Source organism: Anaeromyxobacter dehalogenans 2CP-1 (assembly GCF_000022145.1).
Lineage (GTDB): Bacteria > Myxococcota > Myxococcia > Myxococcales > Anaeromyxobacteraceae > Anaeromyxobacter > Anaeromyxobacter dehalogenans.
In genome coordinates, this window is sequence record NC_011891.1 from 2,283,441 (window position 1) to 2,337,845 (window position 54,405).

A 54,405-nucleotide genomic window follows, 5' to 3' on the forward strand; every position below is an offset into this window, starting at 1 on the left:
CTAGGCCCGGCCCGCACCGCCAGCGCATGTACGGGACGACCCGCGAACGCGCCGCCACGCGGACCTCCGCCGACGTGGCCGGGATCCGCGCCGCCGGCCGCGTCGTCTGGGAGGTGCTGGAGGCGCTGGCGGCCGCCGCCGCCCCGGGCGTCACCACCGCCGACCTGGATCGCCTCGCGGCCGCGCGCACGCGCGAGCTCGGCGCGGCCCCGGCGTTCCTCGGCTACCACGGCTACCCCGCCACGCTCTGCATCTCGGTGAACGACGAGGTGATCCACGGGATCCCGTCGCCGGACCACGTGCTCGAGGAGGGCGACCTGGTCGGCCTCGACTTCGGGGCGGTGCTCGACGGCTGGTACGGCGACTCGGCCCGGACGGTCGCGGTGGGACGGACCACGCCCGAGGGCGAGCGGCTGCTGGCCGTGACCCGGGCCGCGCTGGCGCGAGGCATCGCCGCGGCGCTCCCCGGGCGCCACACCGGCGACGTCGGCGCGGCCGTGCAGCGCCACGTCGAGGCGGCGGGCTTCTCGGTGGTGCGCGACTTCGTGGGCCACGGCATCGGCCGCCGCCTGCACGAGCCGCCCCAGGTCCCGAACTTCGGGACCCCCGGGACGGGGGCGCTCCTCCGGGCCGGTATGGTCATCGCCATCGAGCCGATGGTGAACGCGGGCGGCCGCGAGGTCGAGACGCTCGACGACGGGTGGACCGCGGTGACGCGGGACGGGTCTCGATCCGCGCACTTCGAGCACACCGTGGCCATCACGGAAAACGGACCGGAAGTCCTCACGTTGCCGGAAGGAGTGCCGCTGGAGGACGCCTGACCGCAGGCGAGCGGGGGAGCGGGCGACGACGGGCCGTCGCTCGTGCTTGCACCCCAAAATCCTCTGTGTTATAGGGCCCGCTTCGCAAAGCCGCTCGTTCAGGGGCGGCACCGGGAAACCCCGGAAAATCCGGGCGGCTCAGAGTAGGGGCCAGGAGCAAGGGTCCCGCCGCCAGCCCCGCCGGTCGTCGCGGCGGGCGTTTTTGTCTTTTGAAGCAGCATCGGAGGCGTCGGTCATGAAGGTCCGCGCGTCGGTCAAGAAGATTTGCGACAAGTGCAAGGTCATCAAGCGCAAGGGCACCGTGCGGATCATCTGCCCGGCGAACCCCCGCCACAAGCAGCGCCAGGGCTAGGCCCCCGCGCGTTTTCGGAGAGACGAATGGCTCGAATCGCCGGCGTCGACCTTCCCCGTGAGAAGCGGATCGAGGTCAGCCTCCAGTACATCTACGGAATCGGGAAGACCTCCGCGAAGCTCATCCTCGAGCGCGCGAACGTCAGCCCGGTGACCCGGACCAAGGACCTCACGGACGACGAGGTCCGCCGCATCCGCGAGACCATCGAGCAGAACGTGAAGGTGGAGGGCGACCTCCGCCGCGAGATCTCGCTCAACGTCAAGCGGCTCATGGACCTCGGCTGCTACCGCGGCCTCCGGCACCGCAAGGGCCTGCCGGTCCGCGGCCAGCGCACGCACACCAACGCCCGCACGCGGAAGGGTCCGAAGAAGGGCCTCGTCCGCAAGGCGGCGGCGCCGGCCCCCATGGCCTAACGCACTCCTAGAGAACCGGAGAATCCTCAGTGGCTGACGAGAAGCAGACGAAGGCAGAGCAGCCTGCGAAGAAGGAGGAGGCGACCGCTCCCGCGGCGCCCAACCTCGGCGGCATCGAGCCGGTGACCGCGTCGCCCGTGACCCCGAAGAAGGGGAAGAAGCGGGTGAAGAAGAACATCGCGGCGGGCATCGTCCACATCGCCTCGACCTTCAACAACACGCAGATCACCATCACCGACGTGACCGGCAACGTGATCGCCTGGTCCAGCGCCGGCGCGCGCGGCTTCAAGGGCTCGCGCAAGTCGACGCCGTTCGCCGCGCAGGTCGCGGCGGGCGACGCCGCCGCCAAGGCGATGGAGCACGGCCTCAAGACCGTCTCGGTGGTGGTGAAGGGCCCGGGCGCCGGCCGCGAGTCCGCCCTCCGTGCGCTCTCCGCCGCCGGCCTCAAGATCACCCTGATCCGCGACGTGACGCCGATCCCGCACAACGGGTGCCGGCCGCCCAAGCGCCGCCGGGTCTGATCACCTCCAGGAGACACACGTGGCCCGTTACAGCGAAAGCGTCTGCCGGCTCTGCCGCCGGGAAAACCTCAAGATGTATCTCAAGGGCGATCGGTGCTACACCGACAAGTGCGCCATCGAGCGCCGCCCGTATCCTCCCGGCCAGCACGGCCAGGGCCGGACCAAGTTCTCCGAGTACGGCGTCCAGCTCCGCGAGAAGCAGAAGGTGAAGCGGATGTACGGCCTGCTCGAGGCCGGGTTCCGTCACGCCTACCAGAACGCGGCGGCCGCCAAGGGCAAGACCGGCGAGAACCTGCTGCAGACCCTCGAGCTCCGGCTCGACAACGTGGTCTTCCGGCTCGGCTTCGCGGACACCCGCAACGAGGCCCGGCAGCTCGTCCGCCACGGCCACTTCAAGGTGAACGGCCGCAAGGTCAACATCCCCAGCTACCTGTGCCGGCCCGGCGACAAGGTGGAGCTGAAGGACCGCTCGAAGAAGGTGGTCCGGATCACCGAGGCGCTCGAGGCGGTGGACCGCCGCGGCGTGCCGGCGTGGCTCGACCTGGACAAGGGCGGCTTCAAGGGCACCGTGAAGACCTCGCCGGCGCGCGAGGACATCACCATGCCGATCCAGGAGCAGCTGATCGTCGAGCTGTACTCGAAGTAGTCGCCCCCCCGCGGGCCCGGGGCGGCGGCCGTCGTCACGGCGGCCGCGGTACGGGCCCGGCGGGCGGGCCGGGCGCGCGAGCGCCGCGGGCCCGCACCGCACCATCCCAAGCAGTCGCGCGTCCCACGGTGCTCCCGCCGCATGGCTGAGCGGGCCGGGAGAGGGGACGGCGGCCGAGGAGACAGCCCATGGTCGATCCGATCGTCACGAAGAACTGGCGGGACCTCATCAAGCCCCGCGGCCTGGTCGTCGACCAGGACAGCCTCTCGAACACCTACGGGAAGTTCGTCGCGGAGCCGCTCGAGCGGGGCTTCGGCATCACCCTCGGCAACTCGCTCCGGCGCGTGCTGCTCTCGAGCCTGCAGGGCGCCGCGATCACCTCGGTGAAGGTCGAGGGCGTCGAGCACGAGTTCATGACCATCCCCGAGGTGGCCGAGGACGTCACCGACATCATCCTCAACCTCAAGGAAGTGCTGCTCCAGATCCACACCAACGACGTGAAGACGATCCGGATCGAGGCGGACGGCCCGAAGGAGATCAAGGCCGGCGACCTCATCACGGACGCGCAGGTCGAGGTGCTGAACCCGGGCCACCACATCCTCACCATCAGCGAGGGCGGGCGGGTCCGCGCCGAGATGACCGCGCGCCGCGGCCGCGGCTACGTGCCGGCCGAGCGGAACAAGATCCCCGGCTCGCCGATCGGCACCATCCCCATCGACGCGCTCTTCAGCCCCATCCGCAAGGTGAACTACCAGGTCACCAACGCGCGCGTCGGGCAGCAGACCGACTACGACAAGCTGACGCTCGAGGTCTGGACCGACGGCTCGGTCGCCCCGGCCGACGCGGTCGCCTTCGCCGCGAAGATCGTGAAGGAGCAGCTCTCGATCTTCATCAACTTCGACGAGGCGGAGGAGCCGGCCGAGGAGATCAAGCCGGTCGAGGAGCAGAAGCTGAACGAGAACCTCTTCCGCTCGGTGGACGAGCTGGAGCTCTCGGTCCGCAGCGCGAACTGCCTGCAGAACGCGAACATCAAGACCATCGGCGACCTCGTTCAGAAGACCGAGGCCGAGATGCTCAAGACGAAGAATTTCGGCCGGAAGTCGCTGAAGGAGATCAAGGAGATCCTGGCCGAGATGGGCCTCTCCCTCGGCATGAAGCTCGAGAACTGGCCGCCGAAGGCGGCGCCGCAGGGCGGCGCGCCCAAGGTCTAGCGCGCCCGCACAGGGACAGGAGATCACCAGATGAAGCACCGCGTCGTCGGCCGCCGGCTCGATCGCACCACCGAGCACCGGACCGCAATGTTCAAGAACATGGTGACGAGCCTCTTCCGCCACGAGCGGATCGTCACCACCACCCCGAAGGCGAAGGAGCTGAAGCGCTTCGCCGACAAGGTGATCACGCAGGCGAAACGCGGGACGCCGCACGCGCGCCGCCTCGCCCACCGGGACGTCCGGGACGTCGAGGTGCTGAACAAGCTCTTCGACACGCTCGCCGAGCGCTTCAAGGCGCGGCCGGGTGGCTATACCCGCATCGTCCGCGTCGGCCGCCGCGCCGGCGACAACGCCGAGATGTCGGTCATCGAGCTGGTGGACCGCGCCCCGGCCGCCGCCCCCGAGGCGGAGGAGAAGGGCGAGAAGAAGGCCACCAAGGCCCCCAAGGCCGAGAAGGCGCCGAAGGCCGAGAAGGCCCCCAAGGCGGAGAAGAAGCCCGCCAAGAAGGCCGCCAAGGCCGAGTAGCGCCGGCCGCACGGCCGATGCTCGCCAGGGAGGCCGCGTGCGCCGCACGCGGCCTCTCGCGCGTTCGGGGCCCCTCTCGCTTTCCGCTGCCGCGGCCCGCTGGTACAACCATCCCTCCCATGCCGCCGTTCCTCGCCCAGGACCCGCTCGACGCCCTCCGGCACGCCGGGCCGCCGGGGTGGGCCGAGGTGGCCTGGGCCATGGCCGGCGTCGCGAGCGAGCCCTGGGCCCTCGCGCTGCTGGGCCTCGCGCTGTACTCGTGGCTGGAGCGCGAGGTCCCCGGGGTGCTGAAGGCCGTCGCGCCGCTGTGGGCCGCCCTGGCGGTCGCAGGGGCCCTGGCGATGGGGGCGCAGGGCGTCCTCTCCGCGCCGCGCCCGGCCGACGCGGGGGACCTGCTGGTCACCACCTTCCGGCACCTCACCTCGGCGCCGGGGCTCCCGCTGGGCGTGTTCGTCGGCTACACGCTGCTCGCCTACGGCCGGCGGGGGAGGGCGGCGCTGCTGGTCGCCGCGGCCGGGGCGGCGGCGCGGGCGTGGTCCGGGCCGCACTGGGGCCCGGATCTGCTGGTCGGCGGCCTGGGTGGCGCCGCGATCGGGTGGGCGATCTGGGCGGCGGTGCTGCGCCTCTCGCCGCGCGGCCACCTGGCGCGGCTGCGGGCCTCGCGCCGCGCGACGGCGGACGGTGCCGCGCAGGAAGGTCACCCTGCGCCTTGACACCCGCGCTAAGTTAGCGTAAAGGAACCCACTTTTCGTGGAGGCTCCGCGGACGCACCGCTGGAGAAGCTTCCACGTTCCAGGATCTTAGGCTTCACGGAGGCAGAGCTCATGGCGGTCGTTCTTCGTCTGTCGCGCGCGGGCACGCACAAGGCGCCCTTCTATCACGTGGTGGCGACCGACTCGCGCAACGCGCGGGACGGCAAGTACCTCGAGGACGTCGGCATCTACGATCCGACCAAGCGCCCGGAGCGGATCGAGCTCAAGGTCGAGCGGATCGAGCACTGGCTGAAGGCCGGCGCCAAGCCGAGCCAGACGGTCGCGATGATCCTCAAGCGGGCCGCGAAGGCGGCCGCTCCCGCCGCGCCGAAGGCGTAAGGGTCGATGCGCGACCTCGTCCAGTGGCTCGCCCGCGAGCTCGTCGAGCAGAAGGACGCCGTGAGGGTGGAGGCGATCGAGCGCGACCGCGCGACCGTCTTCGAGCTCACGGTGGCCCCCGACGACCTCGGGCGCGTCATCGGGCGGGGCGGCAAGACCGCCAAGGCGTTCCGGACCGTGCTCGACTGCGCGGCCCGGCGCCAGGGCCGGCGCGCGGTGCTCGACATCCTCGACTGACCGTGGCGCTCGTCCGGATCGGGAAGGTGGTCCGGGCGCTCGGGCTGAAGGGCCACCTGGGCGTGGCCGGGTCGGAGGGCGCGCTCGGGACGCTCGAGCGCGTCGTGCTCCGGCACGGCGCGGTCGGGCAGGCGGAGCGGAGGGTGCTGGAGGCGCGGCCGCAGGGGCGCCTCTGGGCGGTGCGGATCGACGGCGTCGCCGATCGCACCGGCGCCGAGGCGCTGGTCGGGGCCGAGGTGCTGGCGCCCCGCGAGGCCCTGGGCGAGGCGGGAGAGGGCAGGCACTACTGGGGCGACCTGGAGGGCCTGCCGGTGGTGACCGTCCAGGGCGAGGCGCTCGGGACGGTGACCGGGCTGATGGAGACCGGCGCGGTGGACGTGCTGGTGGTGCAGGGCGCGCGGGGCGAGCTGCTGGTGCCGCTCGCGCCGTACGTCGAGGTGGATCGCGCGGCGGGTCGCGTGGTGGTGGACCCGCCGGAAGGGCTCCTGGAGCCGTAGGCCGGGGGCGAGAGGAGGCCGCCGAGGAAGAGGATCGGACGTGGCGAGGCTCGAGGTCGACATCCTGACGCTGTTCCCGCGCATGTGCGCGGGGTACCTGGGGGAGAGCATCCTCGGGAAGGCGCAGGAGGCCGGCCTGCTCGCGGCGACGATCACGGACATCCGCGACCACGCGACGGGCAAGCACCGGGTCTGCGACGACGCGCCGTACGGCGGCGGGGCGGGCATGGTGATGAAGCCGGAGCCGCTCGTCGAGGCCATCGAGGCCGCACGCGCGCGGCTCCCGGGGGCCTGGGTGGTCCTGACCAGCCCGCGCGGCGCGCGGCTGGATCAGGCGCTCGCGCGGCGGTTCGCGGAGCACGGGCGGCTGATCCTGGCGTGCGGGCGGTACGAGGGAGTGGACGAGCGGGTGATGACGGCGGTGGACATGCAGGTCTCGATCGGAGACTTCGTCCTCACGGGCGGCGAGCTGGCGGCGCTCTGCGTCGTCGACGCCGCCGCGCGCCTCGTCCCCGGCGTGCTGGGCAACGCGGCGTCCGCGGACGCCGAGAGCTTCGCGGGGGTCGAGGGGCTCCTCGAGCACCCGCAGTACACGAGGCCCCCGGAGTTCCGGGGGATGAAGGTTCCGGAGGTCCTCCTGTCCGGGGACCACCGGCGGATCGAGCGGTGGCGCCGGCGCGAGGCGCTCAGGGCCACCCGGGAGCGGAGGCCGGACCTCTTCGCGAGGCTCTCGCTTCCGGAGAGCGACCTCCGGCTCATCGAGGCCGGGGACGACGAACTGTAGGCGAGCGGTAAAGGAGACGTACGTCATGCTGCGCAAGGCGATTGCCGACATCGAGGCGAAGTACCTGCGGACCGACCTCCCCGAGATGCGTGCGGGCGACAGCGTTCGCGTGCACACGAAGATCAAGGAAGGCGACAAGGAGCGCATCCAGGTCTTCGAGGGCGTGGTGATCGCGTACCGCAAGGGCGCGCCCGGCTCGTCCATGTTCACGGTCCGCAAGGTGAGCTACGGCGTGGGCGTGGAGCGCATGTTCCCCGTGCACAGCCCGCGCATCGACAAGATCGAGGTCGTGGGCCACGGCGGCGTGCGCCGCTCGCGCCTCTACTTCCTGCGCGGCCTGCAGGGCAAGGCGGCCCGCCTCCACCAGGAGGAAGGTCCGGGCGCGGCCGACGCCGCCCACGCCGCGCCGACCCCGGCGTAGCGTCCAGCCGGCGCGCCGTCCGGCGCCGGCCTCGCACCTCCGCACCTCGCGGCCGCACCCCGGCGTGTGCCGGTGTGCGGCCGTGCCGTGCCTTGGGCGCGGGACACCGCGCTTCCCGCGTCGGCGCCCGGGAGCTAACATGCCGGCCCGAGCGTGATCCTCCTCGAGTTCGCAGCCCAGGGCGTGCGCGGCGTCGCGCCCGCTGGTGGCCGGGCGACGCTGCGCCCCGGATACAACGTGGTCTCCGCCGACGGCGCCGCCCTGCGGCGCCTGCTCGAGGCGCTCCTGCACCCCGATCCGCGCGATGGGGAGGCGCTGCCCCGCGCCCCCGGCGGCCCGGCCGGCGCGGCCGTGCGCGCCGGGCTCACCCTGGTCGGCGACGACCGGGTCACCTACCGCCTGGTGCGCGACTTCACCGCCGGCGCGCAGCTCCACCGCTTCGACGCCGAGCGCCGCGCGTTCTCGCTGGTCTCCCAGGACCTCGCCGAGATCGCCGCCGCGCTGCGCGCGCCCATCGGCGTCCCGCCGCGCGCGCGGCAGGGCGCGCTCCTCACCATCGCCGCGGCGGACCTGCCCTCGCGGCGCCCGTCGGTGGCGGGCGCGGCGGCCGCGATCCCGCAGCGCGCGCCGCTCTCGCCGGAGCAGGCGCGGCGGCGCCGCGAGCAGCTCGAGGGCGAGCGGGTCCGCGCGCGCGCCTCGGAGAAGGTGCAGCAGGAGCTGGACGGGCTGCAGGCCCGCGCCACCGAGCTGGAGGTCGCGCTGCGCGACGGCGCCCGGCTGCGCGAGGCGCTGGCGGCCGCCGGGCGCGCGCGCGACGAGCTCGCGCCGGTGGCGGCCGCGCGCGACGCGCTGGGCGACGCCGACGCGGCGCTCACCGCGTACGAGAAGGCGGCGGCGCGGCGCGCGGACGCGGCGGCGCGGGTGCAGGCCGAGCGCGCCGGGATCGAGGAGGCCGAGGCCAGCGGGGCGCCGCTGCCGTTCTGGCGGGCGCCGCCGTTCTGGGCCGGGGCCGGCGCGGGCGCGCTCCTCGCCGCGGCCGGGGTGGCGGGCGCGGCGGCCGCCACGGGCATGCGCTACCTGGCGCTGCTCGACATCCCCGCGTTCGGCTGGGCGGCGTGGGTCGCGCTGCGCTGGGTCTCCGCGCAGGAGGCCTGGGAGCGGATCGCGCGGCGGCGGCGGGTGGTGGACGACTGGCAGGCGAAGGTCGAGGCGCAGTTCGAGCGCGACGGCGCCGCGGTGCGCGGCGCGCTGGCCGCGCTGGGCCTGGCCAGGCCGACGGAGCTGCGCGAGGTGCTCGGGAAGCTCGCCGAGGCCGAGGCGGCGGTCACCGGCGCGCGCACCCGGCTCGAGGCGTGGGAGGCGACGCCGGGGGCGCGGGGCGCGGCCGCGGAGAAGGCGCGGCTCGACGAGCAGCAGGCCGCGCTCGAGGCGCGGCTCGCCTCCGAGGCGGGCGGGTTCGTCCGCGACGTGCGCTCCATCGAGGCGGAGCTCCAGCGGCTCGAGGCGGAGGCGACCGCGCCCGCCCCGGCGGCGCCGGCCCCGGTGGTGGCGGCGCCGGGGGCGGCGGAGCCGCTGCGCGAGCTCCTCCAGCGCGCCGCGGCCGAGCTGGGCGGGAGCGCGGCCGCCGCGGGCCGCGGGGTGGCGGAGAAGGCGGGACAGGTGCTGGCGGGGCTCACCTCCCAGCGGCTGGGCGGGGTGCAGGTGGATGACCGCGGCGGGCTGCACGTGCTCGTCGCCGGGCGGCCGGCGGCGGCGATCTCGCTCCCGCCGGCGGATCGCGACCTGGTGTTCCTGGCGATGAAGCTCGCGTTCCTGGAGCAGGGGCTCGCCGGGGGCCGGCGCGTGGGGCTGGTGGACGACGCGTTCCAGGGGCTCTCCGACGGCGCGCGGCGCTTCGCGGCGCGCCTGCTCAAGCAGGCGGCGCGCGCGGGCCAGGTGGTCCACGCCACCGCGGACCTCGCGTTCCGCGAGGCCGCGGATCACGGGGCCTAGCGCGATGGCGGACGCGGGCGGCGACGGGGACGGGCGGCACGCCCGCGGGCGCGAGGGCGAGGCGCTCGCCGCGGCCTGGCTCGCCGAGCGCGGCTTCCGCATCCTCGACCGCAACCACCGCACCCGGCGCGGCGAGGTGGACCTGGTCTGCCGCGACGGCGAGGTGCTCGTGTTCGTCGAGGTGCGCAGCCGCACCTCCGACGCGCAGGGCGGCCCCGAGGAGACGGTGGGCCCGCGCAAGGGGCGGCGGGTCGTGGCCGCCGCCACCGACTGGGCGCTCGGGCACGGCGGGCTGGAGCAGGCGATCCGCTTCGACGTGGTCGCGATCACGTTCGGCGAGGGCGCGCCGCGGATCGAGCACTTCCCGGCCGCGTTCGACGGTGACGGCCGCCCGGGGCACTGGTGATGGCGCGCACGGCGGCGACGGGGAGGGTGGGGTGAGCGCGCGGCCGCCGCAGGCCGCGGCGCCGGGCACGCTGTACGTGCTCGCGACGCCCATCGGCAACCTGGGCGACCTGTCGCCGCGGGCGGCGGAGCTGCTGCGCACCGTCTCGGCGGTAGCGGCCGAGGACACGCGCCGCACGCACAAGCTGTTCGCGCACCTGGGGGCGGCGGCGCCGCTGCTCCTCTCGCTCCCCGCGTTCGACGAGCGCGGCCGGCTGGAGCCGGTGCTGGCGCGGCTGCGCGCCGGCCAGTCGGTGGCGCTCTGCACCGACGCGGGCACGCCGGGCGTGTCCGACCCGGGGGCCGCGCTGGTGGCGGCCGCCTGGGAGGCGGGCGTCCCGGTGGTGCCGGTGCCCGGCCCGAGCGCGGCGGTCACGGCGCTGGCGGCCTCCGGCTTCCCGGCCGACCGGTTCGTGTTCGCCGGGTTCCTGCCGCGCAAGGGCGGCGCCCGCGCCGCGGCGCTCGGCTGGCTGGCCGCGTCGCCGGCCACGCTGGTGCTGTACGAGGCCGGGAACCGGACCGCCGAGACGCTCCGCGACCTCGCCGCCGCGCTGGGCGACCGCCCCGCGCTCGTGGCGCGCGAGCTGACCAAGCTGCACGAGGAGCTGGCGCGCGGGCCGCTCGGCGCGCTCGCGGACCGCTTCGCGGGCGAGGTGAAGGGCGAGGTGACGCTGGTGGTGGCGCCGCCCGCGCCCGGGGCCGGGCCGGCCGCGGCCCCGGAGGCCGAGCCGCTCGAGGACGAGCTGAGGCGGCGCCTCGCGGCGGGCGAGCCGCCGTCCGCGGTGGCACGCGAGGTGGCCCGGGCCCGCGGGCTGGTCCGCTCCGACGTGTACGCCGCCCTGGAGCGGCTGAAGCACGGCGGCCAGGGCTAGGCGCGGCTCAGCTCCGGTCGTCCTCGACGTCCACGGCGCCGCGCAGGCCCAGCTCCTTCATCTTCACCTGGAGCGACTTGCGGCTGATCTGGAGCCGCTTGGCCGCGCGCGTGACGTTGCCGCCGGTCTCCTCCAGCGCCCGCGTGATCAGCTCGCGCTCCAGCTCGGCCTGGGCCTGGCGGACGATCTCCTTCATGGACGCGCCGCTCGGCGCGGCGATGGCGCCCAGCGGGCCCACCGCGGCGATCGGCACCGACGCCTGCGCGCCCTTCTCGCGGAGCGCGTCGGGGAGCGCGCTCGCCTGGATGAGCGGGCCGTCGGCGAACAGCACCGAGCGCTCCATCAGGTTCTCCAGCTCGCGGATGTTGCCCGGCCAGGAGTAGTTCGCGAGCAGCTCCAGCGCCTCGTCCTCGATGCCCTCGACCTTCTTGCCCAGCCGCTGGTCGTACTTCTCGATGAAGTACCGGACCAGCAGCGGCACGTCCTCGCGCCGGTCGCGCAGCGGGGGCAGGGCGATGGGGACCACCGCCAGCCGGTAGTAGAGATCCTCGCGGAAGCGCCCGTCGGCGATGAGCTGCTTCAGGTCGCGGTTGGTGGCGGCGATGAGGCGCACGTCGACCTGGAGCGTCTTGATGCCGCCGACGCGCTCGAACTCGGACTCCTGGATGGCGCGCAGCAGCTTCACCTGCATCTCGACCGGCACCTCGCCGATCTCGTCCAGGAACAGCGTGCCCCCGTCGGCCAGCTCGAAGCGCCCGGGCTTCGAGCCGACCGCGCCGGTGAACGCGCCGCGCTCGTAGCCGAACAGCTCGCTCTCCACCAGGTCCTTGGGGATCGCGGCGCAGTTCACCTTGATGAGCGGCTTGTCGCGGCGCGAGGAGCCGCGGTGGAGCGCCTTGGCGATGAGCTCCTTGCCGGTGCCGCTCTCGCCGGTGATGAGCACGGTGGAGGGCGAGTCCGCCACCCGGGCCACCATGTCGTAGATGGCGCGCATGGGCGGCGACTGGCCGATGAGCGGCGGGCCGTCGCCGTCGTTCAGCATCGCGTGCAGGTTCTGGCGCTCGAGGTCGTGCGCGCGCGCCGCCTTGGCGATGACCTTCTTCAGCTCCTCCTGCTCGAAGGGCTTGGTGATGTAGTCGAAGGCGCCCGCCTTGAGGGCGGCCACCGCGCTGTCCACCGAGCCGTGCGCGGTGATGAGGATGACCGGCACGTCGGGGAAGTCCTGCGAGACGCGGCGCAGGAGCTCCATCCCGCCCACCCGCGGCATGACGAGGTCGGTGACCACCACGTGCACCGGCGTGCGGTGCAGCACGCCGAGCGCCTGCTCGCCGTCGGCCGCGGTGGTGACCTCGTAGCCCTCGCGCTTCAGCATGGCCGCGAGGACCCGGCGGATGTTCACCTCGTCGTCTACGATGAGGACGTGGGCCACGGCGCCTCGTTACCACGGAAGGGCAGGGGTACGCATCAGGCGTGCTTCTTCCGGCGCCGGCGGCCGCGGAGGCGCGCCTCGGCCCGGGCCCGGCGCCGCTCCCGGGCGCGGGCCTTCTCCTCCTCGTCGAGCGGCGGGCGCGGCGCCTCGGCCGGGCGCTCCTCGTGGAGGCCGGGCAGCGCGATGAGGAACTCGGCGCCCTCGCCCGGGGCCGAGCGCACCACGATCGTCCCCTGCTGCGCCTTCACGATGCGCTGGCAGATGGCGAGGCCGAGGCCGGTGCCCTTCTCCTTGGTGGTGTAGAACGGCACGAAGATCGACTCCCGCGCGTCGTCCGGGATGCCCGGGCCGGTGTCGCGGAAGCGGATCTCCACCACGTCGGCGCGCCGCGCCCCCTCGCGCCAGAACGCCAGCTCGTCGCGGGCGAGCTTCGTCGAGACGGTGAGGCGTCCGCCGCGCGGCATGGCCTGGAACGCGTTCAGCGCCAGGTTGAGGAACACCTGCTTCAGCTGCTCCGCGTCGGCCTGGACGCGCGGCAGCCACTCGGCCAGCTCCAGCTCCAGCCGGACCGACTCCGGCACCTCGGCCTGCAGGAGCTTGAACGTCTTCTCCAGCACCTCGTTCACCTGCGTGGGCGCGAGCGAGGGCTTCAGCGGCCGCGAGTAGTCGAGGAACTGGGTGACCACGCCGTTCAGGCGGTTCACCTCCTCGACCACGATCTCGAAGAACTCGCGGTCGTCCTCCGGGACCTTGCGCGGGTCGAGGTACTGGATGGCGGCCTTGATGGCGGCGAGCGGGTTGCGGATCTCGTGCGCCAGGCCGGCGGACATCTCGCCCAGCGCGGCGAGGCGGTCGCGCTCCTTCATCTGCTGGTACAGCTTCGAGTTCTCGATCACCAGCGCGCAGCGATCCGCCACCTCGATGAGCGCCGCGATCTCGTCGGAGGCGAACGCCTCCTGCACCCGCTCGTCCCAGCAGGCCAGGAACCCGACCACCCGGTCGCCGGCGAGCAGCGGCATGGCGATGCCGGCGCGCATGGTGCCCATGACCGCGCGCGCGTCGCCGAGCCGCTTCAGCTCCTCGGCGATGGCGGCCGGCGCGCCGCGGCGGCTGACGTGGTCGCCCGGGCCGGTGGGGAGCAGGGCCCGCAGCTCCGACACGCGCCGGTCGATGTTCTCCGCCAGGATCGCCTTCTGGCCCGAGGACGAGGCGCCGAGCAGCGCCCGCGCGGTGGCCGGCTCCAAAAACGGCGCCGGCGGCGGGCCGCGGTAGTCGAGCAGCCGGTAGCCGGGGCGGTCGTCGGCGAGCAGCCACAGCGAGCAGTGGGTGACCCGGCGCGTCTCCACCAGCCCGTCCAGCACCACCGCCGCGAGCCCGGCGGGCTCGATCACCTTGCCGGTCCGATCGCGCAGGTCCTCGAGGCGCCGCACCAGCTCGTAGCGCTCGTGGAACAGCGTCGCGACCACCCACTCCTCGACCTTGTCGCGCATCGGGTCGAACAGCGAGAGGATCACGAACGAGGCCACCACCGTGTTGAAGTAGAAGAGCTCCGGCCGGTCGCCCACCCACGACACCAGGCCGCCGTAGATCGCCACCAGCACCAGGCCGAGGGCGGTGACCACCACGATCTTCCCGAGGAACTCGTGCAGGTCGAGCAGCCGGTGGCGCTGCAGCGTCTGCGACAGGAAGAACATGAAGACGGTGAGGACGATCGACCCGAGCCCCTCCGGCGGATAGGGCACGCCGAACAGCGGCAGCATGTCGAGCGTCGAGAGCACCACCGCCACCAGCGCGCCGACGAACAGGTACTGGAGGCGCGCGCGCTCGACCCGGGTCTGCGAGCCGTGCCGCTTGCCCCACAGGGTGGAGAGCACCGCCGCGAGGCCGCCCAGCACGTAGGCGCCGACCAGGAGCTTGGCGGGCTTCACGTGGACGAGCGGCGTGATCGCCACCACCAGGCCGGTCAGCGAGCCGGCCAGCATCGCGTTCCGCGCGCGCCGGGCGGGCCGGCGCGCCACCCCGAGGAACTCGAGGAAGAAGGCGAGCGCCGCGGCCGGGATGAGCGCCCCGGTCCCGACCGCCAGCCGCTCCCACCAGACCGTCCCGAACGACTGCTTCCAGCGCAGGAAGAAGAGCGCCAGCGAGAACAGGAACAGGTCGGCCGAGAACAGCGCGAACAGCGTGAAGACGCGGGAGCGGTTGTCGCGGAGCAGCGCCGCCGCCGCGAGGGCGAGCGTCACGATCGCGGCGAGCAGGGTGGCCTGGGTGCGGATGTCCACGCCCCGGGATCCTAACCCTTTTCGGCGCTGCGCACCGCACGGGCGCACGCCGGCCGGGGAGGGAATCCGCCGGCGGCCCCGGCCGTTCCTCCCGGTGCGCCCGGGCGGCACGCCCCCGCTCGCCCCTGCGGGCGAACGGTCCCTTGACCGCGTCTCCCCCGGGTCCCACTCTGTCCCCCGGACCGATGCTCACCGCCGCGCTCACCGCCTGCCTCCTCGCCGCCGCCCCGACCCCCACGCCCCCGCCGCTCCGCGAGGCCGACCTCGCGCCGCTGTTCCGCAAGGGCCCCGCCGCGGAGGGAAAGGCCGCCTACGACGCCGGGCGCCACGCCGACGCCGCCGCGCGGCTCGCGAGGGCGCCCGAGCCGGAGGCGGCCTACATCCGCGCGCTGGCGCTCCTGGAGGTCCCGCGGCCCGAGGAGGCGCTGAAGGTCCTCGCCGGCCTCGAGGAGAAGGTGCCCGACCTCGCCGACCGCGTGGCGTTCCTGCGCGGCGCGGCGCTGTCCGCGGCGGGACGCCCGCGCGAGGCGATGGCGGCGTGGGCGCAGGTGCCGGACCGGTCGCTGCTCGCCGCCGAGGCGCGGCTCTCGCGGGCGCGCGCCGCGTCGGCGCTCGGCGAGGGCGCGGCCGCGCTCGAGGCGCTCGCGCCGCTGCTGCGCGACGGCGCGCCGGACGATCTCTCCCGGCCCGACCTCGCCGCCTCCGCGCTGCTCCTCGCCGGCCGGATCCGCGGCGCAGCGCGGCCCCCCGATCCCGCCGGCGCGCGGCGCGACCTGATGGCGTGCTGGACGGCGCACCCGCTCGCGCCGGAGTCCTCGGAGTGCCTCTCCGCGGCGGCCGCGCTGCCGGCGCCGCACGGCGGCCCGCCCTCGGCCGAGGAGACGCTGCGGCGCGCGGAGGGGCTGCTCGACGCGAACCGCAACGGGCAGGCGCTGGCGCTGCTCGAGCCCGCGGTGGCCGCGCTCCGCCCCGACGACCTCGGCGCCGCCGCGTGCCGCGCCCGGGCGGCGCTGGGCCGCGGCTACCGCAAGGAGCGCAGCTACCGGCAGGCGATCGACACGCTGCGGCCGGTGGTGGCGGGCTGCGAGGACGAGGGGCTGCGGGTCCGCTCGCTGTACCTGCTCGCCGGCGCGTCGTCCATCTCCGGGGATCGCGACGAGGCGGTGGCGCTGTACCGCCAGCTGGCGCGCGACTTCGCCGGCCACGCGTTCGCCGACGACGCGCTGTTCTTCGCCGCAGACCTCCTGGCGCGCGCCGGCAAGTCGCAGGAGGCCCGCGAGGCGCTCGCGGCGCTGGTGCGGGATCACCCGGGCGGCGACTACCGCGAGGAGGCGCGCTTCCGGCTCGCGTGGCTGCTGAAGCAGGCGGGCGACCTGGATGGCGCGGTCGCGCAGCTCCTCGCGGTCGAGGAGGAGCAGGCGGGCCGCGACGGCTACGAGCACGCCCGGGCGGCCTACTGGCGCGCGCGGCTGCTGGCCGGGCGCGGCGAGGACGGGCGCCGGGCCGCCGAGGCGGTGTTCACCGAGCTCGCCACGCGCTACCCCACCGACTACTACGGCCTGCTCGCCCGGGCCCGGCTCGACGGCCACGGCGGCCAGAGCCTCCCCGCGCGGCGGGCCGCGCCGGCCGGCGGCACCCCCGAGGCCGCCTACGACCCCGGCCCGCTGCGCGAGGAGCCGCACTTCCGCGCCGGCCTGCTGCTCCTGCGCATGGGCCTGCCGCGCGCCGCGTCGGAGGAGCTGTCGGCGATCCCGGCCGCGCGGCTGCGCGCGGCCGGCGACGCGCCCGAGCCGGTGCTGCTGGTGGCCGACCTGCTCGACCGCGCCGGCGACCACCGCGCCGCGCACAACCTGCTGCGCACCCGCGCCCGCGGCGCGCTCCGCAAGCCGCCCGAGGGCGAGAACCTGCGCGCCTGGCGCATCGCGTACCCGCCGGCCTACCGCGACGACGTGCGCCGCTGGGCGCCGCCCGCGGGCGTGCCGGTGGAGCTGGTGCAGGCGCTCATGCGCGAGGAGAGCGCGCTCGACCCGCGCGCCATGTCCGGCGCCGGCGCGGTCGGCCTCACCCAGCTCATGCTGCCCACCGCGCAGTCGGTGGCGAAGAGCCTGAAGCTCTCCCGCCCGACGCGCACCGACCTCATGCGCGCGTCGCTCAACATCCGACTCGGCTCGCACTACCTGGGCGAGCTGGTGCGCCGGTTCGACGGCTCGCTCCCGCTCGCGCTCGCAGCGTACAACGCCGGCGGCGGGGCGGTCCGGCGCTGGCTGGGCGGGCGCGACGCGCTCGACGTGGACGAGTTCGTGGAGGAGATCCCGGTGGAGGAGACGCGCGGCTACGTGAAGCGCGTGCTCCGGTCCTACGCCGCGTACCGGCTGCTCTACGGCGCGCCCGAGGAGGCGTCCCTCGGGCTGCTCCGCCGCGCCGGGGGCAAGGGCTGACCCGGAGGAGGGGCGCACCGCGACCCACCCGACCCGCGGCGATCCGCGCCCCCGGGCCCGCGTGCGGCCAGCGGGCCGGCCGCGTATGATCTTCCGAACAGCGATGCTCGAAACCGGCGTCCTCGTCCTCAACCGGGTTTACCAGCCGGTACACATCACCTCGGTGCGGCGCGCGTTCACGTTGCTGTACCAGGGGGTGGCGAAGGCGCTCGACGAGCAGTTCCAGCTGTTCGACTTCGAGAGCTGGAGCGCGCTGGCCGCCGCCGCGGACCACGACTCCATCGGCACGGTGGGACGGCGCATCCGGGTGCCGCGGGTGATCGTCCTGCTCGCGTACGAGCACCTGCCGCGGGCGCGGGTGCGCTTCTCGCGGTTCAACATCTATGCGCGCGACGAGAACACGTGCCAGTACTGCGGCCGGCGCTTCCGCCGCGCGGAGCTGAACCTGGATCACGTGGTCCCGCGCTCGCGCGGCGGGTCCACGAACTGGGAGAACGTCGTCTGCTCGTGCGTGCGGTGCAACCTGAGGAAGGGCGGGCGGACGCCGGAGGAGGCCGGGATGCGGCTGCTGCGCCAGCCCACCCGGCCGCGCTGGACGCCCACGTTCCGGAGCCGGGCGCGGCGCGCGCTGTACCGCGAGTGGCGGCCTTTCCTGTCCCTGGCCGACGCCGCATACTGGAACGCCGAGCTGTTGGAGTAGTCGTCCTTTCGGATTAGGATGAGGCGATGGGCGACGTGCCGACGCTCAAGCTGGTGAGGACCGTCCCGGAGCCGGAGACCCGGCAGGCCGGCCCGCGCCCCGACGTGGCCCGGGCCCGGCGCATCGTCGCGGTCGGCGGCGGCAAGGGCGGCATCGGCAAGAGCCTCATCTCAGCGAACCTGGGCATCGAGCTGGCGCGGCGCCGGCGGCGGGTGGTGCTGGTGGACGCCGACCTGGGCGGCGCGAACCTGCACACCACGCTCGGCCTCGACGTCCCGAAGCGGACGCTGTCCGACTTCATCGAGCGGCGCGTGCCGCGCATCGACGACGTGGTCACGCCGACCGGCATCGAGAACCTGGGGCTCGTCTCCGGCGCGCTCGACCACCTCGACGCCGCGAACCCGCCCTACGCCCAGAAGATGCGGCTGCTGCGCCACGTCCAGCAGCTCGACGTGGACTACGCCATCCTCGACCTCGGGGCGGGCACGCACACCAACGTGCTCGACTTCTTCCTGGTGGCCGACCACGGCGTGCTGGTGCTGGTGCCGGAGCCGACCGCGGTCGAGAACGCGTACCGCTTCGTGAAGGCGGCGTTTTGGCGGCGCATGCGGAACGTCGCGCAGGTGTACGGGTACGAGCCGCTGCTCCGGACGGTGATGGCCGGCGGCAACTTCCGCAGCCCGGTGGAGCTGGTGACCACCGTCAGCCAGCGCGATCCCGAGGCGGGCGCGAACCTGGCCCGGCAGCTCGCCGCGTTCCGCCCGCGGCTGGTGGTGAACGAGGCGCGCACGCCGCAGGACGCCGACGTCGGCAAGGCCGTGGTGGCGGCGTGGCGCAAGTACTTCGGGCTCGAGATGGATTATCTCGGGTTCATCCCCTACGACGACGAGATGTGGCGGACGCTCCGCGCGCGCCGCCCGCTGCTCGTCGAGCGGCCCGACGTCCGGGCCGCCAAGGCCTTCGCCGGGATCGCCGACGCGCTGCTGGCGCTCGACATCGCGGCGCGGCACGAGGCATGAGGTGCTGAAGCGGCTCGCAGATCAGACCCTGTACGAGATCCTGGAGGTCCCACCCGACGCGTCGTCGCGCGACATCGCCGAGGCGGTGGAGCGCGCCCGCGCGCTCTACGGCCCCGGCTCGATCGCGACCTACACGCTCATGTCGAGCGAGGAGGCGTCGCTGCTCACGCGGCGGATCGAGGAGGCGCAGTCCACGCTCCTCGACCCGGACGCGCGGCGGCGCTACGACGACCTGCTCGGCGACCGGTCCGGCGCCGCGAACGCGGAGACGTCCGAGGCCGACGCCGGCGACCGCTGGCCCGCGCGCGTGCTCCCGCTCGTGCCGCAGCCGGATCGCGACGAGGCGCTGCGCGAGGCGGAGGCGAGCGCCGAGGAGTCCTGGCCGCTGCGCCCGGGCCACGTCGCCGGCGCGTCCGCGCCCACCCCGCCGCCGCCCGCGGACGGGCCCCCGCCGGTCCACCCGCGGCCGCCGCCCATCCCGCTCCGCCGCGAGGTCAGCGGCCCGGCCATGACGCCGGTGCCGCTGCCCTCCGTCGCGCAGGCGGGCCCCGAGCCCATCCCCCTGGTGAGCCCGGCCGCGCCGGGCGGCGCGCCGGCGCCGGAGGCCACCGCCTGGACGGGCGAGGTGCTGCGGCGCCTCCGCGAGGCCCGCGGGATCACGCTCCAGCAGCTCTCCGAGCGCATCAAGGTCACCCGCCACCACATCGAGAACATCGAGGGCGACCGCTTCGCGCTCTTGCCGGCGCCCGTCTACCTGCGCGGCATCCTCCTCAGCATGGCGCGCGAGCTGCGCCTCGACGGCCAGAAGGTGGCGCGCTCCTACCTCGAGCGCGTCACGGCGGCGACCGCCCCGGGCGCGCCGCGGCCGCGCTGAGCGTCCCTGCACGCCTCGCGCCCCGAGCGTCCCCCGACCTCGCGCAACGTCCTCGGGCCGCGCTCGCGCTCGGGATGAGCGGCCAGGGTCCCGAGGCGCGGCCGGCGTCGAAGGGAAGGGCGGAGCGGCCAGGGACCGACGGTTCCACGGTGCGTGCGGGCCGCATCGTTGACCACCCCGGGAAGGCGGCGTACGATCCGCGCCCGTATGCCGCTCATCGACTCACCCGAGGCCGCCACGCGCCTGGCGCGGGCGATCTGCTCCGACGTCTCCCTCTACAACGAGGAGAAGATCGTCCGCGGCATCGAGCAGGACAACTTCTTCGACGCGCTGCGCGAGGAGCTGGAGGAGGGGCGCGAGCTGTACCGGTCGCGCGTCTCGCCGGACCTCTACGGCCGCACCAACTTCTACGACCGCGCCATCGTGGACGTGATCCTGAGGTCCAAGGGGCACGTGAAGTCCCGCATCTGGTGACGCGACCCCCGCCGCGCGCGGCGCCCGGCACCGCCCCCGCCGAAGGCGGCGCGACGCCGGACCGGCGCACCCTGCACGTTCCCCCGGAGCTCGCCGGCACGCGCCTCGACGCGGCGCTGGTCCGGCTCGCCCCCGACCTCTCCCGCGCCCGCGTCCAGCGCCTGGTGGAGGCCGGCCTGGTCCAGGTGGACGGGCGCGGCGCCAAGGCCTCGGCCCGGCTCCGCGGCGGGGAGGCGATCGCGCTCGAGCTCCCGCCGCCCGAGCCGAGCGGCCTCGTCGCGCAGGACCTGCCGCTCGCCGTGCTGCACGAGGACGCCGACCTCATCGTCCTCGACAAGGCGCCCGGGATGGTGGTGCACCCGGCGCGCGGCACGCCGCACTCGACGGTGGTGAACGCGCTCCTCCACCGCCTCGGGCTGCCGGGCGCGGCCGGGCCGGACGGCGGGCTCCCGCGGCTCGGCCTGGTCCACCGGCTCGACAAGGACACCTCGGGCTGCCTGGTGGTCGCGAAGACCGAGGCCGCGCTCGCCGCCCTCCAGGCGCAGTGGAAGGGCCGCTCGGTCGAGAAGGTGTACCTGGCGCTGTGCCACGGCGCGCTCGCGCCGGAGGGCCGGCTCGACACGCCCTACGGCCGCCATCCGCGCGACCGCCTGCGCTTCACCGGCCGGGTGACCTCGTCGCGCCGGGCGTTGACCGAGTGGCGGGTGCGCGAGGCGTTCGGCGCGGCCGCGTCGCTCGCCGAGGTGACGCTGCACACCGGCCGCACCCACCAGATCCGCGTCCACCTCTCGGAGGCGGGCCACCCGCTGCTCGCGGACGCGGTCTACGGCGGGACCCGCCGCGAGGCCCGGCTCGCGCCCGCCGATCCGGCGCGGCGGGCGGCGGAGGCGGTGGGCCGCCAGGCGCTGCACGCGCTGCGGCTCGGCTTCGACCACCCGCGCACCGGGCGACGCCTGGTGGTGGAGGCGCCGGTCCCGGCCGACCTGCGCGCCGCGATCGAGATCCTGCGCGCCGCGCCGCCCGCGCCCGCGGGCCCCGGCTCCCGCCGGCGGTAGGGCTCAGGGTCGCGGGGCCGGGCCGGCGTCGAGGCGCCGGGCGAGCTGGCACTGCAGCGCGTAGCGGTCGAGCCCGCGCGCCAGCTCGCGGCGAGCACCCGCCGGCTCGCGCTCCGGCAGCGCGTCGAGCGCGCGCTGCTGCAGCGGGATGGCCTCGCCGCAGCGCCCCAGGTCGGAGAGGACCGCCGCGTACCCGGCCAGCACCGGCGCGCTCCAGGGCGCGATCTGCGCGGCGCGGCGCGCGAACGGCAGCCCCTCGCCGGAGCGGCCGCGGGCCAGCAGCTCCTGCGCGAGGTTGTGCAGCGCGGCCGGGTTCGACGGCGCCAGCTCCGCGGCGCGCCGGAGCGCCGCCTCGCGCGCCCCGGCCTGCGCCTCGCCCTCGAGCGCCGAGGCGAGGAACGTCCAGGCCCGCGGGTCGTCCGGGTGTGCGGCCACCGACCGGCGCGCCAGCGCGGCGGGGTCGAGCTTGTCCATGGCCGAGAGGTACTGGAGCGCGATGGGGTGCGCCGGATCCTCCACCAGGGCCTCGCGCACCTCGTCCTCCAGCGCGGCCCGGCCCTTGCGCGGCCCGAGCTGCCACAGCGCCAGGCGGATCGCGTGGACCTCCACCGGCGCGACGGCCCGCTCGAAGTAGCCGACCGCCACCGGCACGTCCGCCTCGCGGCGCCGCGCCTCGAGCGGCCCGCGGGCGTACTCCGCGAGCGTCCGGTCGAGCCGCTCCAGCGCGCCGGGCAGGGCGGGGTCGAGATCGGGCAGCGCCGCGCTCCAGGCCCGCGCCGGCGCCTCCCCCTCGGCCAGGCGCCGCTCCAGGTCGGCGAACGCGTCGGGGCGGCGGTGCGCCAGCCAGTGCACCAGCAGCCAGCTCGCAGCGTAGTCGTCGAGCGCCGGCCGCGCGCCCGCGGCGCCGTCCCACGCCAGCAGCTCGCGGGCCGGCACCGGGGAGGCGCGCGCCCTCGCCAGCCGGTCGGCGGGGGGCGCGCCCACGTGGAGCGCGCGCACGCCCGGATCGTCGCCGAGCGACTCCATGTAGACCGCCAACCCCTCGGCGAACCAGCGCGGCTGGCGCCGGAGCGCGCCCGCCAGGTAGTGGTGCGTCAGCTCGTGCGCGAGCAGCGCGCGCTGGCGCCGGTCGATCGCGCCCGACAGCACGATCCGCGGCGGCCCGCCGGCGTAGCGGAGGTAGTAGCCCTCCGCACCGTCGGGCGCGAACGGGCGGTACTCCTGGTCGGTGCGGAAGGCGATCACCTCGACGCGCGCCTCGTCCTCGGCCGCGCCCGGCGCGGGCGTGGGGAGCGTGGCCGCGACGCCGGCGCGCAGCCGCTCCAGGCGTGCCACCAGCGCGGCCGCCTCCGGCGCGCGCAGGTCCGTGCGCAGGACGAAGTGGTCGCTGGTGAGCTCGCGCCACGGGGCGCCGCCGTGCGCCGGGCAGCGGAAGGTGCGCGCGGGCGCCGCGCACGCCTGCGCGAGCAGCGCGGCGAGCACGAGCGGGACGGACGCGGCGGCCGGGGGTGACCGCATCCGGGGATCGTACCCGCGCCGGCGGGCACCTCCGCAAGTCCCCCTCCCGACGCGGCAGGCCGCTAGGGCTGCGCGCCAGACGGCCGGAGGTGGGGGGGATCGCGCGGCTCGGGCAGCTCCGCCGGCGGCTCGACCGGCGGCTCGCTGCCCTGGAGCTGCACCTCGAGCCGGAAGGTGATGGCGTACTCGCGGAAGCGCCCCCCGCGCTCGGCCTCCCACGGCCACGCCACCTCCGGCTCCAGCTCGTAGAAGATCCAGCGGCGGTACAGGTCGCGGCGGAGGCGGGCGTAGACGCGGTAGCGGTCCACCTCCGCCGGCCCGTCGGTGGCGCCCTCGACCGAGGCCGCCAGCGACACCGCCGTCCGCGGGCCGAGGGCGCGGAGGCCGGCCAGCTCCGAGCCCCACTCGATGCCGCGGCTGCGCTGGGTCAGCCGCGACGTCCCGGCGAGGCGGAGGAGCGCGATGGAGCCGAGCGGGCGCTCCACGGACGCGTCGAGCGAGGTGCCGAGCCGCGTGTCCGTCCGCCAGAACCCCGCCAGCGCCATGCGGCCCAGGAACCACCGGCCGAGCGGGACCGACGCCCGGTAGCGCACCCGGCCGAACGCGCCGACCGGCAGCTCGAGCAGGAGGCCCGCGCCGAGGTCCACGTGCGAGTAGAGGCCGTCCCAGGCGCCATAGCGCAGCTCCGCGTTCGCGGCGCCCTGCTGGTTGGGGCCGAGCGGCGCCGCGCCGGTGAGCTCCGGGTAGAACCCGTTCACCACGTCCTCGGCCTGGCCGACGATCACCAGCCGGAGCCGCTCCAGCCTCCGGTTCAGCCCGGGCAGGCGCAGGCTCGCCCGGACGTCGAGCGCGTACGCAGGCGTGCCGCGCTGGTGGACCCGCAGCGCGTTGCGCACGCGCAGGAAGGAGCGGGCGCGCTCCGCCTCGAGGTCGCGCTCGTCGGAGAAGAACCGGTCCAGCACCAGCACCGGCGCGAACAGCCGCTCCTCCAGGAAGGCGTGGCCGACGTCGAGCCAGGTGTCCTCGGCGTAGGGCGGGGGGGAGGTGTCCCTGGGCGGCACCGACGGATCCGGCGGCGGCGAGGGCGGGGGCTCCGGCGGCGGCGGCGCGGCCTCGGTCGGTGACGGGGCCGGCGGCGCCGCCGGGACGGTCGCGGACGACGACGGCCCCGCGGTGGCCGAGGATGGCGCCGTCGACGGGGGCGCGTCGGCGGCGGGCTCGGTCGGTGCCGCGGCTGGCGCCGCCCCGGGCGCCGGCGCCTCGTCCGCGGTGGCCGGCGCCGCGCACGCGGCGAGCAACGCCGCGGCGAGGGCGCGCAGCGCGCGGAGGCGTCGGACGGGGCGCACGCGACGACGTTACCGGGAGTCGGGCCCGCGCGACAGGGGCGCGCGCGCCTCGAGCCGGCGCAGGTTGCCGCGGGCCTCACGGCTGGCCGGGACGAGCTCGAAGCCGGCCTGGGCGATGGCCCGCTCGGTGTCGCGGTTCGGGTGGCAGCCGCCGGTGAGCCGCGTCCAGGCCGGCTGGAGGAGGTCGTGGATCCGGCCCGCCAGGCCGGCCGGGCGGACGTGCTCCATGGCGCGCAGGTCGCCGCCGGGCCGGAGCACGCGCCGCAGCTCGGCGAGGGCGCGCGGCGGGTCCTCCACGCTGCACAGCACGAGCGCACAGAGCACCGTGTCGAACGCCCCGTCCCGGAACGGCAGCGCCTCGGCCCGCGCCCGGACCATGGGCACGCCCGGGCCCCGCCGCCGTGCGCGGGCCAGGTTCTGCGGGTGGGGATCGAGCGCCAGGATGCGCACGCCGCCCGGCGCGAGCGGCAGGTTGCGGCCGGTCCCGGTGCCGAGGTCGAGCGTCCGGCCGCGGGCCCCGCCGGCGAGCCACCGCCGCCAGCGCCCCACCAGCCCGCGCTCGGCGAGCGAGAGGCCGAGGTCGTACAGCCAGGGGATCTGCTCGAGGCCGCGCACGCGTCAGTCCAGGTAGCCCTGCGCCTGCAGGTGGAAGAGGTGGGCGTAGCGGCCGTCGCGCGCGATCAGCTCCTGGTGCGTGCCGAGCTCCTCGAGGTGTCCGCCGTGGAGCACGCCGATGCGGTCGGCGATGCGGACCGTCGAGAACCGGTGGGAGATGACGATGGCCGAGCGGTGGGCGGCGAGCGCCTGGAAGCGGTGGAACAGCTCGTGCTCGGCCTCCGCGTCGATGGACGCGGTCGGCTCGTCGAGGATGAGCACCTCGGCCTCCCGCATGAACGCCCGCGCGATGGCCAGCTTCTGCCACTGCCCGGCGGAGATCTCGTGGCCGCGCTCGAACCAGCCGCCCAGCACGGTGTCGTAGCGCTGCGGCAGCGCGTCGATGACCGGCTCGGCGCCGCCGCGGCGGGCCGCCTCCTCGATGCGGGGCCGGTCGTCGACGTGCAGCGGGTTGCCGAGGCCGATGTTCTCGGCGGCGGTGAACTGGTAGCGCACGAAGTCCTGGAACACCGCGCCGATCCGGCTGCGCAGGTCGGCCGGGTCCATGTCGCGCAGGTCCACCCCGCCGTACAGGATGGCGCCCTCGGTGGGCTCGTAGAGCCGGAGCAGCAGCTTCACCAGCGTGCTCTTGCCCGCGCCGTTCTCGCCCACCAGGCCCAGCTTCTCGCCCGGCGCGAGCGTGAGGGTGACGTGGCGGAGCGCCCACTCCTGCTTGCCCGGGTAGCGGAAGGACACGTCGCGCAGCTCGAGCGCGCCGGGGCGGCCACGCGGCGGCGACAGCGCCGGCCGGACCCGCGCCGCCTCGCCGCCGGTGGGGATGCCCAGGAAGGCGAACAGGTTGGACATGAACAGCGCGTCCTCGTACATGCCGCCCATGGCGGAGAGGATGGCCTGCACCGCCCCCTGGCCCTGCCGGAACACCGCGATGTAGAGCGTCAGGTCGCCGAGCGTGATGGCGCCCTGGGCGGCGCGGCCGGCCATGAGCGCGTACATCCCGTAGAACGCCGCCAGCGACACCAGCCCGAACGCCACGCCCGCGCGCATGCGGCGGATGGCGATGCGCCGGTCCTCCTCGAAGAACTTGCGGAACAGCGCGCGGTAGCGCCCGAGGACCAGCGGGCCCAGCCCGAACAGCTTGACCTCCTTCACGTGGCTGTCGCGGGTCAGGATCCACTCGAGGTAGTTGAGCTTGCGCCCCTCGGGTGCGCGCCAGGTGTTCACCCGGAACGACTCGGCCGAGAGGCGCGCCTCGGCCACGAACGCCGGGATGGACGCCGCCACGATGACGAGCACGCTCGCCGGCGAGAGGCGGAGCAGGAGCCCGGAGAGCGCGGCCAGGGTGACGGCGTTCTGCCCGATGGCGAACGCCTGCATGGCGAGCGACAGCGGCCGGGCGGAGGCCTCCCGCCGGGCGTTCTGCATCTTGTCGTAGACCTCGGCGTCCTCGAAGTGCCGGAGCTCCAGCTCGACCGCCTTCTCCAGGATGCGCTCGTTGATGACGTTGCCGACGCCGGCGCGCATCAGCTCGCGCAGCATCCCGAGGAGCCGGGCGAGCGCCAGCTGGAGGCCCATCAGCCCGGCCTCCGCGGCGACCAGCCACAGCACGCGCACCCGGTCGGCGGCGAGGCCGCTGCGGGCCGACGCCACCACGCCGTCCACGATGAGCTTGCCGACCCAGGCCATGGCGGCCGGCAGGAGCGCCGACACGAGCGTGAGCGCCGCCACCGCGATCGCGCTGCGGCGGTCGGTGTCCCACACCAGGCGCAGCGTGCCCGGGACCTGCCGGAAGACGGTCCGGGCGCCCGCGATCCGGCCGCGGAACGACGCGTCGGCGGTGGGGCGGGGAGGGCGGGCGTGGCGCGGGGTCACCGGGGATCGTTCCTTAGCGGACGGCGCCCGCGAAGTCGACGGGCGCGGCGCTTCATTTCTCGGCCGCGGTGTCGTAGATCAGCGGCGACATGAGCATCCCCGAGCAGCGGAGCGACGCGACGACGGCGATGGCGGCCGCGGACTGGTCCATCGAGCGCGCGGCGCAGTACTACAACGTGAGCGGCTGGGGCGCCGGCTTCTTCTCGATCAACGAGAAGGGGCACGTCGCCGTCCACCCCATGGGCCAGCCGGGCCCGACCATCGACCTGATGGACGTGGTCGAGGACATCCGCGAGCGCAACATCGGCTTCCCGTGCGTGGTCCGGTTCCAGGACGTGCTGCGCGCCCGGGTGAAGCAGATCAACGAGGCGTTCGGGAAGGCCGTCGCCGAGATGGGCTACGGCGCGAGCTACTTCGGCGTCTACCCGATCAAGGTGAACCAGATGCGCGAGGTCGTCGACGAGATCGTCGACGCCGGCGCGCCGTACCACTACGGCCTCGAGGCGGGCTCGAAGGGCGAGCTGCTGGTGGTGCTCGGGATGAACGCCGACCCCGACGCGCTCACCATCTGCAACGGCTACAAGGACGAGGAGTACCTGCGGCTGGCGCTGCTCGGGCGCAAGCTCGGCCGCAAGGTCATCGTGGTGATCGAGAAGCTCTCCGAGCTGCCGCAGCTGCTGCGGCTCGGCGAGGAGATGGGCGTGGACCCGATGATCGGGCTCCGCTCGAAGCTCACCACCCGCGGCACCGGGAAGTGGGAGGGCTCCTCCGGCGACTTCGCCAAGTTCGGCCTCACCGTGCCCGAGCTGATCCAGGCGGTCCGGATCCTGAAGGAGGCCGGCAAGGAGCACTGCGCGAAGCTCCTCCACTTCCACGTCGGCTCGCAGCTCACCGAGATCCGGGTGGTGAAGGACGCGGTGAACGAGGGCGCCCGCGTCTACGCCAAGCTGCGCAAGATGGGGCTGCCCATCGAGTACTTCGACGTGGGCGGCGGCCTGGGCGTGGACTACGTGGGCACCCGCACCAACGACTTCACCTCGTCGGTGAACTACTCGATGGACGAGTACGTCGGCGACGTCGTCTACAACGTGCAGCGCGTCTGCATGAACGAGGGCGTGCCCGAGCCGCACATCGTCTCGGAGTCGGGGCGCGCGGTGACCGCGCACCACTCCTGCATCATCATCCCGGTGTTCGGGCACATCGAGATCGGCTCGGTCGAGGAGATCGCCAAGGCCTCCGAGCCGGAGCCGAACGAGGCCAAGGTGGTCCGCGAGATGCGCGAGATCGTCTCCTCGCTCACCCCGCGCAACCGCGCCGAGACCTACCACGACGCCGCCGCCAAGAAGGAGGAGGCGCTCCAGATGTTCAAGCTCGGCATCCTCGGGCTGGAGGAGCGCGCGGTGGTGGAGAGCCTGTTCTGGAAGCTGGTGCGCGGCATCGCCGACATGAACCGCGGCAAGAAGCGCCCGCCGCGCGAGACCAAGGACCTGGGCGACAAGATCGCCGATCAGTACATGGCGAACTTCTCGCTCTTCCAGAGCGCGCCGGATCACTGGGCGTTCGACCAGCTCTTCCCCATCGTCCCGCTGCACCGCATGGGCGAGGCGCCCACCCGCGACACGACCATCGTCGACATCACCTGCGACTCGGACGGGAAGATCGACCGCTTCATCGAGGGGGAGGGGGTGGACGAGACGCTCTCGCTCCACGCGCTCCGCCCCGGCGAGCCGTACTACCTCGGCATGTTCATGACCGGCGCCTACCAGGACATCATGGGCGACATGCACAACCTGTTCGGCCGGGTGAACGAGATCCACGTGTTCGTGGACGACGAGGACCCCGAGGACTTCTACATCGAGGAGGTCATCCCGGGGGACACCATCGAGAAGGTGCTCTCGCGCGTGCAGTACGAGCCCGCCGACCTGTTCCGCCGCGTCAAGGCCGCGCTCGACCAGAAGGTGAAGGAGGGCGCCATCCGGCCGAAGGAGGGCGTGAGCCTCCAGGACTTCTACGAGGCGGTGATGAAGGGCTACACGTACCTGGGCGGCGTGTAGCGCTTGCGCCCGCGCGCCCGCGGCGCCATGGATCCGGCGTGGCGCGGCGCAGGCAGGGCGAGAGCCACGAAGGGTTCGTGGAGCGCCTCATCCGCGAGGCGCAGGAGGAGGGCGCGTTCGAGCGCCTCTCCGGCGCGGGCAAGCCGCTGCCGCTCACCGGCGGCGAGCTGCCCGAGGCCTGGTGGATCAAGGAGAAGCTGAAGCGCGAGGGGCTCTCCTCGCTGCCCGACGCGATCGCGATCCGCCACGAGGCCGAGGCGGTGCTGGCCGGGATCGAGCGGCTCGACGACGAGCGGGTGGTCCGCGAGCGGCTCGAGGCGCTGAACGCGCGGATCCGCCGCATCAACCGGACCGCGGTGACCGGCCCGCCCACCACGCTCGCGCCGCTCGACGTGGAGGCGGTGCTGGCGCGCTGGCGCGCGCGGCGCGCCGCGGCCGGCCCGGCCCTGCGCGGGCGGTGAACGGACCCACCAGGGCGTCTGCGGACCTCGCGGCGGCGGCGCATCATGGTGACCGACCGTCAACCATCCCGGCGCGCGGCCGGGGAGAGGAGCCGAGATGAGCGGCGTCTACAAGAAGATCGACGTGGTCGGGACGTCCCCGGTGAGCTTCGCGGAGGCGACCCGGGCGGCGATCGAGGAGGCGGGCCGGACGGTGCGGCACATGAGCTGGTTCGAGGTGGCCGAGCAGCGCGGCGCCATCAAGGACGGCAAGGTGGCCGAGTTCCAGGTGACGCTGCGCATCGGCTTCAAGCTGGAGTAGGCGCACGCAGGGCGGCGCTCCCGGGCCGCGCGGCCCGGGAGCGCGCGCAGGCTGCTTCACGGGCTACTTCGCCTTCGCCGCCGCCTTGCCGGCGGGCTTCACCTCGATGCTCGTGGCGGTCATGCGGTACTCGACCGTCACCTTGTCGCCCTTCTTCACCTCGCCGGCGAGCTTGGTGTCCGCGCTCCGGGCGATCTCCCACTTCTCCTTGCCCTTCTGCACGGTGATGCTCTCGTCGCCGACCTCCACCACCGGGCCGGTGACCTGGTACGTCTTCGTGGCGCCGAGCGCCGGCGCGGCGAGGCCGGCGAGCAGGGCGGCGAGTGCGAGGCGCTTCATGGTCCGTCTCCTGGATCAGGGGGGCTGCGGGCGTACTTGACGCTGTGTCCCGGCGGCGCGGAAGCGTCACATGGGGTGCCCTCGGGCGGGTGGCGCCAGGCGCGCCGTGCCCGTTAGATCCCGCGCATGTTCGCGACCAAGACCACGCTGCCGGCGGCCGGCGAGGCGCTCCCCGGGCGCGCCGAGCCGATGCCGGTTCCCGAGCGCCACTTCGTGAACGGGGACCGGATCGTCCCTCCGTTCCCCGCCGGCCTGGAGCTCGCCGACTTCGGCCTCGGCTGCTTCTGGGGCGCCGAGCGCGTCTTCTGGAAGCTGCCGGGCGTGTACGCGACCGCGGTCGGCTACGCGGGCGGCGAGACGCCCAACCCGACCTACCGCGAGGTCTGCACCGGCCGCACCGGCCACGCCGAGGTGGTCCGCGTGGTGTTCGACCCGGCCAGGATCACCTACGCCGACCTGCTGAAGGTGTTCTGGGAATCGCACGACCCGACCCAGGGCATGCGGCAGGGGAACGACGTGGGGACGCAGTACCGGTCCGCCATCCACGTGCACGGGGAGGCGCAGCGCCGGCTGGCGGACGCGTCGCGCGAGGCGTACCAGGCCGCGCTCGCGCCGCGCGGGGGCGGGGCGATCACCACCGAGATCCGCGCCGCGCCGCCCTTCTACTACGCCGAGGAGTATCACCAGCAGTACCTGGCCAAGAACCCCGAGGGCTACTGCGGGATCGGCGGCACCGGGGTGAGCTGCCCCGGCTTCGCGGCGCGCTGACGCGCGGCCGGTCCGGTCCGGCGCCGCGCAGTTGATCCAGGGCAGGCGGCGCGAAAGCTTTGCGCCGCGCGGCCGCGTGCCGTGGTGGCGGGGCTGTCGGAGGGCGCCGCACCTCGGGTATGGTGCGCGCCATGCCCGTGGCGCCGCTCGCAGCGTTCCTGGCGTTGGCGCTCGCCGCGACGCCCCAGCCTCCCGCCGAGGGCGCGCGGGTGGCGTCGGTGCCGGAGGCGGCCGGCGGCGTCGTGATCACCGCGCTCCCGCCGCCGCCCTCGAAGGTGGTCCGCACCACCAAGACCTACGGCACGGTGACGCTCGACCACGCCGCGCACCTCGCCCGGAAGATCTCCTGCAAGTCCTGCCACGGGAACGGCGCGGTCACCAAGATCGTGTTCACCCCCAGGCAAGCGCACGAGACCTGCCGCAGCTGCCACGTGCAGATCGCGAAGGGGCCGACCGACTGCCGCGGCTGCCACGTGGTGCCCGTCAAGGAGCCGCCGGTGGTGGCCGAGGCGGCCCCCGCGCCCAAGGCCGGCGCGGTGATCCGGGCCGGCGAGGCGCGCCCGGTCATGACGCTGCCCCCCTCCGCCGGCGCACCGGCCGCCGTCGCGGTCACGCGCTCCGGGACGGCGGCGCCGCTGGTCCAGGTTCCCGCGGGCGAGGGCGACGCGGCCCCGGCGCTGGCGCCGTTCGTTCGCACGCTGGAGGCCGGCCTCTCCGTCCTCGGCGGCACGGGCCAGGACCTCGTGGCCGGCCCGTCCGTCCGGCTCACCTCGCATTACGACCGCGCGCTCCTCGCGCACAGCCTGGACTGGGTGGGCGGGCGCGACCGGGGCCACGTGCTCTTCATGGTGGGCGGCGGCGCCGAGCTCCCGGTGCACGAGCGCGTCTCGCTCCAGCTCCTCGGCATCGGCGGCGTGGACGCCGCCGGCAGCACCGTCGTGCTCATGCCCGCCCTGGGCGCGCGGGTCGGCCTGGCGTGGCGGCGCGCCGTCCCGTGGATGGACACGCTCACGTTCTCGTTCTCCGGCGTGTCGGATCTGGTGCGCCGCCGCGACGACCTCGGCGCGCGCGAGGGCGGGGCGATGTTCGCCTTCAGCGTGACCTCCGGCTATCGCCTGGAGCGGTTCGCGCGGTAGCTGCGCGCCGTCAGCGGGGAGGACGCACCGCGGGCGAGTGGCGGCAGAGCAAGGGAATCGAACCCTCCGACAGCGCCTCTCAGCACCATCCACCGGTTTTGAAGACCGGGCCCGGCACCAGCCTAGGACGCTCTGCCGGGATCGGGTGTACGTGCGAGCGCGGGCGCGGTCAAGCGCGGCGTTGGGCGTACCACGCCTCGCCAGGCCCCGGGCCGGCGGGCCGGGTGCGTCACTCGGTGGCCGACACCAGGACGCTGCGGTCGACCCCGTCCCCGAGGTCGATGGTCACCCGCCAGGTTCCGCTCGCGACCTTCAGGTTGAAGACGTACTGCTCGCCGTCGAAGCGGAAGAGGTTGCCGACAGTCGCCGCGCGCGTGGAGGAAGCCTCCTCCTCGGCGCGCCCGAGCACGGCCGTCATCCGCGACACGAACAGCCGTGCCTGGAGATCGCTGATCCCGGCGCTCGCGCCCGCGAGCCGGAACTTGACCGGGACGGTCCGGCCTGCCCTGAACACCGACGCACCGTCGGGGCGCACCGGTGGTCGCACGCCGCTCCACTGGAACGTCACGGTCACGTCGAACGACGCGAACCCCGCGTTGCCGGCTGGGTCCACCGCGGTGCACGTCACGTGCGTGGTGCCCGGTGGGAACATCGAGCCGGACGGGCGGGAGCACGTCGGTTGCAGGATCCCTGCGTGGTCGTCGTGGGCCGTCGCGGCGAAGGAGATCGTGGCGCCGCCCGCGGAGCTCGCGATGGCCGCGATCGACGCCGGCACGGTGACGATGGGCGGCGCCGAGTCGGTGAACACGACGCGCCCCCTGACCTCGTCCACGGCAGGATCCGCCGCGGATGGCGCGGCGTACAGCAGCAGGGCGGTCCCGTTCTCCGCGGAGGCGAGCGCGGGCTCGACGCTCACCGACGAGAACAGGGGCTGTGCACCGACCGCTGGGTCGAGCTCGACGGGGAGCAGGGCCCCGAGGACGTCCGCGGGCTGGTATGCGCGTCGGGTCCACCAGACGGCAAGGTACTGCTGGCCGTCGAAGGCCCCGACGACCGGGTACCCGCCGGCGGAGGCCGCCGGCGGCTCGGCCTGGAGCAGGGCGGTGTTGTCTGCGGTGAACTGTACGGGCTGGTCGCCCACCCAGGCCGCCCGCAGCGTGTTCCGCGTCAGCGAGGCCACGTCATCGTGGAGCTCGTAGTCGTACGAGTTGAACAGGACGAGGGTCGACGGTCCGCCCGACGCGACCTCGATCGGCCACCAGGGGCTCGGCTGGTCCCAGTTCATGAACCGTCGACCGGTGGAGTAGGCGAGCACCGTGGTCGGCCACCGGGCGCGAGGCATCTCGTCCCACCACTGCAGCGCGACGAAGTAGTCGCCGTCGTAGACGCCCGCCCACTCGAGCGGGTAACCCCAGTCGCACTCCTGGTCCAGCATGCTCGGCGCGCCCAGCGTCCCGGCGCTCGTGAGCGTGCGCCCCCAGAGCGTGTAGCAACCGGGCGCGTCGAACAGCGAGATGTAGGTCACGTAGTAGCTCGCGCCGTCGGTGTCCGATTGCGCGCCGATCGGTTGCCAGATCCGATCGCGCGCCGGCTCGGCTGCCGGCTCGGGATAGACCGCGATCCGGATGGGCGACGCGTCGAGCAGCTGCATCCCGTGCGAGAGGCGCGCGCCGAAGATGGCCGCGCGGACGTTCCCGAAGGCATCGGTGGACCCGTCTCGCGCCCTCCAGACCACGAGGCAGCTGTCGCTCGCGCACGAGATCGAAGGTGAGTGCCCGTTCTCCCCGACGCGGACCGGGGCGACCCCGAGCGGCTCGCCGTACCGGCCGAGCGCCACGGCGTGGATGGCGCCGTCGGCACCGCTCCACGCGACGGCGTAGCCGGCCGGCGTCGCCGCCACCGCGATCCGGCCGCGATAGCCGCTGGTCGCGTGGCCTGGCGTGAGCGCGTCGCTGTAGGGCGCCAGGGCGCTGCCCGCGAGGACGAGCTCCGGCCCCACGTCGAGCGCGACTGCGCCCGCGGAGGCGAGGACGACGCCGACTGCCGCCAACCCTCTCGCAAGGCCGAGCATGGGAGCCCCCCGTTCCTGACCGCGGGTGGAACGCGAGGACACCTATCACCGGCAATCGTGCTCAATCGCAGGCATGTTGCCGTCCCCCCACCAGGGATCGCTGCGCAACCGGGATTGCGCCTCCTTCGGCGGAGCCGGCTTGATGCGCGTCACCGCGCTGCGTCCCCGAACGTCGGGACGCGGCCCGGTCAGAGGGTGCGAGGCGCCCCTCAGCGCGAGGCCTTCGACGCCTTCGACGGGCGGTCGCCCGCCACCGGGGCGCCGTGCTCGTCGCCCCAGGGCGAGATGCGGGCGAGCGCGGCGCGCTCGTGCGGCATGGCGGCGCGCGGCGAGCGGAAGTACTGCATGGGCGAGTAGAAGACGAAGTTCGACACGCGGCTGGTGTAGAGGCAGGCGTAGTCCTCGATCTGCTCGCCGAAGCGGGAGTTCTCGTTCCCCTCCTTGAACGTGAGCCCCCAGTACCGGTTGAAGCCTCCCTCGACGCCGAGCTGCAGCTCCTCGATGCGCGCGTTCGCGTCGCGCTGCGCGCGCCGGAGCGCCTCGAGCTCCGCCTTGTCGCGGCGGCGCTCCTGCTCCAGCCGGTCGCGCTCCTCCGGCGTGGGCGCCTCGCGATCGATGCGCCGGTCGAGCTGGTTCAGCGCGGCGCGGTGCAGCGCGAGCTCGTCCTCCACCCGCACGCGCAGGTCCTCGAGGCGCGAGAGCTCCGCGAGCGGCGCCTGGTTCCGCTCCAGCCAGGCCAGCTCGTCCTCCAGCTCCTGCACGATCATGCAGGTGCGCCAGAGCGAGCTCTTCTTCGACCGCAGGATGTCCCCGTAGATGTGGTCGCCCACGTACAGGATCCGGTCGCCGCCGATGCCGAGCAGCCGCTCCAGCGTGGGGAGGTCGCCGCCCTGGTAGAACCGACCGCGCTCCAGCGCGGCGGGCCCCTCGGCCAGCTCTCCGCCGGGGCCGACCTCGTACAGCGGCCGCCGCTCCGCGAAGAACGCCGGCTTCGCCGCCCCGGTGATCACCGCGTCGAAGTAGTTCCGCCAGCTCGGGTACTCGGGGAGCACGCCGTCGAGCACGTAGGACATCACCGCGTCGGTGTAGTCCCAGAGCGAGTTCGTGAGCACGAACAGCTTCTTGCCGCCGGACCGCAGCTTGTGGAGCGCGGGCCCGAGCTCCGCGTCCTTCACCAGGTACCGCGGCAGCTCCTTCTTCACCTCGGCCTTGAGCGTTCCGTCGCGGTGGACGGTGTCGATCGCCTCGCGGATGTCGTCGTAGAGTCGGGCGTAGTCCACCGTCCGGCCGAGCCCCTCGAGCAGCTCGATCACGAGCGCGAACAGGCAGGCCTCGGGCAGCGCGAACAGCGTGTCGATCCAGGCGAAGCGCGGCAGCGAGAGGTGGATCTTCTCGTCGCGGTACAGCCGCTTCAGCTCGTCGAACGGCAGCTCCCGGCGCCCGTGGTAGCAGCGGCCGACGTGGTTGTGCCGGTCCATCTTGAAGATGTTGCCGTGGAGCTTGTCCACCACCAGGCCGCGGATCACGAACTCGGGATCGTATTGGAGCGCCCCGAGCGCGGGCGGATAGCCCATCACCGAGATCATCCGCGCCAGCGTCATCTGGAACGCGAGCGTCTCGAGCTGGCGCAGGTGGTAGATCGCCAGCGTGTAGTCCATGTCGAAGCCGACGGCGTCGATGCGGTTCATCCGCAGGTTGCGGTTGACGAACACCTGCCGCGCGCGGGGGACCTCGCGGTGGGTGCCGTGCGGCTCCGCCAGCAGGGCGCGGACGTCGGGGCTCTCGTAGGCACGGCCCTTCGGGCCGGCGGCGGGTACGTCGGTGCGAGGAAGATCCATCCCGCGCCGAGATAACACGCCGGGGAAGGGGTCTCAACGCGCGGCCGGGCCGCGCGGCCCGGCGCAGGGCCGGGCCGGCGGGGGCCGGATCCTTGACCGGGCGGGGCGGCGTGGCAGGCTCGGCCTTCCGTGGCCGCCCGGAAGCGCCAGCCCTCGCCGGACCTGCTCGCGCGCCTCGCGGCGCTGGAGGAGCGCGTCGCCCGCCTGGAGGCCGGCAAGGCGCCGCCGGGCGACGGCCGCGCCGCGGCCGTGGAGCGGTCACCCAAGGTGAAGAGGTGTCCCGGCTGCGGCCTGCCGCTCCGGCGCAGCAAGGGGCGCTGCGCCGCCTGCGGCCGGCCGCTGGATCCGATCTCGCCGGGCCGGTCGCGCGCGGCCCGGCCTCCCCCTGGCCGCCGCTAGTCCTCCGCGACGATGCGCGTCGCGGGGATGCCCAGCGCGCGCGCGATCGCGACCACGGTCGTGTACGGCGGGTTGCGCCCGCCGCGCTCGATCAGGCTCACGTACGCGACGGAGAGGTCGAGCGCCTCGGCCAGCGCCTCCTGCGTCATGCCGCGGCCGCGGCGGTGCTCGCGCACCCGCTCGCCGAGGCGGCGCAGCTCCTCGCGGCGGGGGTCCCGCTGCGTCTTCGTCTTGGTCGCCATCGCTTCTGGGATCCTCACGCTTGAACCCGGGTCGTTGGGTTGACGGCCAGTCGCCCGAACGGAACGTGGCAGTGGCCGGATTTTGTAAAACCGAACGGATTGTCGGGTCCACCGACCTACTGTCGATCACCCGAGGCAAGTGAACGTCCCCGGACCACGCGACTATTCCGGTGGAGGGCGGTGGCGCGCGCGGCGAGGGGGCGGGCGGGCGCCGGGCCGTCCGCGCGATGGACGGGGCGTCCGGCCACGGCTATGTTCCGCGCCGGATGCCCAGCCAACCCGAGTCGCCCGCCCTGCTCGACCTCGCGCAGGTCCGCGCGCACACCCTGCCGAACGGACTGCGGGTCCGCGTCCTGCCCGAGCGCAGCACCCCGACCGTCAGCTACTACACGTTCTTCCAGGTCGGCTCGCGCAACGAGCAGCTGGGCCTGACCGGCATCAGCCACCTGTTCGAGCACATGATGTTCAACGGCGCGGCGCGTTACGGCCCGAAGGAGTTCGACCGGGTCCTGGAGGCGCGCGGCGGGCACTCGAACGCCTACACGTCGAACGACGTGACCGCCTACTACGAGGACTTCGCCGCCGAGGCGCTGGAGACGGTGGTGGATCTCGAGTCGGATCGCATGCGCTCGCTCCGCCTCACCGAGGACTCGCTCGAGCAGGAGCGCGAGGTCGTGAAGGAGGAGCGCCGGCTCCGCACCGAGAACTCGATCTTCGGCCTGATGGAGGAGCAGCTCGAGTCGCTCGTGTTCCTGTCGCACCCGTACCGCTGGCCGGTGATCGGCTGGATGGAGGACATCCAGCGCATCGCCCGCGAGGACTGCGAGGCGTTCTTCCGGACGTACTACGCGCCCAGCAACGCGGCGGTGTACGTGGTCGGCGACGTGGACCCGGACGACACGCTGCGGCTGGTGGAGCGGTATTACGCCGACATCCCGGCCGGCCCGCGGCCCGCGCCCGTGCCCCAGGGCGAGCCGCCCCAGCGCGGCGAGCGTCGCGCCACCGTCCGCTATCCCGCGCAGGCGCCGGCGCTGCTGGCGGGGTGGCGCGGCCCGGCGGCGCGCAGCCCGGACTCCGCCGCCCTCGACGTGCTGCAGGTCTGCCTGGCGGTGGGCGAGTCGTCGCGCCTCCGCCGCCGGCTGGTGCAGGAGCTGGAACTGGCGGTGTCCGTCTCGATCAGCTGGGGCTGGCGCATCGACCCGGGGGTGTTCCTGGCGTTCGCCGAGCTCGCGCCGGAGGTGTCGGTGGCGAGGGCGGAGAAGGAGCTGTGGGCGGAGCTCGCCAAGGTGGCCGCGCGCGGGGTGACCGCCGCCGAGGTTCGCCGCGCGAAGGCGCTCCTGCGCAGCTCGGTGCTGCACGAGCTCGCCACCCACCACGGCGTGGCGCACGCGCTCGGCCAGGCGGAGGCGCTGCTGGGCGACTGGCGGGAGGCCGGCCGGGCGCTCGAGCACTACGCAGCGGTGGGCGTGCGGGACGTGCGACGCGTCGCGGCCGAGTACCTCGATCCGACCCGCCGCTCGGTGGTGGTGCTCGACCCGGAGGTGCGGCGGTGAGCCCCTCGATCGCGCTGCCGCCCATCCGCCGCGAGACGCTGCCCGGCGGCCTGCGGGTGATCGTCGCCGAGCGCAAGGGCATCCCGCTCGCCGCGGTGCGCCTGGTGCTGCGCGGAGGCGCCTCGCTCGATCCGTCCGGGCGCTCCGGGCTGTCGCACCTGGTCGCGCTGGCCGCCCGGCGCGGCACGCGCCGGCACACCGGCGAGGAGATCGACCTCGCCATCGAGTCCATCGGCGCGGAGCTCGGCGCCGGCGTGGACGAGGACGCGTCCTACTTCGGCCTGTCGGCCCCGGTGGAGGTCCTGCCGCGCTGCCTCGACGTGCTCGCCGAGATGGCCGGGAGCCCGACGTTCCCCGCCCGCGAGGTGGACCGCCTGCGCCGCCGCGAGGTGGCCGCGCTCGCCCACGACCTCGACGAGCCCGGCGTGGTGGCGGACCGGGCCATGCTCGCCGCCGGCTACGGCTCGCACCCGTACGCGCGCTCCGCGGAGGGGACGGTGCGCTCCCTGGGCGCGGTCCGGCGGCCCGACGTGGCCGGCTTCCACCAGCGCTACTACCGGCCCTCGGCCGCGTTCCTGGTGGTGGTGGGAGCGGTCCGCGCCGACGAGGTGCTGGCGCTGGTGCGGCGCCGCTTCGCCGGGTGGCGCGCCGCGGAGCGCCCGCTGCCGCCGCTCCCCCCGACCAGCGCGCCGCGGACCGCGGTGGTGGTGGTGGACAAGCCGGACGTGACGCAGAGCCAGGTCCGGATCGCCTCGGAGGGGTTCGCGCGCCGGAGCCCGGACTACTACCCGGGCATGGTGGCGAGCGCGGTGCTCGGCGGCGGGTTCACCTCGCGGCTCATGGAGGCGATCCGCGTGAACCGCGGCCTCTCCTACGGCGTGCGCAGCCGCTTCGCCACCAGCGCCGTGGGCGGCCTGTTCTTCGTGTCCACCTTCACCAAGGTCGAGACCACCGCCGAGATCGTGCAGGTCACGCTCGACGAGACCGCGCGCTTCTGCGCCGAGGGCCCGTCGGCGGAGGAGCTGGAGCGGACCCAGAGCTACCTCTGCGGCCTGTTCCCGCTCTCGCTCGAGACGCACGACCAGCTCGCCGAGAAGCTCGCCGACCTGGAGCTGTACGGCCTCGACGACAGCGAGGTGGGCGAGTTCCGCGAGCGGGTGCGGGCGGTGACGCCCGACCAGTGCCGCGAGGTGGGGCGGCGCTACTTCCCGCTGGAGCGCCGGGTGGTGGTGGCGGTCGGCCCGGCGCGGGCCATCGCGCGGTCGCTGGAGCGGTTCGGCCCGGTGAAGGTGATCCCCGCCAGGAAGATGGTGTGACCGCGGGGGTCGCCGCGCCGGTGACGGTGCTCCACGAGGACGCGCACCTCCTCGCGGTGGACAAGCCGGCGGGGCGGCTGGTCATCCCGGGCCGCGACGGCGGTGAGCCGAGCCTGCGCGAGGAGCTGGAGGCGCGCTTCGGCCGGCTCTGGGTGGTGCACCGGCTCGACCGGAACACGAGCGGCGTGCTGGTGCTCGCGCGCACCGCCGCGGCGCACCGCACGCTCAACCTGGCGTTCGACCGGGGCGAGCCGCGCAAGCGCTACCTGGCGCTGGTGCGCGGCGTCCCTCCGGCGGAGCAGCGCATCGAGGTCGCCATCGCGCCCGGGCGCAAGGGGCGCATGCGCGCGGCCGCTCCGGACGATCCGCGCGGCAAGGCCTCCGCGACGGTGGTGCGGCGGCTCGACGCGTTCCCGCGGCACCCGCTCGGCGGCGGACCGCTGGCGCTGGTCGAGGCGCTCCCGGAGACCGGGCGCACCCACCAGATCCGCGTGCACCTCGCCGCGGCGGGCACGCCGCTCGCCGTCGATCCCGCCTACGGCGACGCGGCCCCGCTGCTCGGCCCCGGCGGCGAGGCGGTGCTCGCGCGCACGCCGCTCCACGCGGCGCGGCTGGCGCTGCGCCACCCCGCGGACGGGCGGGAGCTGGTGCTGGAGGCGCCGCTGCCCGCCGACCTGGCCGGGACGCTGGCGCTGCTGCGCGGGGCGCCGGGCGGCGCCTAGCCGCGGGCGTGGACCAGGATCTTCACGTCGGAGCGGAAGGTGATCTCGATCTTCCCGCCGTCGCGGAGCGCCGAGACGAACCCGCGCCCGAACAGCGGGTGATCCACCACCTCGTCCAGGCGGAACGTGGCCTTGGGCGAGTAGGGGCGGGCGCTCGACTGATCCTTCGCGCCGAGCAGGTCCTCGAACGGCACCGCCGCAGCCTTCTCGCGCGGGGCGCGCGCCGGCCGGGCGCCGGCCGCACCGGAGGCGGCGCGCGGCGCCGCGGCGCCGGCCGGGCCCTTGTACCGGTGTACGCCGTGGCAGGTGTTGCACTCCACCTTCACCGGCTTGCCGGCGACCACCGCGTGAACCGTGTGCGCCAGCATGAGCTGGCACTTCGTGCAGAACGAATCGACCTCGCCGCCGACCTTGACCATGGGGGCGCGGAGTATAGCCGCGACCCCGCGCGGCGCCTCACGAATCGGCGCCGCACGCGACCGGGCTGCGCGAAAGCGGGCACGGCGGTCGCTGCCGTGCGAGAATGCGCCCGCATGCTCTCCCGCCTCAGGGACGCCTTCGAGGACTTCGGCCGGATGATCCTGTTCGCCGGCGAGATCGTCGCCTGGGCGTTCCGGCCGCCGTTCCGGCCCGACCAGATCCTGGCGCAGATGGCCTTCATCGGGGCCGGCTCCGCCTTCATCGTGGGGGTGACCGGCACGTTCGCCGGGATGGTGTTCGGCCTCCAGATGAACTACGCGCTCCGCCAGTTCGCCGCCGAGGGCTACACCGGCGGCTCGACGGCGTTCGCGCTGGCGCGGGAGCTCTCGCCGGTGTTCACCGCGCTCATGGTGACGGGCCGCGCCGGCAGCGCCATCACCACCGAGCTCGGCACCATGCGCGTCACCGAGCAGATCGACGCGATGGAGACCATGGCGGTCTCGCCCATCCAGTACCTGGTGGTCCCGCGGGTGGTCGCGTCCATCCTGATGTTCCCGGTGCTGACCATGCTGTTCAACGCGCTCGGGTACGGCGGCGCGTACGTGATGGGCGTGTTCGTCTCCGGGATCCCGGAGGGCCCGTTCATCCAGCACACCCGGGAGTTCCTGGGGCCGAACGACATCTTCCACGGGCTCGGGAAGGCGGTGCTGTTCGGCTACATCGTGGCGGTGATCACCACCTGGCGCGGCTACGCCGCGAGCGGCGGGGCGCGCGGGGTGGGAGAGGGGACCACGCGCGCGGTGGTGGCCAGCTCGGTCGCGATCCTGGTCGCCGACTACGCCGGGACCGTCCTGAGCGTGGGGACCTGAGCGTGATCGAGGTCCGCGATCTCTGGAAGTCCTTCGGGACGAACCAGGTGCTGAAGGGCATCACGCTCGACGTGCCGAAGGGCAACACGTACGTGGTGCTGGGCGGCTCGGGCTCGGGCAAGACCGTGCTCATGAAGCACGTCATCGGCCTGCTGAAGCCGGACCGCGGCACGGTGCGCGTGGGCGAGCACGAGATCTCGAGCCTGACCGGCCGTGAGCTGAACGAGGCCCGCCGGATGTTCGGGATGGTGTTCCAGGGCGCCGCCCTGTTCGACTCGATGAACGTCTTCGACAACGTGGCGTTCCCGCTGCGCGAGAAGCGCCGCGGGACGCGGCTGGCGGCGAGCGAGGTGCGCAAGCGGGTCATCGAGAAGCTCGCGGTGGTGGACCTGGGCGAGGAGGTCCTCGGGCGCTGGCCGGCCGAGCTGTCCGGCGGCATGCGCAAGCGGGTCGCGCTGGCCCGGGCGCTGGTCTCCGACCCGCAGGTGGTGCTGTACGACGAGCCCACCACCGGCCTCGATCCCATCACCACGAACTACGTGGACGAGATGATCGTGCACGCCAAGGAGCGCCTCGGCATCACCAGCATGGTGATCTCGCACGACATCGCCAGCGCATTCCGGGTGGCCGACCGGCTGGCGGTGCTCTACGATGGACACCTCGCCGCGGAGGGGACGCCCGCGGAGGTCCGCCAGAGCAAGGATCCCTTCGTGCAGCGCTTCCTCTCCACCTGGTTCGAGAAGCAGTGAGCCCCGGGGACCGCCCGTGAAGCCCGCCGTCAACAAGGCCCTCGCAGTGGGCGTGCTCGTCGCCGTCGGCCTGGCGGCGTTCCTGTTCGCGTTCACCTTCTTCAAGAAGGGCGGGTACTCCGAGGCGGACAGCTACCTCGTGTACGCGCGGTTCAGCGACGCCACCGGCCTCACCTGGAAGAGCAAGGTGCAGATCGCCGGCATCCAGGTGGGCGAGGTCGCGAAGATCTCCCTCGACAAGAACAAGGCGCTGCTCCAGATCCGCATCGACCGCTCGGTGCCGCTCCACACCGACGCCTGCCTCTACAAGAGCTTCCCGTCCGCGCTGCTCCCCGACGCGCTGCTCGAGGTCATCGCCGGCTCCGACGCAGCGCCGCTCCTCTCGTCGCTGCCGGAGGCCGAGCGCGAGATCAAGTGCGTGCGCGAGGCCACCAGCGTGCAACAGCTGCTCGACTCGATGGCGAAGATCGCCAGCGACGTGCAGCTCGTCACCGGCGACCTCGCCAAGACCGTCCAGGGCGACCAGGGCAGCCTGCGCGAGATCGTGGAGAACCTGGCCCGCATCACGCGCCAGGTCGATCAGGTGGTGGCGCAGAACAGCGCCAACCTCTCCGAGCTCATCGCGAACACCCGCGACTTCACCGCCGACCTGCGCGAGATCTCGGCGCGCGACAAGGACCGCATCCACAGCATCCTCGCGAACGTGGACGAGCTCACCGCGCGCCTGAAGGTCGCGGCGGGCAGCCTGCAGGGCATCCTCGACGGCGGCGGCTCCGGCGCTCCGGGCGGCGGCCCGGCCGGCCCGCCCGGCGTCCCGGGAGCTCCGGGTGCACCTGGCGTCCCCGGCACGGTGGGCGCGACGCCGGCGGTCGCCAGCCAGCAGGCGCAGGCGAAGGGCGTGCAGCAGGCGGTGGCGCGCCTCAACGACAGCCTCTCCCGGCTCGACCAGCTCCTCGCCAAGGTCCAGGAGGGCAAGAGCGTCGCCGGCCGGCTCCTCACCGACGAGAAGATGGGCCGCCAGCTCGGGACCGCGGTGGAGGGCGTCTCCGACTACGTGGACCGGCTGCAGAAGATGCAGATCGAGGTCCAGCTCCGCTCCGAGTGGCTGCTCAACCAGAGCGTGGAGGACGGCCGCCCCGGCGCGAAGGTCTACTTCGGCGCGAAGCTGCTGCCGCGCCCCGACAAGTACTACCTGCTCGAGGTGGTGAGCGATCCGCGCGGCGTCGACACGGTCACGACCGACACCATCACCACCCGCACGCCGGGCTCGGTCGGCGACTCGACCACGGTCACCACCCGGACCCGGCACGAGGACAAGGTCACGTTCTCGCTGCAGATGGCGAAGCGCTACGGCCCGGTCACGTTCCGCGGCGGCGTCATCGAGAGCTCCGGCGGCCTCGGCGCCGACCTGCACCTCATGAAGGACCGGCTCCAGGTCTCCACGTCGCTCTACCAGTTCTCGCGGCCGTACCAGGACGTGTTCCCGCGCGCCAAGGTCTGGGCGAACTACAACTTCCTGCAGCACTTCTACGTCACCACCGGCGTCGACGACTTCCTGAACCGGTGGCGCAGCGCCGCCTCGCCCGACGGCCGCAGCTTCAACATCGGCACCGACGTGTTCTTCGGGGCGGGCCTCTACTTCACCGACGACGACCTGAAGACGCTGCTCGTCTCGGGCGCCGGCAGCGCCGCGAGCGGCGCCGGGAAGTAGGCCCGGCGGAGGCGACCCGGTGGGCGGGGTCGGGCGCGAACCCACCCGCCGGCCCGTGGCTCCCATGAAGCAGGCCCCCGCCCGCGTTAGGAGTCCTCCGCCCATGAACGGTCGCCTCAAGCTCGTCCTCGTCGCGCTCCTCGCCGTGGTGGCGTTCCAGGTGTTCTTCCGCGGTCGCGGCGCGCCCCGCTCGCAGGGCGGTGGCCACCCCGCGCCCCCGCTCGCGCTGCCCGATCTGGCCGGGCGCACCGTGGACCTGGAGGCGCTCCGCGGCAAGGTGGTGGCGGTGAACTTCTGGGCGAGCTGGTGCGGCCCGTGCCGCGCCGAGATCCCGGACCTCGCCGAGGTGTGGAGGGCGCACCAGGGCAAGTGCTTCGAGCTGCTCGGGGTGGCGGAGGAGTCCGGGCGCGAGGACGTGCTCGCGATGGCCCGTGGCATCCCGTACCCGATCCTCATCGACGCCCGGGCCACCGCGCTCGAGCCGTGGGGCGTGCCCGCCTACCCGCGCACCTACCTGGTGGACGCGCAGGGCACCGTCCAGCACGTGTTCGCCGGGACGCTGGACCGGGAGACGCTCACCGCTGCGCTGCAGCCGCTGCTCCCGGCGTCCTGCCCGAAGGGCTGACGAACGGGTTGGCGCGACCCGCGCGGGCGCGGTAGATCCGCGGCGTGTCCACCCCGAAGTGCCCCATCTGCGGCCGTCCCGCCGCGCCGCGCCCCGGCAACCGCGCGTTCCCGTTCTGCTCGGATCGCTGCAAGCTCATCGACCTCGGCAAGTGGCTGGGCGAGGAGTACCGGATCCCCGGCCCGCGCGCCGGTGACGGCGCCGACGCGCCGGCGCGGCCCGAGGAGCGCGAGGACGACGAGCCGTGAGGCCCGCGCTCGTCCTGGCCCGGCCGCTGCCGCTCGCCGACCTCGGCGCGCTCGCCGGCCGGTTCGAGCTCCGCGGCGGCGAGGTCGCGCTGTCCCGGGCCGAGCTCGGCGTGGCGGTGCGCGAGGCCGAGGTGCTGGTGGTCACCTACCTCGACCGCGTGGACGCCGCGCTCCTCGAGGGCGCACCGCGGCTCCGCCACGTCGCGTCGTACGGCATCGGCGTGAACCACCTCGACCTCGGCGCCTGCCGCGCCCGCGGGCTGTGCGTCACCAACACGCCGGACGTGGTGACCGCCGCCACCGCCGATCACGCCTGGGCGCTCCTGCTCGCGGCCGCGCGCCGCGTCGCCGAGGGCGATCGGGTGATCCGCGCCGGCGGGTGGACCGGCGTCGATCCCGCCTGGATGCTCGGCACCGAGGTCAGCGGCAAGACGCTCGGCCTGGTGGGGTTCGGGCGCATCGGACGGGCGGTGGCGCAGCGGGCCGCCGGCTTCGGCATGCGCGTCCTCTACGCCGCGCCGCGCGACGCCGCGGTCCCGGGCGCGCGACGGGTGGACCTCGACGCGCTGCTCACCGCGTCCGACCTCGTCAGCCTGCACGTGCCGCTCACGCCCGCCACCGACGGCCTGATGGACCGGGCGCGCCTGGCGCGCATGAAGCCCGGCGCCATCCTGGTGAACACCGCGCGCGGGCAGGTGGTGGACGACGCGGCGCTGGCCGAGGCGCTGGCCTCGGGCCGGCTCGCCGCCGCCGGCCTCGACGTCTTCCGCGACGAGCCGAGGATCCCCGAGGCGTTCCTGCGCCTCCCGAACGTCGTGCTGACGCCGCACCTCGGCTCGGGCACGCGCGAAACGCGCGCCGCGATGACGCGGATGGTGATCGACGAGGTCCTGCGGGTGGCCGCGGGCGACGCGCCCCGTCACCCGGTGCCGTAGCGCGCGACCCGCGCGCCCGCGGGTCGCCGGCATGGTATGAGGGGCAGCCATGCCGGACGCCGCAGCCAGCCCACCGCGCGCCAGGAGCCACCGCGCGGCGCAGGTCGTCGCCGGGCTGGCGATCTCGGCGGTCGCGCTCTGGCTCACGCTGCGCGGCAAGGACCTCGGCGGCATCGGCCAGGCGCTGCGCGACGCCGACTACCGCTACCTCTGGCTGTACCTGCCGTTCCTGGCAGCCATCCACCTGCTGCGCACCGTGCGCTGGGGCCTGCTGCTCGAGCCGGTCGCGAAGGTGCCGTTCGGGCGCCTCAACGCCGTCTCCGCCGTCGGCATCATGGCGCTCTCGCTGCTGCCGTTCCGCCTGGGCGAGTTCGCGCGGCCGTACCTGGTCGCCGATCGGCCGAGGCTGCGCGTCTCGAGCGCGCTGTCGTCGGTGGTGGTGGAGCGCGTGGCCGACGGGATCTTCACCGGGCTGCTGCTCATGGTGTCGCTGCTGTCCGTGCCGGAGGGCACGCCCGGGCTGCGCGTCATCCGCACCGCCGGCGTGATGGTGTCGCTCGCGTTCGTGGCGCTGCTCGCGTTCCTGGTGGGCGCGTACCGCAACCGGGCGCTGGCGGTGTCGCTCGCCACGCGGATCGCCACCCCCATCTCGCCGCGGCTGGCCGCGCGCGGGGCGGGGATGCTGGACGCGTTCATCCACGGCCTGCGGCTGGTGCCCTCGGGGCGCAAGGTGGCGCTCTTCTTCGCGCTCACCGCGATCTACTGGTTCGTGAACGTCTGGGGCATGCAGGTGCTGGCGCGCGGCTTCGGCTTCGACCTGGGCCCCGCGGCCGCATGCACCGTGCTCGGCGTCCTGGTGGTCGGGGTGATGATCCCCGCCGGCCCGGGCATGGTGGGCACGTTCCAGGGCGCGGTGGTGCTCGGCCTGGGCCTGGTCGCGCCGGGCCCGGGGGTCGCCACCCACGGCGTCGCCTACGCGAACGTGCTGTGGGCGGCGCAGATCGGCGCGCAGGTCGCGGTCGGCCTGCCGTTCCTGTTCTCCCGGCACATCGAGCTCGGGCGGCTGTTCTCGGCGCCGCGCGAGGTGGAGGCGGGCCTCGAGGACGAGGAGACGGAGTACCGCGCCGGCCAGGGTCGCTGAGGCCGGGAAGCTCGATCAGCGCAGCGCCGGGGCGGGATCCGGCAGGACGGCCCGCGCGGCGCGATCGAGCACGTCCTCGAGCTCGGCCAGGAACCCGGCGTCCACCGCGCGATCGATCTCGGCCAGGAACGGGTCCAGCTCCGAGGCGGCGGCGTCCTCGAACGGCAGGAACAGGGTGCGCGGGCGGGGGGCCATCACAGCTCCTCCTCGAGCCAGCGGAGCAGCGCGTCCTTGATCCGGTCCGCGGCCCGGTTGCGGGGGAGCGGCGCCGGCGGCGGCGCCTCGGGGGCGCGAAGCGGCAGCTCGGGCGGGGGAGCCTGCTCGGTGCGCGTAGCCAGCCGCTGCGCGGTCTTCCGCATCCGGTATCCTCCGATATCGGATCCTTCGTACCACGCTCCGGGGACACGTCAAGGAACCGTCCGCCCGGGTTCCGGCGCGGGGTGCGAGAATGACCAGACTGGCCGGGAGGAGCCGCCCATGTCCGTTCCACGCCCCCTCGCCGTCGCGCTCGCCGCCGCCCTCGCCGCGACCGCCGCCTGCCGCGGCGGCGATGCCGGCAGCCGCCGCGCGCCAGCGCTGCCGCCGCCCGCCGCGGTGGACCGCTCGCCCAGCCTCGCCGCCGCCCCGAGCTGCGAGGCGCTGGAGGCGGCCATCGAGGACGCCCTGGTGCTGCAGATGCGCAGCGAGCTCGAGCAGCTCCGCCTGACCTGGGCTGGCTGGGGCGGTCTACCGGTCGGCGGGGCCCCGGGCGGTGACGCCGGCTCGCCCGCGCCGTCCGGCTACACCACCACCAACGCCCAGGTGGCCGGCGTGGACGAGGCCGACTTCGTCCAGAACGACGGCACGCGCATCGCGGCGCTCGCCGACGGCCGCCTGCACCTGCTCTCGAGCTGGCCGGCGGACGCGCTGGCGGAGCGGTCGTCGGTCGAGATCGAGGGCTGGCCGCGCGAGCTGTTCCTGGCCGGCGACCGGGCGGTGGTGTTCAGCACGCTGTACGTGCCGCGCGCGCTGGAGGGCGACGCGCCGGTCTGCGCCGGTCCGGCGGTGGGCGCGCCCGCGCCGGGCGCGGCGCCGGACGCGATCTGGTGCGGCTACCACGCGAGCAACGTGACCAAGGTGACGACGCTCGACGTCGCCGACCTCGCCGCGCCGCGCGTGACCGCGGAGATCTACCTGCCGGGCAGCTACCTCGCCGCCCGGCGCATCGGCGCGCGCGTGCGGCTCGTGACGACCGACGACCTCCCGTACCCGGAGGGCGTCGCCTACTGGCCGCCGCTCCCGCCGGGCGCGGGGCAGGCCGAGCGCGACCGGGCCTTCGCCGAGCTGGAGGCCGCGAACGAGGCGCTCATCCGCGCCCGGCCGCTGGAGGACTGGCTGCGGCGCGGCGCGGTGGAGCGGGCCGACGGCTCGAGCGCGCCGGTCGCCTACGCGTGCACCGACTTCGCGCTGAGCGCGGCGCCGGTCCGGCCCGGCATCCTGACCCTCGCCACGCTCGATCTCGACCGGCAGGCGCTCGCCTCCAGCACCTCGGTCCTGGCGCAGGCGAGCGTGGTGTACGCCTCGCGCGACACGCTCTACGCCGCCGCGAGCCACTGGTGGTGGTGGCCGATGCCCGGCCAGGCGGACGCGACCTACCTGCACGCGTTCGATCTCCGCGACCCCGACCGCGCGACCTGGCTCGGCTCCGGCGTGGTGGACGGGACGATCGACGACCCATACCAGCTCGACGATCACGAGGGCGCGCTGCGCGTGGCGAGCACGCTCTCGACGCGGGTGGAGGGGAGCGATCCCTGGGGCAGCGTCGAGCGCGCCAGCCAGGTGACGGTGCTCGGGCTCTCCGACGGCGCGCTGCGCACGCTCGGGAAGACCGCGCCGTTCGGGCGTGACGAGACGCTCTTCGCGACCCGCTTCCTCGGCCCGCGCGGCTTCGCGGTGACGGCCCGGCAGATCGACCCGTTCTTCACGTTCGATCTCTCGGATCCCGCCGCGCCGCGGCTCGTGGGCGAGCTCGAGCTCCCGGGCTTCATCGGCTACCTGCACCCGCTCGACGCGACGCACCTGCTCGGCGTCGGCCGCGAGCCGGGGGCGAGCGGGATGATGCAGGTGAAGGTGCAGCTCCTCGACGTCACCGACCCCGCCGCCCCGACCGCCGTCGCGACCGCGCTGGTGGGGGAGGGCGGGAGCTGGTCGGACGCGCTCTGGGATCCGCACGCGTTCACCTGGTTCCCGGGCGCCGCGGGCGGCGGCCTGCTCGCGATCCCGTTCGTGGACTACGGCACGGGCGGGCTCGTCTCCGACCTGCGGCTGTTCCGCGTGGACCCCGCGTCCGGCATCGCGCCGGCCGGCACGCTCTCCATGGGCGACGTCTACGCCGGCGTCTCGGGCCCGGACTGGAGCTTCGCCTGGTCGCCCTACGTGCGGCGCAGCGTTCTCGCCGACGACGCGGCGGCCGGCGCGTTCGTCTACGCGGTGAGCGACGCCGGCGTCCGGTCTGCGCGGGTGGCCGACCTGCCGGCGTGGCTGCGGACGGTGGAGTTCGCGCCCCTCGCCGTCCGGTGAGGTCGGCCGGCGGCGCCGGCAGCGGCCGGGCCCGGGCGCTCCGCGCGGCGCCCGTGCCGACGGCCGCGCGCTGGTCCGTCTGTTGCTCTCGCCGGACGGGTCACCCATGTTCCAGCTGCCGGCGGGCCTCCGCACCCCTCCGCTCGCCCGGGCAGGAGCGTCGCCATGCGCGCCCGAGGCCGCCGTCTCCCCCGAACCGCCGCCCCGCTGGTCCTGCTGCTCGCCGTGCTCGCGCCGTCGGTGGCCCGGGCGCAGCAGAAGCTCTCCGGCATCGGCGACAGCATGATGCAGGGGGCGAACGCGCGGCTGTCGTGGTGGCCGCCGCCCGGCGACCAGATCCAGTACAGCTTCGGGCAGGGCTGGGACTCGACCGTGAACCCGGTCTACCGGCGCTACCGGCTGCTGGGCAAGCTGCCCGCCGGCGAGCAGTTCGTGTCGGTGGACGGCGCGGAGATGGTCGGGGGCCGCAACAACGCGCCCGCGCAGGCGCAGCGGGTCTGCGCGCAGCTCGCGAAGCCGGACCGGATCGTGCTTCTGCTCGGCGCGAACGACGTCTGCAACCGCTCGTCGGTCTCGACGCTGTACGGCGCCGACACGTTCCGCGCGGCGCTGGATCAGGCGCTCGCCATCCTCGGCAGCCCCACCTGCGGGCTGCCCGCCGGCACCTGGGTCCACGTGATGACGGTACCGCCGGTGAACTACCTCTACTCGGCGGGCCTGGAGAAGCAGTGGTCCACCGGCACGCCCTGCCAGGCGATCTGGTACACGGCCAGCATCTGCCCCACGGTGACGCGCGGCTCGAGCACGGATCGCTGGATCGTCGCGCAGCGCATCGCGCAGTACAACGCCGCCATCGCGGCCGCGGTCGCGGACGCGCAGGGGCGCTTCGCGCCGGCGGTCCGGTTCACGACCGACTGGAACCCGGCGCCCGAGGCCTGCGTCGGCACGCACCGGTTCCGCGGCCGCGACCTGTCCGACATCGATTGCTTCCACCCAAAGTGGAACACCGGCCAGCGCACGCTCGCCTGCGCCACCTGGGCGTCGTGGGAGTCGGTCGCTCTCGGCGGCTCGGGCGACGAGGCAGGCTGCTTCCTGCAGTGAACCGAGGCCCGCCATGACCGCCCGCACCCTTCATCCCCTCCGCCTCGCCGTCGCCCTCGCGGCGCTGACCGCCTCGCCCTCCGCGTCGCCGGCTGCCTCCGGCGATCGCGCCGCCGCGTCCGCCCGGGCGCGCGCCGCCGCCGCGCTCGCCGCCCCGGTGTCGCCCGCGGAGGTGGCCGCGCTCGCCGCGCCCGAGCCCGCCTCGACGCCGGCCGACTACCGCGCGCGCAAGGTGACGCTCCACGTCCTCGGCGTCCAGCAGCCCGGCACGCCCGGGGCGTTCGCCACCGTCGCCGACGTCGCCACCTGGGAGACCCGCGACGTCCGCGTGGGCGACGCCATCGGCCGCAACCTGGTCGTCCGCGCCATCGCGGCGGACGGCGTGGTGACCGCGGAGGGCGCGCGCGAGGTCCGGCTCGAGGTCGGGCGGGACGTGGCGGTGCGCGTGGTCGAGCACGCGTTCGACGCCGCGGCGACCCCGCGCGGCGCGCACGACCTCGACGTGGATCCGGCCGTCCTGGCGCGCCTGCGCGGCGCCCACGGGACCGGCGCCACCGGCGAGGTCGTGGTCATCGACCAGCCCGCGGTGAAGCTCACCGCCGTCGATCCGCGGGGGGTGCTCGCGCACCTCGGCCTCCGGCAGGGCGATCTCCTCTGGCGCTTCGACGGGCAGCCGGTGGGCCCGGCCGACCTCGATCGGATCGCGACCGCAGTCGCCACGCCGGGGAGCGGCGTGCACGCGCTCGACGTGACCCGCAACGGCGCGGCGTTCACCGTGTCGTACTACCCGCGGTGACGCGCGGCGGCGTCCCGCGCTCGCGGCGGGCCGATCCCGGGCGCCGGCGCCGGCCTAGCGCTCCTTCCAGGTGGGCGCACGCTTCTCCAGGAACGCGCTCACGCCCTCCACCGCGTCCTGGGTGGCGGCGAGCGTGGCGAACAGATCGTCGGCGAGGTCGATGCGCTCGAGCGCGGGCAGGTCCGGCAGCCGGTTCAGGCCCTCCTTGCCGATGCGCAGCGCGAGCGGGCTCTTCGCGGCGAGCTTCTGCGCGAGCTTCAGCGCCTCGTCCGCGAGCGACGCCTCCGGCACGACCCGGTTCACGAGGCCGAGCGCCAGCGCGTCCGCCGCGCTCACCAGCTCGCCCGTCAGCAGCAGCTCCGCCGCCTTCTTCCGCCCGACGAGCCGCGCCATCGCCGCCGCGGGGCCGAGGCAGATGAGGCCGACGTTGATGGCGGTGGTGCCGAACCGCGCCGTGTCCGCCGCGACGGTGAGGTCGCAGGCGAACGCGAGCCCGGCGCCGTTCGCCACCGCGTAGCCCTGCACCGCCGCGATCGTCACCGTCCGCATCCGCGCGAGGGTCCGGTAGAACGCGTCGATCCGGTGGAGGAGCTCGCGGTACTCGCGTTGCGTCCGCGGCGTGAACTGCTCGAGCGCGATCCCGGTGCAGTAGTGCTTCCCCGCCGCGTCCACGACGACGACCGTCACCTCCGGATCGTCCTCCATCCGCCGCAGCGCCTGGTCGAGCTGGTCGGCGAACGCGACGATGAAGGTGTTCATCGCCTCCGGCCGGTGGAGCGTGATCCAGCCGATCCGGCCTTCCTTCCTGGTCCTGACGAGCGCGTCGTTCATGGGATTCCCTGGGCGGTGGAGCGGGTGGAGGCGGCGTACTCGCCCCCGAGCTTTTCACGACCGGCGCACCGGGCGCGCGCCACCGGTTGGGCCGCGCCGTGCGGAGCGCCCGACCGAGCCGGGGCCGGGCGCCGCATTCGTCCTTGGTTCCGACAGGTTGCGGCGATCGGGCGGGGCGCGCGGCCGCGCGCTCACCGCGGCGAGGCCACGCGGGGGAGCGCGAGCACGAAGGTGCTGCCGTGGCCCGGCGCGCGCTCCACGTGGACGGTCCCGCCGTGCGCGGCCGCGATGGCGCGGACCGCGTGCAGGCCCAGGCCGAGGCCGGCCGAGTTCCGGCACGACACCGCGCGCTCGTAGGGGAGGAAGATTCGCTCGCGATCGTCCGGGAGGATCCCGGGGCCGTGATCGCGGACCAGCACGCGCGCGGACGGGCCGTCCCAGGCCACCTCGATCTCGACGGGCCCGGGCGCGTAGCGGGCGGCGTTCGAGAGGAGCCGCTCGAGCGCCTGGTCGAGGAGCGCCGGATCCCAGCAGCCGGTCACCTCGCCCACGACCGTCACGGTGGGATGGCAGCCCTGGCGCTGCAGGTCGTCGCGCCGCCGCTCCACCGCGCCGCGCACCAGCTCGCCGAGATCGACGGGCTCCGGCGCCGGACGGATCGGATCCCGCAGCAGGCGCGCGCCGTCGAGCAGCCGCTCCACGACCGCAACCACGCGGCCCACCTGCGCGTCGGCGCCACGCAGGCTCGCGCGGAGGCGGGCCGGATCCAGCTCGCCCTCGGTCCGATCGAGCAGGCGCTGCACCGCCTGCAGCTTCGCGCGGAGCGGCGTGAGCGGCGTCTTCAGCTCGTGGGAGGCCACCGTCAGGAAGTCGTCGCGCGCGTGGAGCGCGCTGCCGGCCACGTGCATCATGAGGTCGGCGTGCGCCCGCGCCGCCTCGGCCTCGAGCCGGCCCTCGATGACCTGGGCCACCGCCTCGGCGGTCGGCAGCAGCGACGCGTGATGGGCGGTCCAGGGCGAGGTGATGTCGACCGCGCCCACGACGCGCCCGCCCAGCCGGACCGGCGCGCTCGCGCAGGTCCAGGGTTGCAGCACCTCCACGAAGTGCTCCGCGGCGAACACCTCCAGCGGCCGCCCCTCCACGAGCGCGGTGCCAGGCGCGTTCGTGCCCGTGACGCCCTCCGCCCAGCACGCGCCGGGCGCGAAGTTCACCCGGTCGAGCGCGCGCCGCGTCCGCGGGTCGCCGTCGCACGCCAGCATCACCCCGTCCGCGTCGAAGTAGGCGACGACGTGCCCGCCGTCGCGCAGCCGCTCGGCGTAGTGCGCCACCACGCCGGCGGCGATCCGGGCGGCGTCGTCGCCCTCGCCGCGCGCGACCACGTCCTCGGGCCCGACCGCGAGCGGGGAGGCGCGCAGCCGCGGGTCCACGCGCGCCTCCTCGCGGACCCGGAGCCACGAGCGGCGGATCTCGGGACGGATCCGCGGCGGCAGCCGTCCGTCCACGAGGAACGCCTGCCAGGCCGCCGTCAGCTCGGTTCGTGCGCGCAAGAGCTCCATCGACGCGCGAACAGGGCCGGTGGCCGCTTCATGCCGCGAGCAGGACGCTGCCCCTACCGGTACGACACCCTGCGTCAGGGCGCGGGCGGACGGCCGTCGAATGCGACGCACGCACCCGCCACGTGCCGCCGGCGAGCGGCGACGCGCGTGCCGGGCGTGGTGACGGGCGCGCCGGGCGTGGTGACGCGGATCCGGCGTGGCGATCGGGAGCCGGCGACCGCGTGCACGCGCCCGAGCTCGCCCCGGGCGGCGCGGGCGTCACGACCCGTGATCCTTCCGCGCCGGAGCCGGAGACCGCCGTCGCGCCCCGAGGAGCGCGCCCGGCGCGCGGCGGCAACGCGCGAAACGAAGAAGAGCCTCGGCGCGCCGAGGCTCTTTTCTGCTGCGATCACGGCTGCTTGTGGAGTGGTGAGGGGGAGAATCGAACTCCCGACCTAGGGATTATGAGACCCTCGCTCTAGCCGACTGAGCTACCTCACCGGTCCTGCGGAACGCGGGTTCATATCCCTCTCGCCGGGAACGCGTCAAGCGCGGCGCGCGCCCGGCCGCCCGCCAGCGGGGAGGGCGGCGGCAGGCGACGGCGCGGCGCGGCGCGGAGGCGTCCGCACCGCGGGTCCCGGCGGCCCCGCGAGGCGACCTGACCTGCCGTCCTCCCTCGGGTTAGATCAGCGAGGCAGCCAGCGCTCACAGCGAGGGGAATCCATGGGCTCGAAGCCGGCGAAGGACCAGACGCGGCGGGTGGAGAAGCGGGGCGACACGCCGAAGGCGCCGGATCGCGCCGAGCGGCCGCTGTTCGCCCGCGACGAGATCGCGCGGGTGCTGGAGGCCCGGGACCGCTGGACGCAGGAGGAGCTGGCGGAGGCGCTCGCGCGCCTGCCGCGCCGCAAGGCGGCCTTCCAGACGGACTCCGGGATCCCGATCCCCGACGTGATCGACCCGGCCCACCTGCGCGAGCACGACTTCCTGCGCGACGTGGGCTACCCGGGCGCGTACCCGTTCACCCGGGGTCCGCAGCCGACCATGTACCGGGGCCGGCTCTGGACCATGCGCCAGTTCGCGGGCTTCGGCACGCCCGCCGACACGAACCGGCGCTTCAAGTACCTGCTCGAGCACGGCGTGAACGGGCTCTCCACCGCCTTCGACATGCCGGCGCTCATGGGCTACGACGCCGACCACCCGATGAGCCGCGGCGAGGTGGGCAAGGAGGGCGTCGCCATCTCC

At 74.6% G+C, this 54,405-nt stretch carries 58 protein-coding genes and 2 tRNA genes (2 of these 60 running past the window's edge); 43 read left to right on the plus strand and 17 right to left on the minus strand.

The window, feature by feature from the left end; all coding sequences use genetic code 11:
- The 17 genes from A2CP1_RS10240 to rsmI all read left to right on the plus strand — a co-directional run.
- Positions 1-4, plus strand: the final stretch of a protein-coding gene (locus A2CP1_RS10240; protein WP_012633252.1) for an adenylate kinase. Its footprint begins 641 nt before the window's first position; the window shows 4 of its 645 coding nt (coding positions 642-645); the start codon falls outside the window, past its left edge; it ends in the stop codon at positions 2-4.
- A gap of 22 nt (positions 5-26) precedes the next feature.
- Complete coding sequence (map, locus tag A2CP1_RS10245; RefSeq protein ID WP_012633253.1) at positions 27-821, plus strand: type I methionyl aminopeptidase; 795 nt, start codon at positions 27-29, stop codon at positions 819-821.
- Between the two features lie 235 nt (positions 822-1,056).
- Positions 1,057-1,173, plus strand: coding sequence for a 50S ribosomal protein L36 (rpmJ, locus tag A2CP1_RS10250; protein ID WP_011420977.1), 117 nt, complete (start codon positions 1,057-1,059; stop codon positions 1,171-1,173).
- 26 nt (positions 1,174-1,199) lie between these two features.
- Positions 1,200-1,586, plus strand: a complete 387-nt coding sequence (rpsM, locus tag A2CP1_RS10255; protein ID WP_012633254.1) for a 30S ribosomal protein S13 — start codon at positions 1,200-1,202, stop codon at positions 1,584-1,586.
- A gap of 29 nt (positions 1,587-1,615) precedes the next feature.
- The gene (rpsK, locus tag A2CP1_RS10260; protein WP_012525989.1) at positions 1,616-2,107 is read left to right on the plus strand and encodes a 30S ribosomal protein S11; all 492 of its coding nucleotides are present in this window, start codon (positions 1,616-1,618) and stop codon (positions 2,105-2,107) included.
- Positions 2,108-2,126: 19 nt separating this feature from the next.
- Positions 2,127-2,753 (plus strand): 30S ribosomal protein S4, encoded by a 627-nt coding sequence (gene rpsD, locus A2CP1_RS10265; RefSeq protein ID WP_011420974.1) that lies wholly within the window; start codon positions 2,127-2,129, stop codon positions 2,751-2,753.
- 188 nt (positions 2,754-2,941) lie between these two features.
- Complete coding sequence (locus A2CP1_RS10270; RefSeq protein ID WP_012525990.1) at positions 2,942-3,964, plus strand: DNA-directed RNA polymerase subunit alpha; 1,023 nt, start codon at positions 2,942-2,944, stop codon at positions 3,962-3,964.
- Between the two features lie 30 nt (positions 3,965-3,994).
- Positions 3,995-4,489, plus strand: coding sequence for a 50S ribosomal protein L17 (gene rplQ, locus A2CP1_RS10275; protein ID WP_012633255.1), 495 nt, complete (start codon positions 3,995-3,997; stop codon positions 4,487-4,489).
- A gap of 119 nt (positions 4,490-4,608) precedes the next feature.
- The gene (locus A2CP1_RS10280; protein WP_012633256.1) at positions 4,609-5,202 is read left to right on the plus strand and encodes a hypothetical protein; all 594 of its coding nucleotides are present in this window, start codon (positions 4,609-4,611) and stop codon (positions 5,200-5,202) included.
- 111 nt (positions 5,203-5,313) lie between these two features.
- Positions 5,314-5,580, plus strand: a complete 267-nt coding sequence (gene rpsP / locus A2CP1_RS10285) for a 30S ribosomal protein S16 (protein ID WP_011420970.1) — start codon at positions 5,314-5,316, stop codon at positions 5,578-5,580.
- A 6-nt stretch (positions 5,581-5,586) separates the two neighbouring features.
- Complete coding sequence (locus A2CP1_RS10290; protein ID WP_011420969.1) at positions 5,587-5,817, plus strand: KH domain-containing protein; 231 nt, start codon at positions 5,587-5,589, stop codon at positions 5,815-5,817.
- A gap of 2 nt (positions 5,818-5,819) precedes the next feature.
- A complete protein-coding gene (gene rimM / locus A2CP1_RS10295; RefSeq protein ID WP_012633257.1) occupies positions 5,820-6,314 on the plus strand; it encodes a ribosome maturation factor RimM in 495 nt (164 codons plus the stop codon).
- Between the two features lie 40 nt (positions 6,315-6,354).
- Complete coding sequence (gene trmD / locus A2CP1_RS10300) at positions 6,355-7,098, plus strand: tRNA (guanosine(37)-N1)-methyltransferase TrmD (protein ID WP_012633258.1); 744 nt, start codon at positions 6,355-6,357, stop codon at positions 7,096-7,098.
- Positions 7,099-7,123: 25 nt separating this feature from the next.
- Positions 7,124-7,519 (plus strand): 50S ribosomal protein L19, encoded by a 396-nt coding sequence (rplS, locus tag A2CP1_RS10305; RefSeq protein ID WP_012525997.1) that lies wholly within the window; start codon positions 7,124-7,126, stop codon positions 7,517-7,519.
- Between the two features lie 153 nt (positions 7,520-7,672).
- Positions 7,673-9,511 carry a hypothetical protein gene (locus A2CP1_RS10310; protein ID WP_012633259.1) on the plus strand — a complete coding sequence of 613 codons (1,839 nt, stop codon included), beginning with the start codon at positions 7,673-7,675 and terminating at the stop codon, positions 9,509-9,511.
- 4 nt (positions 9,512-9,515) lie between these two features.
- Positions 9,516-9,917, plus strand: a complete 402-nt coding sequence (locus A2CP1_RS10315) for a YraN family protein (RefSeq protein WP_012525999.1) — start codon at positions 9,516-9,518, stop codon at positions 9,915-9,917.
- A gap of 31 nt (positions 9,918-9,948) precedes the next feature.
- Positions 9,949-10,827: a 16S rRNA (cytidine(1402)-2'-O)-methyltransferase gene (gene rsmI / locus A2CP1_RS10320; RefSeq protein WP_012633260.1), complete on the plus strand. Its 879-nt coding sequence runs from the start codon at positions 9,949-9,951 to the stop codon at positions 10,825-10,827.
- A 7-nt stretch (positions 10,828-10,834) separates the two neighbouring features.
- On the opposite strand, the gene A2CP1_RS10325 is transcribed toward rsmI, so the two are convergent.
- Positions 10,835-12,256, minus strand: coding sequence for a sigma-54-dependent transcriptional regulator (locus A2CP1_RS10325; RefSeq protein WP_012526001.1), 1,422 nt, complete (start codon positions 12,254-12,256; stop codon positions 10,835-10,837).
- A gap of 35 nt (positions 12,257-12,291) precedes the next feature.
- Positions 12,292-14,535 (minus strand): sensor histidine kinase, encoded by a 2,244-nt coding sequence (locus tag A2CP1_RS10330; protein WP_012633261.1) that lies wholly within the window; start codon positions 14,533-14,535, stop codon positions 12,292-12,294.
- Positions 14,536-14,720: 185 nt separating this feature from the next.
- Between A2CP1_RS10330 and A2CP1_RS10335 the strand changes: the two genes are divergently transcribed.
- From A2CP1_RS10335 to A2CP1_RS10360, 6 genes are all read left to right on the plus strand, one after another.
- On the plus strand, positions 14,721-16,973 hold the full coding sequence (locus tag A2CP1_RS10335) for a transglycosylase SLT domain-containing protein (protein ID WP_012633262.1): 2,253 nt from the start codon (positions 14,721-14,723) through the stop codon (positions 16,971-16,973).
- A gap of 103 nt (positions 16,974-17,076) precedes the next feature.
- On the plus strand, positions 17,077-17,673 hold the full coding sequence (locus tag A2CP1_RS10340) for an HNH endonuclease (protein ID WP_012526004.1): 597 nt from the start codon (positions 17,077-17,079) through the stop codon (positions 17,671-17,673).
- A gap of 26 nt (positions 17,674-17,699) precedes the next feature.
- Entirely contained in the window at positions 17,700-18,692 is a 993-nt protein-coding gene (locus A2CP1_RS10345; protein ID WP_012633263.1) for a P-loop NTPase, read from the plus strand.
- Position 18,693: 1 nt separating this feature from the next.
- Complete coding sequence (locus tag A2CP1_RS10350) at positions 18,694-19,566, plus strand: helix-turn-helix domain-containing protein (protein WP_012633264.1); 873 nt, start codon at positions 18,694-18,696, stop codon at positions 19,564-19,566.
- A 207-nt stretch (positions 19,567-19,773) separates the two neighbouring features.
- On the plus strand, positions 19,774-20,040 hold the full coding sequence (locus A2CP1_RS10355; protein WP_012526007.1) for a hypothetical protein: 267 nt from the start codon (positions 19,774-19,776) through the stop codon (positions 20,038-20,040).
- Complete coding sequence (locus tag A2CP1_RS10360; RefSeq protein ID WP_012633265.1) at positions 20,037-21,095, plus strand: RluA family pseudouridine synthase; 1,059 nt, start codon at positions 20,037-20,039, stop codon at positions 21,093-21,095. The genes A2CP1_RS10355 and A2CP1_RS10360 overlap by 4 nt, the downstream gene beginning before the upstream one ends.
- 3 nt (positions 21,096-21,098) lie before the next feature.
- Here A2CP1_RS10360 and A2CP1_RS10365 read toward each other — a convergent pair whose 3' ends face one another.
- The 4 genes from A2CP1_RS10365 to A2CP1_RS10380 all read right to left on the minus strand — a co-directional run bounded on the left by A2CP1_RS10365 (position 21,099) and on the right by A2CP1_RS10380 (position 26,443).
- Complete coding sequence (locus A2CP1_RS10365) at positions 21,099-22,613, minus strand: DUF1570 domain-containing protein (protein WP_012633266.1); 1,515 nt, start codon at positions 22,611-22,613, stop codon at positions 21,099-21,101.
- Between the two features lie 62 nt (positions 22,614-22,675).
- On the minus strand, positions 22,676-23,959 hold the full coding sequence (locus A2CP1_RS10370; protein ID WP_041450492.1) for a hypothetical protein: 1,284 nt from the start codon (positions 23,957-23,959) through the stop codon (positions 22,676-22,678).
- Between the two features lie 9 nt (positions 23,960-23,968).
- On the minus strand, positions 23,969-24,574 hold the full coding sequence (locus tag A2CP1_RS10375; RefSeq protein WP_012633268.1) for a class I SAM-dependent methyltransferase: 606 nt from the start codon (positions 24,572-24,574) through the stop codon (positions 23,969-23,971).
- A 3-nt stretch (positions 24,575-24,577) separates the two neighbouring features.
- A complete protein-coding gene (locus A2CP1_RS10380) occupies positions 24,578-26,443 on the minus strand; it encodes an ABC transporter ATP-binding protein (protein WP_012633269.1) in 1,866 nt (621 codons plus the stop codon).
- An 89-nt stretch (positions 26,444-26,532) separates the two neighbouring features.
- Between A2CP1_RS10380 and speA the strand changes: the two genes are divergently transcribed.
- The 3 genes from speA to A2CP1_RS10395 all read left to right on the plus strand — a co-directional run bounded on the left by speA (position 26,533) and on the right by A2CP1_RS10395 (position 29,259).
- Positions 26,533-28,497: a biosynthetic arginine decarboxylase gene (gene speA / locus A2CP1_RS10385; protein ID WP_012526013.1), complete on the plus strand. Its 1,965-nt coding sequence runs from the start codon at positions 26,533-26,535 to the stop codon at positions 28,495-28,497.
- A 77-nt stretch (positions 28,498-28,574) separates the two neighbouring features.
- A complete protein-coding gene (locus A2CP1_RS10390) occupies positions 28,575-28,958 on the plus strand; it encodes a DnaJ family domain-containing protein (RefSeq protein ID WP_245530033.1) in 384 nt (127 codons plus the stop codon).
- Positions 28,959-29,055: 97 nt separating this feature from the next.
- Positions 29,056-29,259, plus strand: a complete 204-nt coding sequence (locus tag A2CP1_RS10395) for a dodecin (protein WP_011420948.1) — start codon at positions 29,056-29,058, stop codon at positions 29,257-29,259.
- A 63-nt stretch (positions 29,260-29,322) separates the two neighbouring features.
- On the opposite strand, the gene A2CP1_RS10400 is transcribed toward A2CP1_RS10395, so the two are convergent.
- Positions 29,323-29,598, minus strand: coding sequence for a hypothetical protein (locus A2CP1_RS10400; RefSeq protein ID WP_012633271.1), 276 nt, complete (start codon positions 29,596-29,598; stop codon positions 29,323-29,325).
- A 126-nt stretch (positions 29,599-29,724) separates the two neighbouring features.
- On the opposite strand from A2CP1_RS10400, the gene msrA reads away from it, so the two are divergent.
- Both msrA and A2CP1_RS10410 read left to right on the plus strand, forming a co-directional pair.
- The gene (gene msrA, locus A2CP1_RS10405) at positions 29,725-30,366 is read left to right on the plus strand and encodes a peptide-methionine (S)-S-oxide reductase MsrA (protein WP_012633272.1); all 642 of its coding nucleotides are present in this window, start codon (positions 29,725-29,727) and stop codon (positions 30,364-30,366) included.
- Between the two features lie 131 nt (positions 30,367-30,497).
- Positions 30,498-31,502 (plus strand): cytochrome c3 family protein, encoded by a 1,005-nt coding sequence (locus tag A2CP1_RS10410; protein ID WP_245530034.1) that lies wholly within the window; start codon positions 30,498-30,500, stop codon positions 31,500-31,502.
- A 38-nt stretch (positions 31,503-31,540) separates the two neighbouring features.
- Here A2CP1_RS10410 and A2CP1_RS10415 read toward each other — a convergent pair.
- The 3 genes from A2CP1_RS10415 to A2CP1_RS10425 all read right to left on the minus strand — a co-directional run bounded on the left by A2CP1_RS10415 (position 31,541) and on the right by A2CP1_RS10425 (position 35,411).
- A tRNA-Sec gene (locus A2CP1_RS10415) sits at positions 31,541-31,639 on the minus strand.
- Positions 31,640-31,731: 92 nt separating this feature from the next.
- On the minus strand, positions 31,732-33,552 hold the full coding sequence (locus A2CP1_RS10420) for a PxKF domain-containing protein (RefSeq protein WP_245530035.1): 1,821 nt from the start codon (positions 33,550-33,552) through the stop codon (positions 31,732-31,734).
- Positions 33,553-33,782: 230 nt separating this feature from the next.
- Positions 33,783-35,411, minus strand: coding sequence for an HAD-IG family 5'-nucleotidase (locus A2CP1_RS10425; protein ID WP_012633275.1), 1,629 nt, complete (start codon positions 35,409-35,411; stop codon positions 33,783-33,785).
- Positions 35,412-35,540: 129 nt separating this feature from the next.
- Between A2CP1_RS10425 and A2CP1_RS10430 the strand changes: the two genes are divergently transcribed.
- The gene (locus tag A2CP1_RS10430; RefSeq protein ID WP_012633276.1) at positions 35,541-35,810 is read left to right on the plus strand and encodes a hypothetical protein; all 270 of its coding nucleotides are present in this window, start codon (positions 35,541-35,543) and stop codon (positions 35,808-35,810) included.
- Here the strand turns inward: A2CP1_RS10430 and A2CP1_RS10435 are convergent.
- Positions 35,807-36,052, minus strand: a complete 246-nt coding sequence (locus A2CP1_RS10435; protein ID WP_012526021.1) for a helix-turn-helix domain-containing protein — start codon at positions 36,050-36,052, stop codon at positions 35,807-35,809. The genes A2CP1_RS10430 and A2CP1_RS10435 overlap by 4 nt on opposite strands.
- 227 nt (positions 36,053-36,279) lie before the next feature.
- On the opposite strand from A2CP1_RS10435, the gene A2CP1_RS10440 reads away from it, so the two are divergent.
- From A2CP1_RS10440 to A2CP1_RS10450, 3 genes are read left to right on the plus strand one after another with little or no spacing between them, the layout of a single operon-like run.
- Positions 36,280-37,605 (plus strand): M16 family metallopeptidase, encoded by a 1,326-nt coding sequence (locus tag A2CP1_RS10440; protein ID WP_012633277.1) that lies wholly within the window; start codon positions 36,280-36,282, stop codon positions 37,603-37,605.
- Positions 37,602-38,921: a M16 family metallopeptidase gene (locus tag A2CP1_RS10445; RefSeq protein ID WP_012633278.1), complete on the plus strand. Its 1,320-nt coding sequence runs from the start codon at positions 37,602-37,604 to the stop codon at positions 38,919-38,921. The genes A2CP1_RS10440 and A2CP1_RS10445 overlap by 4 nt, the downstream gene beginning before the upstream one ends.
- Positions 38,918-39,643: an RluA family pseudouridine synthase gene (locus A2CP1_RS10450; protein WP_012633279.1), complete on the plus strand. Its 726-nt coding sequence runs from the start codon at positions 38,918-38,920 to the stop codon at positions 39,641-39,643. Before A2CP1_RS10445 ends, A2CP1_RS10450 begins: the two co-directional genes overlap by 4 nt.
- On the opposite strand, the gene A2CP1_RS10455 is transcribed toward A2CP1_RS10450, so the two are convergent.
- A complete protein-coding gene (locus A2CP1_RS10455; protein WP_012633280.1) occupies positions 39,640-40,062 on the minus strand; it encodes a hypothetical protein in 423 nt (140 codons plus the stop codon). The two genes, A2CP1_RS10450 and A2CP1_RS10455, sit on opposite strands and share 4 nt — an antisense overlap.
- Positions 40,063-40,176: 114 nt before the next feature.
- On the opposite strand from A2CP1_RS10455, the gene A2CP1_RS10460 reads away from it, so the two are divergent.
- The 7 genes from A2CP1_RS10460 to A2CP1_RS10490 all read left to right on the plus strand — a co-directional run bounded on the left by A2CP1_RS10460 (position 40,177) and on the right by A2CP1_RS10490 (position 46,341).
- Positions 40,177-40,932, plus strand: a complete 756-nt coding sequence (locus tag A2CP1_RS10460) for an MlaE family ABC transporter permease (RefSeq protein WP_012633281.1) — start codon at positions 40,177-40,179, stop codon at positions 40,930-40,932.
- Positions 40,933-40,934: 2 nt separating this feature from the next.
- Complete coding sequence (locus tag A2CP1_RS10465; protein WP_012526027.1) at positions 40,935-41,681, plus strand: ABC transporter ATP-binding protein; 747 nt, start codon at positions 40,935-40,937, stop codon at positions 41,679-41,681.
- A 16-nt stretch (positions 41,682-41,697) separates the two neighbouring features.
- A complete protein-coding gene (locus A2CP1_RS10470) occupies positions 41,698-43,392 on the plus strand; it encodes an MlaD family protein (protein WP_012633282.1) in 1,695 nt (564 codons plus the stop codon).
- A 103-nt stretch (positions 43,393-43,495) separates the two neighbouring features.
- Positions 43,496-44,017: a TlpA family protein disulfide reductase gene (locus tag A2CP1_RS10475; RefSeq protein ID WP_012633283.1), complete on the plus strand. Its 522-nt coding sequence runs from the start codon at positions 43,496-43,498 to the stop codon at positions 44,015-44,017.
- A gap of 44 nt (positions 44,018-44,061) precedes the next feature.
- Positions 44,062-44,265 (plus strand): DNA gyrase inhibitor YacG, encoded by a 204-nt coding sequence (locus A2CP1_RS10480; RefSeq protein WP_012633284.1) that lies wholly within the window; start codon positions 44,062-44,064, stop codon positions 44,263-44,265.
- Positions 44,262-45,200, plus strand: coding sequence for a 2-hydroxyacid dehydrogenase (locus A2CP1_RS10485; RefSeq protein ID WP_012633285.1), 939 nt, complete (start codon positions 44,262-44,264; stop codon positions 45,198-45,200). Before A2CP1_RS10480 ends, A2CP1_RS10485 begins: the two co-directional genes overlap by 4 nt.
- Before the next feature lie 49 nt (positions 45,201-45,249).
- Positions 45,250-46,341: a lysylphosphatidylglycerol synthase transmembrane domain-containing protein gene (locus A2CP1_RS10490; protein WP_012633286.1), complete on the plus strand. Its 1,092-nt coding sequence runs from the start codon at positions 45,250-45,252 to the stop codon at positions 46,339-46,341.
- A gap of 15 nt (positions 46,342-46,356) precedes the next feature.
- On the opposite strand, the gene A2CP1_RS10495 is transcribed toward A2CP1_RS10490, so the two are convergent.
- Both A2CP1_RS10495 and A2CP1_RS23460 read right to left on the minus strand, forming a co-directional pair.
- Positions 46,357-46,536, minus strand: coding sequence for a hypothetical protein (locus A2CP1_RS10495; RefSeq protein ID WP_012526033.1), 180 nt, complete (start codon positions 46,534-46,536; stop codon positions 46,357-46,359).
- Positions 46,536-46,700 carry a hypothetical protein gene (locus A2CP1_RS23460; RefSeq protein WP_012526034.1) on the minus strand — a complete coding sequence of 55 codons (165 nt, stop codon included), beginning with the start codon at positions 46,698-46,700 and terminating at the stop codon, positions 46,536-46,538. Before A2CP1_RS23460 ends, A2CP1_RS10495 begins: the two co-directional genes overlap by 1 nt.
- A gap of 118 nt (positions 46,701-46,818) precedes the next feature.
- On the opposite strand from A2CP1_RS23460, the gene A2CP1_RS10500 reads away from it, so the two are divergent.
- The 3 genes from A2CP1_RS10500 to A2CP1_RS10510 all read left to right on the plus strand — a co-directional run bounded on the left by A2CP1_RS10500 (position 46,819) and on the right by A2CP1_RS10510 (position 50,797).
- The gene (locus A2CP1_RS10500) at positions 46,819-48,900 is read left to right on the plus strand and encodes a beta-propeller domain-containing protein (RefSeq protein ID WP_012633287.1); all 2,082 of its coding nucleotides are present in this window, start codon (positions 46,819-46,821) and stop codon (positions 48,898-48,900) included.
- Between the two features lie 165 nt (positions 48,901-49,065).
- Positions 49,066-50,001 carry an SGNH/GDSL hydrolase family protein gene (locus A2CP1_RS10505; RefSeq protein WP_012633288.1) on the plus strand — a complete coding sequence of 312 codons (936 nt, stop codon included), beginning with the start codon at positions 49,066-49,068 and terminating at the stop codon, positions 49,999-50,001.
- 13 nt (positions 50,002-50,014) lie between these two features.
- Positions 50,015-50,797, plus strand: a complete 783-nt coding sequence (locus tag A2CP1_RS10510; RefSeq protein ID WP_012633289.1) for a hypothetical protein — start codon at positions 50,015-50,017, stop codon at positions 50,795-50,797.
- A gap of 54 nt (positions 50,798-50,851) precedes the next feature.
- Here A2CP1_RS10510 and A2CP1_RS10515 read toward each other — a convergent pair whose 3' ends face one another.
- From A2CP1_RS10515 to A2CP1_RS10525, 3 genes are all read right to left on the minus strand, one after another.
- The gene (locus A2CP1_RS10515; RefSeq protein WP_012633290.1) at positions 50,852-51,628 is read right to left on the minus strand and encodes an enoyl-CoA hydratase/isomerase family protein; all 777 of its coding nucleotides are present in this window, start codon (positions 51,626-51,628) and stop codon (positions 50,852-50,854) included.
- A 191-nt stretch (positions 51,629-51,819) separates the two neighbouring features.
- Positions 51,820-53,184 carry an ATP-binding protein gene (locus tag A2CP1_RS10520; RefSeq protein WP_012633291.1) on the minus strand — a complete coding sequence of 455 codons (1,365 nt, stop codon included), beginning with the start codon at positions 53,182-53,184 and terminating at the stop codon, positions 51,820-51,822.
- Between the two features lie 406 nt (positions 53,185-53,590).
- Positions 53,591-53,664 (minus strand) — tRNA-Met (locus A2CP1_RS10525).
- A gap of 222 nt (positions 53,665-53,886) precedes the next feature.
- Between A2CP1_RS10525 and A2CP1_RS10530 the strand changes: the two genes are divergently transcribed.
- Positions 53,887-54,405: the beginning of a methylmalonyl-CoA mutase family protein gene (locus A2CP1_RS10530; RefSeq protein WP_012633292.1), read on the plus strand. 1,248 nt of this gene lie beyond the right edge of the window; 519 of the gene's 1,767 nt are visible here — the first part of the coding sequence; the start codon lies at positions 53,887-53,889; its stop codon lies beyond the right edge, outside the window.

Coding starts and splice junctions, on each gene's coding strand:
- A2CP1_RS10500 (WP_012633287.1), top strand. CDS start 46,819: ATGTCCGTTCCACGCCCCCTCGCCGTCGCGCTCGCCGCCGCCCTCGCC.
- A2CP1_RS10425 (WP_012633275.1), bottom strand. CDS start 35,411: ATGGATCTTCCTCGCACCGACGTACCCGCCGCCGGCCCGAAGGGCCGT.
- A2CP1_RS10315 (WP_012525999.1), top strand. CDS start 9,516: ATGGCGGACGCGGGCGGCGACGGGGACGGGCGGCACGCCCGCGGGCGC.
- A2CP1_RS10395 (WP_011420948.1), top strand. CDS start 29,056: ATGAGCGGCGTCTACAAGAAGATCGACGTGGTCGGGACGTCCCCGGTG.
- rpsM (WP_012633254.1), top strand. CDS start 1,200: ATGGCTCGAATCGCCGGCGTCGACCTTCCCCGTGAGAAGCGGATCGAG.
- A2CP1_RS10355 (WP_012526007.1), top strand. CDS start 19,774: ATGCCGCTCATCGACTCACCCGAGGCCGCCACGCGCCTGGCGCGGGCG.
- A2CP1_RS10455 (WP_012633280.1), bottom strand. CDS start 40,062: ATGGTCAAGGTCGGCGGCGAGGTCGATTCGTTCTGCACGAAGTGCCAG.
- map (WP_012633253.1), top strand. CDS start 27: ATGTACGGGACGACCCGCGAACGCGCCGCCACGCGGACCTCCGCCGAC.
- rpmJ (WP_011420977.1), top strand. CDS start 1,057: ATGAAGGTCCGCGCGTCGGTCAAGAAGATTTGCGACAAGTGCAAGGTC.
- A2CP1_RS10280 (WP_012633256.1), top strand. CDS start 4,609: ATGCCGCCGTTCCTCGCCCAGGACCCGCTCGACGCCCTCCGGCACGCC.
- A2CP1_RS10345 (WP_012633263.1), top strand. CDS start 17,700: ATGGGCGACGTGCCGACGCTCAAGCTGGTGAGGACCGTCCCGGAGCCG.
- rpsP (WP_011420970.1), top strand. CDS start 5,314: ATGGCGGTCGTTCTTCGTCTGTCGCGCGCGGGCACGCACAAGGCGCCC.
- A2CP1_RS10490 (WP_012633286.1), top strand. CDS start 45,250: ATGCCGGACGCCGCAGCCAGCCCACCGCGCGCCAGGAGCCACCGCGCG.
- msrA (WP_012633272.1), top strand. CDS start 29,725: ATGTTCGCGACCAAGACCACGCTGCCGGCGGCCGGCGAGGCGCTCCCC.
- A2CP1_RS10510 (WP_012633289.1), top strand. CDS start 50,015: ATGACCGCCCGCACCCTTCATCCCCTCCGCCTCGCCGTCGCCCTCGCG.
- speA (WP_012526013.1), top strand. CDS start 26,533: ATGAGCATCCCCGAGCAGCGGAGCGACGCGACGACGGCGATGGCGGCC.
- A2CP1_RS10335 (WP_012633262.1), top strand. CDS start 14,721: ATGCTCACCGCCGCGCTCACCGCCTGCCTCCTCGCCGCCGCCCCGACC.
- A2CP1_RS10475 (WP_012633283.1), top strand. CDS start 43,496: ATGAACGGTCGCCTCAAGCTCGTCCTCGTCGCGCTCCTCGCCGTGGTG.
- A2CP1_RS10515 (WP_012633290.1), bottom strand. CDS start 51,628: ATGAACGACGCGCTCGTCAGGACCAGGAAGGAAGGCCGGATCGGCTGG.
- A2CP1_RS10290 (WP_011420969.1), top strand. CDS start 5,587: ATGCGCGACCTCGTCCAGTGGCTCGCCCGCGAGCTCGTCGAGCAGAAG.
- A2CP1_RS10435 (WP_012526021.1), bottom strand. CDS start 36,052: ATGGCGACCAAGACGAAGACGCAGCGGGACCCCCGCCGCGAGGAGCTG.
- rplQ (WP_012633255.1), top strand. CDS start 3,995: ATGAAGCACCGCGTCGTCGGCCGCCGGCTCGATCGCACCACCGAGCAC.
- A2CP1_RS10270 (WP_012525990.1), top strand. CDS start 2,942: ATGGTCGATCCGATCGTCACGAAGAACTGGCGGGACCTCATCAAGCCC.
- rplS (WP_012525997.1), top strand. CDS start 7,124: ATGCTGCGCAAGGCGATTGCCGACATCGAGGCGAAGTACCTGCGGACC.
- A2CP1_RS10520 (WP_012633291.1), bottom strand. CDS start 53,184: ATGGAGCTCTTGCGCGCACGAACCGAGCTGACGGCGGCCTGGCAGGCG.
- A2CP1_RS10410 (WP_245530034.1), top strand. CDS start 30,498: ATGCCCGTGGCGCCGCTCGCAGCGTTCCTGGCGTTGGCGCTCGCCGCG.
- A2CP1_RS23460 (WP_012526034.1), bottom strand. CDS start 46,700: ATGCGGAAGACCGCGCAGCGGCTGGCTACGCGCACCGAGCAGGCTCCC.
- A2CP1_RS10460 (WP_012633281.1), top strand. CDS start 40,177: ATGCTCTCCCGCCTCAGGGACGCCTTCGAGGACTTCGGCCGGATGATC.
- A2CP1_RS10440 (WP_012633277.1), top strand. CDS start 36,280: ATGGACGGGGCGTCCGGCCACGGCTATGTTCCGCGCCGGATGCCCAGC.
- A2CP1_RS10365 (WP_012633266.1), bottom strand. CDS start 22,613: ATGCGGTCACCCCCGGCCGCCGCGTCCGTCCCGCTCGTGCTCGCCGCG.
- A2CP1_RS10400 (WP_012633271.1), bottom strand. CDS start 29,598: ATGAAGCGCCTCGCACTCGCCGCCCTGCTCGCCGGCCTCGCCGCGCCG.
- A2CP1_RS10505 (WP_012633288.1), top strand. CDS start 49,066: ATGCGCGCCCGAGGCCGCCGTCTCCCCCGAACCGCCGCCCCGCTGGTC.
- A2CP1_RS10340 (WP_012526004.1), top strand. CDS start 17,077: ATGCTCGAAACCGGCGTCCTCGTCCTCAACCGGGTTTACCAGCCGGTA.
- A2CP1_RS10495 (WP_012526033.1), bottom strand. CDS start 46,536: ATGGCCCCCCGCCCGCGCACCCTGTTCCTGCCGTTCGAGGACGCCGCC.